This window comes from Cohnella thermotolerans DSM 17683 (assembly GCF_000429825.1).
In the GTDB taxonomy this organism is placed as follows: domain Bacteria; phylum Bacillota; class Bacilli; order Paenibacillales; family Paenibacillaceae; genus Cohnella; species Cohnella thermotolerans.
In genome coordinates this window covers 1-52,742 of sequence record NZ_AUCP01000047.1, presented here as the reverse complement: position 1 = coordinate 52,742, position 52,742 = coordinate 1, and the positions used below count along the sequence as shown (strand labels likewise).

49 protein-coding genes and 8 pseudogenes are annotated in these 52,742 nt (G+C 54.5%); 10 read left to right on the top strand and 47 right to left on the bottom strand.

Annotated features, from left to right (window positions below):
• Window positions 1–292, top strand: a 292-nt coding sequence (locus G485_RS25875) for a transposase (protein ID WP_156922240.1), incomplete at its 5' end; no start/stop codon positions are given.
• Window positions 293–626: 334 nt separating this feature from the next.
• Window positions 627–1,640: an inositol 2-dehydrogenase gene (iolG, locus tag G485_RS0109890; protein WP_027092426.1), complete on the top strand. Its 1,014-nt coding sequence runs from the start codon at window positions 627–629 to the stop codon at window positions 1,638–1,640.
• A 125-nt stretch (window positions 1,641–1,765) separates the two neighbouring features.
• Here the strand turns inward: iolG and G485_RS0109885 are convergent, their stop codons facing one another.
• From G485_RS0109885 to G485_RS0109815, 15 genes and pseudogenes are all read right to left on the bottom strand, one after another.
• A complete protein-coding gene (locus tag G485_RS0109885) occupies window positions 1,766–2,134 on the bottom strand; it encodes an ArsR/SmtB family transcription factor (RefSeq protein ID WP_027092425.1) in 369 nt (122 codons plus the stop codon).
• 188 nt (window positions 2,135–2,322) lie between these two features.
• The gene (locus tag G485_RS0109880; protein ID WP_027092424.1) at window positions 2,323–2,547 is read right to left on the bottom strand and encodes a sulfurtransferase TusA family protein; all 225 of its coding nucleotides are present in this window, start codon (window positions 2,545–2,547) and stop codon (window positions 2,323–2,325) included.
• A 12-nt stretch (window positions 2,548–2,559) separates the two neighbouring features.
• Window positions 2,560–3,627, bottom strand: coding sequence for a YeeE/YedE family protein (locus tag G485_RS0109875; RefSeq protein WP_035155513.1), 1,068 nt, complete (start codon window positions 3,625–3,627; stop codon window positions 2,560–2,562).
• Between the two features lie 519 nt (window positions 3,628–4,146).
• A pseudogene (locus G485_RS25870) lies at window positions 4,147–4,626 on the bottom strand (DUF6530 family protein).
• Window positions 4,627–5,163: 537 nt separating this feature from the next.
• On the bottom strand, window positions 5,164–5,472 hold the full coding sequence (locus tag G485_RS0109860; protein WP_027092422.1) for a hypothetical protein: 309 nt from the start codon (window positions 5,470–5,472) through the stop codon (window positions 5,164–5,166).
• Between the two features lie 269 nt (window positions 5,473–5,741).
• A complete protein-coding gene (locus tag G485_RS25865; protein WP_051318153.1) occupies window positions 5,742–6,662 on the bottom strand; it encodes a glycoside hydrolase family 43 protein in 921 nt (306 codons plus the stop codon).
• Window positions 6,663–6,677: 15 nt separating this feature from the next.
• Window positions 6,678–8,330 carry an MGH1-like glycoside hydrolase domain-containing protein gene (locus tag G485_RS0109850; RefSeq protein ID WP_027092421.1) on the bottom strand — a complete coding sequence of 551 codons (1,653 nt, stop codon included), beginning with the start codon at window positions 8,328–8,330 and terminating at the stop codon, window positions 6,678–6,680.
• 91 nt (window positions 8,331–8,421) lie between these two features.
• Window positions 8,422–9,750 (bottom strand): ABC transporter substrate-binding protein, encoded by a 1,329-nt coding sequence (locus tag G485_RS0109845; protein ID WP_027092420.1) that lies wholly within the window; start codon window positions 9,748–9,750, stop codon window positions 8,422–8,424.
• Between the two features lie 136 nt (window positions 9,751–9,886).
• The gene (locus tag G485_RS0109840; protein WP_027092419.1) at window positions 9,887–10,729 is read right to left on the bottom strand and encodes a carbohydrate ABC transporter permease; all 843 of its coding nucleotides are present in this window, start codon (window positions 10,727–10,729) and stop codon (window positions 9,887–9,889) included.
• 5 nt (window positions 10,730–10,734) lie between these two features.
• Window positions 10,735–11,649: a carbohydrate ABC transporter permease gene (locus G485_RS0109835; RefSeq protein ID WP_027092418.1), complete on the bottom strand. Its 915-nt coding sequence runs from the start codon at window positions 11,647–11,649 to the stop codon at window positions 10,735–10,737.
• Window positions 11,650–11,711: 62 nt separating this feature from the next.
• Window positions 11,712–13,313, bottom strand: a complete 1,602-nt coding sequence (locus tag G485_RS0109830; RefSeq protein WP_027092417.1) for a response regulator — start codon at window positions 13,311–13,313, stop codon at window positions 11,712–11,714.
• On the bottom strand, window positions 13,288–14,535 hold the full coding sequence (locus G485_RS25860; RefSeq protein WP_338027745.1) for a sensor histidine kinase: 1,248 nt from the start codon (window positions 14,533–14,535) through the stop codon (window positions 13,288–13,290). Before G485_RS25860 ends, G485_RS0109830 begins: the two co-directional genes overlap by 26 nt.
• 2 nt (window positions 14,536–14,537) lie before the next feature.
• A complete protein-coding gene (locus G485_RS31330; protein ID WP_338027744.1) occupies window positions 14,538–15,113 on the bottom strand; it encodes a hypothetical protein in 576 nt (191 codons plus the stop codon).
• 422 nt (window positions 15,114–15,535) lie between these two features.
• Complete coding sequence (locus G485_RS0109820; protein ID WP_027092416.1) at window positions 15,536–16,975, bottom strand: FAD/NAD(P)-binding protein; 1,440 nt, start codon at window positions 16,973–16,975, stop codon at window positions 15,536–15,538.
• 404 nt (window positions 16,976–17,379) lie between these two features.
• Window positions 17,380–18,213, bottom strand: coding sequence for a class I SAM-dependent methyltransferase (locus G485_RS0109815; protein WP_035155510.1), 834 nt, complete (start codon window positions 18,211–18,213; stop codon window positions 17,380–17,382).
• A gap of 142 nt (window positions 18,214–18,355) precedes the next feature.
• Here G485_RS0109815 and G485_RS25855 point away from each other — a divergent pair, with 142 nt between their 5' ends.
• A complete protein-coding gene (locus G485_RS25855) occupies window positions 18,356–18,625 on the top strand; it encodes a winged helix-turn-helix domain-containing protein (protein ID WP_084423234.1) in 270 nt (89 codons plus the stop codon).
• Here the strand turns inward: G485_RS25855 and G485_RS0109805 are convergent.
• The 3 genes from G485_RS0109805 to G485_RS0109795 all read right to left on the bottom strand — a co-directional run bounded on the left by G485_RS0109805 (window position 18,604) and on the right by G485_RS0109795 (window position 22,899).
• Window positions 18,604–20,685: a penicillin-binding transpeptidase domain-containing protein gene (locus G485_RS0109805; protein WP_156922238.1), complete on the bottom strand. Its 2,082-nt coding sequence runs from the start codon at window positions 20,683–20,685 to the stop codon at window positions 18,604–18,606. The genes G485_RS25855 and G485_RS0109805 overlap by 22 nt on opposite strands.
• 448 nt (window positions 20,686–21,133) lie before the next feature.
• Window positions 21,134–21,643, bottom strand: a complete 510-nt coding sequence (locus G485_RS0109800; protein WP_027092412.1) for a hypothetical protein — start codon at window positions 21,641–21,643, stop codon at window positions 21,134–21,136.
• A gap of 440 nt (window positions 21,644–22,083) precedes the next feature.
• Complete coding sequence (locus G485_RS0109795) at window positions 22,084–22,899, bottom strand: DUF2935 domain-containing protein (protein ID WP_027092411.1); 816 nt, start codon at window positions 22,897–22,899, stop codon at window positions 22,084–22,086.
• 242 nt (window positions 22,900–23,141) lie between these two features.
• Between G485_RS0109795 and G485_RS0109790 the strand changes: the two genes are divergently transcribed.
• Window positions 23,142–23,555 (top strand): YjdF family protein, encoded by a 414-nt coding sequence (locus G485_RS0109790; RefSeq protein ID WP_027092410.1) that lies wholly within the window; start codon window positions 23,142–23,144, stop codon window positions 23,553–23,555.
• A gap of 244 nt (window positions 23,556–23,799) precedes the next feature.
• Here G485_RS0109790 and G485_RS0109785 read toward each other — a convergent pair whose 3' ends face one another.
• Complete coding sequence (locus G485_RS0109785) at window positions 23,800–24,699, bottom strand: LysR family transcriptional regulator (protein ID WP_027092409.1); 900 nt, start codon at window positions 24,697–24,699, stop codon at window positions 23,800–23,802.
• A 118-nt stretch (window positions 24,700–24,817) separates the two neighbouring features.
• Between G485_RS0109785 and G485_RS0109780 the strand changes: the two genes are divergently transcribed.
• Complete coding sequence (locus tag G485_RS0109780; RefSeq protein WP_027092408.1) at window positions 24,818–26,203, top strand: MFS transporter; 1,386 nt, start codon at window positions 24,818–24,820, stop codon at window positions 26,201–26,203.
• 3 nt (window positions 26,204–26,206) lie between these two features.
• On the opposite strand, the gene G485_RS28965 is transcribed toward G485_RS0109780, so the two are convergent.
• The 10 genes and pseudogenes from G485_RS28965 to G485_RS30865 form a co-directional block, all read right to left on the bottom strand.
• On the bottom strand, window positions 26,207–27,199 hold the full coding sequence (locus G485_RS28965; RefSeq protein WP_084423232.1) for a GNAT family N-acetyltransferase: 993 nt from the start codon (window positions 27,197–27,199) through the stop codon (window positions 26,207–26,209).
• A 26-nt stretch (window positions 27,200–27,225) separates the two neighbouring features.
• On the bottom strand, window positions 27,226–27,591 hold the full coding sequence (locus G485_RS0109770; RefSeq protein ID WP_027092407.1) for a hypothetical protein: 366 nt from the start codon (window positions 27,589–27,591) through the stop codon (window positions 27,226–27,228).
• 4 nt (window positions 27,592–27,595) lie between these two features.
• Window positions 27,596–28,345, bottom strand: coding sequence for an alpha/beta fold hydrolase (locus tag G485_RS25845; protein WP_051318151.1), 750 nt, complete (start codon window positions 28,343–28,345; stop codon window positions 27,596–27,598).
• On the bottom strand, window positions 28,342–28,809 hold the full coding sequence (locus G485_RS0109760) for an NUDIX hydrolase (protein ID WP_027092406.1): 468 nt from the start codon (window positions 28,807–28,809) through the stop codon (window positions 28,342–28,344). Before G485_RS0109760 ends, G485_RS25845 begins: the two co-directional genes overlap by 4 nt.
• A 240-nt stretch (window positions 28,810–29,049) precedes the next feature.
• Window positions 29,050–29,277 carry an HAD family hydrolase gene (locus G485_RS30880; protein ID WP_051318150.1) on the bottom strand — a complete coding sequence of 76 codons (228 nt, stop codon included), beginning with the start codon at window positions 29,275–29,277 and terminating at the stop codon, window positions 29,050–29,052.
• Between the two features lie 134 nt (window positions 29,278–29,411).
• Window positions 29,412–29,810, bottom strand: coding sequence for an HAD family hydrolase (locus tag G485_RS30875; protein ID WP_240489110.1), 399 nt, complete (start codon window positions 29,808–29,810; stop codon window positions 29,412–29,414).
• A gap of 319 nt (window positions 29,811–30,129) precedes the next feature.
• Window positions 30,130–30,736, bottom strand: a pseudogene (locus tag G485_RS30870) (hypothetical protein).
• Window positions 30,729–31,412 (bottom strand): Type 1 glutamine amidotransferase-like domain-containing protein, encoded by a 684-nt coding sequence (locus tag G485_RS25825; protein WP_035155506.1) that lies wholly within the window; start codon window positions 31,410–31,412, stop codon window positions 30,729–30,731. Before G485_RS25825 ends, G485_RS30870 begins: the two are co-directional and overlap by 8 nt.
• Window positions 31,409–31,630, bottom strand: a pseudogene (locus G485_RS0109735) (GNAT family N-acetyltransferase); the annotation flags it as partial. The pseudogene G485_RS0109735 and the gene G485_RS25825, both read right to left, overlap by 4 nt.
• Window positions 31,631–31,762: 132 nt before the next feature.
• Window positions 31,763–31,986: pseudogene (locus G485_RS30865) on the bottom strand (hypothetical protein).
• 263 nt (window positions 31,987–32,249) lie between these two features.
• Here G485_RS30865 and G485_RS0109720 point away from each other — a divergent pair.
• A complete protein-coding gene (locus G485_RS0109720; RefSeq protein ID WP_084423230.1) occupies window positions 32,250–33,497 on the top strand; it encodes an MFS transporter in 1,248 nt (415 codons plus the stop codon).
• A 200-nt stretch (window positions 33,498–33,697) separates the two neighbouring features.
• Here the strand turns inward: G485_RS0109720 and crcB (G485_RS0109715) are convergent, their stop codons facing one another.
• Window positions 33,698–34,066 (bottom strand): fluoride efflux transporter CrcB, encoded by a 369-nt coding sequence (gene crcB / locus G485_RS0109715; protein ID WP_027092403.1) that lies wholly within the window; start codon window positions 34,064–34,066, stop codon window positions 33,698–33,700.
• A complete protein-coding gene (gene crcB / locus G485_RS0109710) occupies window positions 34,063–34,467 on the bottom strand; it encodes a fluoride efflux transporter CrcB (protein WP_027092402.1) in 405 nt (134 codons plus the stop codon). Before crcB (G485_RS0109710) ends, crcB (G485_RS0109715) begins: the two co-directional genes overlap by 4 nt.
• Window positions 34,468–34,634: 167 nt before the next feature.
• On the opposite strand from crcB (G485_RS0109710), the gene G485_RS0109705 reads away from it, so the two are divergent.
• The gene (locus G485_RS0109705) at window positions 34,635–35,072 is read left to right on the top strand and encodes a hypothetical protein (protein WP_027092401.1); all 438 of its coding nucleotides are present in this window, start codon (window positions 34,635–34,637) and stop codon (window positions 35,070–35,072) included.
• 105 nt (window positions 35,073–35,177) lie between these two features.
• A pseudogene (locus G485_RS25815) lies at window positions 35,178–35,534 on the top strand (IS66 family transposase); the annotation flags it as partial.
• Between the two features lie 48 nt (window positions 35,535–35,582).
• Here the strand turns inward: G485_RS25815 and G485_RS0109695 are convergent.
• From G485_RS0109695 to aepX, 10 genes are all read right to left on the bottom strand, one after another.
• Window positions 35,583–36,659, bottom strand: coding sequence for a bifunctional 3-deoxy-7-phosphoheptulonate synthase/chorismate mutase (locus G485_RS0109695; protein WP_027092400.1), 1,077 nt, complete (start codon window positions 36,657–36,659; stop codon window positions 35,583–35,585).
• A gap of 1,488 nt (window positions 36,660–38,147) precedes the next feature.
• Window positions 38,148–38,855, bottom strand: coding sequence for a nucleotidyltransferase domain-containing protein (locus G485_RS0109675; protein ID WP_027092398.1), 708 nt, complete (start codon window positions 38,853–38,855; stop codon window positions 38,148–38,150).
• A 672-nt stretch (window positions 38,856–39,527) separates the two neighbouring features.
• The gene (locus G485_RS0109670; protein WP_027092397.1) at window positions 39,528–40,301 is read right to left on the bottom strand and encodes a YheC/YheD family protein; all 774 of its coding nucleotides are present in this window, start codon (window positions 40,299–40,301) and stop codon (window positions 39,528–39,530) included.
• A 34-nt stretch (window positions 40,302–40,335) separates the two neighbouring features.
• On the bottom strand, window positions 40,336–41,085 hold the full coding sequence (locus G485_RS0109665; protein WP_027092396.1) for a YheC/YheD family protein: 750 nt from the start codon (window positions 41,083–41,085) through the stop codon (window positions 40,336–40,338).
• A gap of 4 nt (window positions 41,086–41,089) precedes the next feature.
• Window positions 41,090–41,782: a YheC/YheD family protein gene (locus tag G485_RS0109660; RefSeq protein ID WP_027092395.1), complete on the bottom strand. Its 693-nt coding sequence runs from the start codon at window positions 41,780–41,782 to the stop codon at window positions 41,090–41,092.
• Between the two features lie 60 nt (window positions 41,783–41,842).
• Window positions 41,843–42,964, bottom strand: a complete 1,122-nt coding sequence (locus G485_RS0109655) for a 2-aminoethylphosphonate aminotransferase (protein WP_027092394.1) — start codon at window positions 42,962–42,964, stop codon at window positions 41,843–41,845.
• Window positions 42,964–44,124 carry a phosphonopyruvate decarboxylase gene (gene aepY, locus G485_RS0109650; RefSeq protein ID WP_205620135.1) on the bottom strand — a complete coding sequence of 387 codons (1,161 nt, stop codon included), beginning with the start codon at window positions 44,122–44,124 and terminating at the stop codon, window positions 42,964–42,966. Before aepY ends, G485_RS0109655 begins: the two co-directional genes overlap by 1 nt.
• On the bottom strand, window positions 44,075–45,232 hold the full coding sequence (locus G485_RS0109645) for a YheC/YheD family endospore coat-associated protein (RefSeq protein ID WP_027092392.1): 1,158 nt from the start codon (window positions 45,230–45,232) through the stop codon (window positions 44,075–44,077). The genes aepY and G485_RS0109645 overlap by 50 nt, the downstream gene beginning before the upstream one ends.
• A gap of 132 nt (window positions 45,233–45,364) precedes the next feature.
• Window positions 45,365–46,546: a KamA family radical SAM protein gene (locus G485_RS0109640; RefSeq protein ID WP_027092391.1), complete on the bottom strand. Its 1,182-nt coding sequence runs from the start codon at window positions 46,544–46,546 to the stop codon at window positions 45,365–45,367.
• 213 nt (window positions 46,547–46,759) lie between these two features.
• Window positions 46,760–47,656: a phosphoenolpyruvate mutase gene (gene aepX, locus G485_RS0109635; RefSeq protein ID WP_027092390.1), complete on the bottom strand. Its 897-nt coding sequence runs from the start codon at window positions 47,654–47,656 to the stop codon at window positions 46,760–46,762.
• Between the two features lie 226 nt (window positions 47,657–47,882).
• Here aepX and G485_RS28945 point away from each other — a divergent pair.
• A pseudogene (locus tag G485_RS28945) lies at window positions 47,883–48,257 on the top strand (squalene--hopene cyclase); the annotation flags it as partial.
• Between the two features lie 273 nt (window positions 48,258–48,530).
• Window positions 48,531–48,986 (top strand): hypothetical protein, encoded by a 456-nt coding sequence (locus G485_RS0109625; protein WP_156922236.1) that lies wholly within the window; start codon window positions 48,531–48,533, stop codon window positions 48,984–48,986.
• Between the two features lie 155 nt (window positions 48,987–49,141).
• Here G485_RS0109625 and G485_RS28940 read toward each other — a convergent pair whose 3' ends face one another.
• From G485_RS28940 to G485_RS31225, 6 genes and pseudogenes are all read right to left on the bottom strand, one after another.
• Window positions 49,142–49,246, bottom strand: a complete 105-nt coding sequence (locus G485_RS28940; protein WP_084423226.1) for a sporulation protein YjcZ — start codon at window positions 49,244–49,246, stop codon at window positions 49,142–49,144.
• A gap of 103 nt (window positions 49,247–49,349) precedes the next feature.
• Entirely contained in the window at window positions 49,350–50,069 is a 720-nt protein-coding gene (locus tag G485_RS25810) for a class I SAM-dependent methyltransferase (protein ID WP_051318147.1), read from the bottom strand.
• Window positions 50,070–50,438 carry a hypothetical protein gene (locus tag G485_RS0109610; RefSeq protein ID WP_027092388.1) on the bottom strand — a complete coding sequence of 123 codons (369 nt, stop codon included), beginning with the start codon at window positions 50,436–50,438 and terminating at the stop codon, window positions 50,070–50,072. It lies immediately after the preceding gene.
• A 114-nt stretch (window positions 50,439–50,552) separates the two neighbouring features.
• Window positions 50,553–50,723, bottom strand: a pseudogene (locus G485_RS30855) (GNAT family N-acetyltransferase); the annotation flags it as partial.
• Window positions 50,724–50,987: 264 nt separating this feature from the next.
• A pseudogene (locus G485_RS25800) lies at window positions 50,988–51,711 on the bottom strand (winged helix DNA-binding domain-containing protein).
• Window positions 51,712–52,189: 478 nt separating this feature from the next.
• A complete protein-coding gene (locus G485_RS31225) occupies window positions 52,190–52,318 on the bottom strand; it encodes a hypothetical protein (protein ID WP_276203346.1) in 129 nt (42 codons plus the stop codon).
• Window positions 52,319–52,742: the final 424 nt, after the last annotated feature.

Below are 52,742 nucleotides of genomic sequence, written 5' to 3'. Positions count from 1 at the left end.
GAAGCTTGGCAGGCCATCCAAAGAACAACGTGACGCCGATGATCGAAAGCAAGAGAAGCAAGACGCTGCACAGCGCAATGCGATCGAAGGAAAGTTCGGCGAAGGCAAACGCAAGTTGGGTTTGGGCCGAATTTGCTCCCGCGGTGCTCATACAAGTTTAACTGTCATCGCTATCCAGTTTCTGGTTATGAACCTGGAACGGCGACTGCGGGTTCTTTTTTTCTCTTTTTTCAGATTCATTGCGTTCCGTCCGATTTTTTGCATGAAAACCGCAAAGAAAATCACGGTCTAGGCTCATGCGTTGGGAGCAGCTTAAATTGATCTTGTTCAGCAAGCCCTACATATATTCGAATATCGTATGGCGGTGCGAAGGGTAGGTATACCCTCGATTTCCTTTCGTGTATTGCATGTCCACCAGTCTCACGGATCCGACGAATTGAGGAATCATGAATATTTTTTCCATCGTGCTCCCGCTTTCTTTCCGTCATCATTTTATTGATAGCGCATACATAAGTTTAGCGAAAAACTCCACAAAAGTATAATATTCACTCACAAAAATGCGTTTTGGTTTGTTGTCCGTGAAGCTATTCTGAAATCAATCATTTCCGTTGATAGAGGTGAATGTGATGAATGGGCAGATTCGATGTGCCGTTCTCGGACTCGGACGGCTGGGATATTGGCATGCGGAAAATTTGGCGGCTCGGGTGAACGGGGCAAAGCTGGACTGTGTCGCGGATCCCATCGACGGTCAAGCCGACAGAGTCGCGCGTGAATTGAACGTAGAAAGGTCAACGAGGAACCCGGACGAAGTGTTTGAGGATCCGAGCATCGACGCGGTGATTATCGCTACTCCGACAAACACTCATGCAGACTTGATCGAGAAAGCAGCAAACCATAAAAAGCATATTTTCGTTGAAAAACCGCTTGCCTCTCTGCCGGACGAAGCCGATCGGGTTATCCGCACCATCAGGGAAAACCGCGTTTTTTGCCAGGTCGGCTTCATGAGAAGATTCGACAGCGCCTATAAGGAAGCTCAAAGAAGGATTCGGGCGGGAGATATCGGTACTCCCATGTACTTTAAAGGCGTCTCACGCGATCCAGGCTCTCCGCCCGCCGAGTTTATTCGTCATAGCGGCGGCATCTTTCTGGATATGTCGATCCACGATTATGATATTGCCAGGTTTTTGTTGAATGCGGAAGTGACTTCCGTCTCCGCGCAGGGCAACGTTTTGTTCCATTCTTTCATGGAAGAATGCGGCGATGTCGACCAAGCGCTCACGTATTTAACCTTTGACTCCGGTGCGGCAGCGGATATCGAGGCCAGCAGGAACGCATTCTACGGATATGACATTCGTGGAGAAGTCGTCGGCAGCGAGGGCTGCATCCAAATCGGATCCTTAAAATATCACGACATTCAAATTATAACTAAAGGCGGCAGCGTGCACGATATCATTCCTGCATTTCCGGAACGGTTTAAGAATGCGTACTTAAATGAAATCGAACATTTCATTCGTTGTCTGAGGGACGGCGAAAAGCCGTCGGTGGATGAATTAGACGGGAAAATTGCGTTGGAGATCGCTTTGTCCGCAAAAAAATCGTTTGAGACAGAGACCAAAATCGCCATGTCCTTCCGGTCCTGATCCCGGTGGGCAGCTCTGCCTTTCGAGCGGCCGGTGGTCCGTTAGCCAGCCGCTCGAACCGCGTAGCGAACCGGATCATCGTTCCGCTTGCCGCGGCGGGCGGTTCTATAAACCGGCCGGTCGCTTCAATGATGTTCAAGATGTTGCAGCGTCAGCAAGAAAACTTGCTCCACATGTTCGTCGTCCAACGAATAATAGACCGTCTTCCCTTCCTTGCGGCGCTTAACGATTCGCAAGTTGCGGAGCAAACGAAGCTGGTGGGATACGGCGGACTGCCCCATATCCAACACCACCGTTAAATCGTGTACGCACAGCTCGCACTGTTGAAGGGCATGAATGATCCGGACCCTTGTCGGATCGCCCAACGCTTTAAACAAATCGGCAACATTGTTGGCCGTCGTGTCGGATACAAGACGTTTTTTTACTTTAAGAACATCCGAATGGGTTCCGCTGCAGCTCTCTTCGCATACCGTCTCCAATGCTTCCTTATTCATGACCGATCCCTCGCCCCATCTGAACTTGTTTGACATTATAACATAGACCGAGTTCATTCGTAATTATTCTGATGTTGGCGAGGGATATGGGCGAAATCGATTCTTGAAAAGTGTATGCCGCTTTTTTCAAGCGCTATTCCGTTCGCCAAAAAAAGAGCCGCCTTCCCTTCGGAAAGCAGCTCCCGTACTTACTTTTTCTGAATCGTAATCGTCCACGAGGCATCGCCGAGCTGTTCGTAATTCGTAATCGAATGGCCGGCTTCGGCGGCCCAACGGGGAATGCTCTCGGTCGCTTGCGTGCAGTCGAAGTCGATGACCAATTCATCGCCGCTGTTCAGCGACTCCATCGCTTTCTGCGCCTCGATTAATGGAAAAGGGCAAACCATCCCGAGTACGGGCAGTTTATGTTTCATGCGAATTCCTCCTTAAGCTGTCGTCGTCTGGTAAGCTACGGCTTGCTGTTTGCCGGCTTTCACGCGCGGACGAACGAAAATGAAGTAAGAAGCCGTCCAAGTGCCCAGAATCATGAACAGCAGCGCAACCCAGCCCTGCCACGTCATCATCGCGGTCATCACCAGTCCGTTGCCGATCGTGCAGCCGCTGGCCAAGCTTGCACCGACGCCCATCAGAACGCCGCCGATGAAGCTCGACACGGCCGTTCCCGCGTCGGGAACGCGGAACCGAAACTCGCGGCTGCCCTTGGCGGCAATGAACGAGCCCAGCAGAATGCCCAGAACGAGGAAGACACCCCAATTCAAGTACTTCGTCTTGTCTCCGGTAACCAAGTATTGAAGCAGGTTCGCGGTAGGCGTCGTAATGCCAAGACCCGAATTCCGCCCCGTCGCTTCGCTAAGAGGCCATGCCAGGATGGCGATCAACCCGACGAGAATCGCCGTGAGGAAAGGATGCCAGCGCTTCTCGAAGAGCAAATGGTTCAGTCCCTTCCGCTTCGCCGGCAGCGAAGGAATCTTGACTTTCGGCTTGCGCAGCTGCCGGACAACGACGAACAGAACGATCAGCACGAGCAAAAGGATAAACGGCCACACCGAAATGCCGAACGTATCCGGAATCGAGTTGTTCGTTACCGCGTACTTCTTGAGGCTGTCGTTGAACGGAACGAGCGCGCCGGTCTTCATCATGGCGCTCGTCAGCATGTAACCCGCCAGGGCGATCCAGCTTCCGATGAGCCCTTCTCCGGCCCGATACCACGTTCCGGTGGCGCACCCGCCGGCCAGAACGATGCCGATCCCGAAGACGTAAGCCCCCACGATCGTAGAGATCCATGGAATTTGCCCCGCGTTAAATTCGATGGCGCCGGTCTGGATTAACGTGAACACGCCGACGCTTTGAATCGCGATCGCAATGAGCAAAGCGTTAAACATCCGGTTGTCCTTTGCAAGGTACATATCCCGGAAACCGCCGGTAAGGCAAAAACGCCCGCGCTGCAGCACAAATCCAAGCAGTGCGCCGCAAAGCAGGCCGGTAAAAATCATTTGACCCAACTTAACGTGTCCTCCTTCTTTACACAATATCGGGAATGCGATTCATCATTATATTACTACTCAGATTCTAAGAATCAATAGCGGATATGTGGGATATATGGCAACGATCTTCCTGTAATAATTTGTATGAATAGGGGTCCGATTGCAAGAGAGTGCCAAGCCGTGCTCCAGCATCATTGACCGGCTTTGCCTCCAGTCAAACAGGAGGCTTGTTGTATCCTCTGTCCCCGTAAGGCTGAAGACGCTCCAACCACGGCTTTAACATTTGTTTGAGCTCCCAGCGCATGTCGGCAACGTCGTCGGTTTTTTTCTCTTCCGGAACTTCATAGCTGAAAGCGTCGGGTCCGAGCTCCCTCCAATCTTTTTGCAGTGCGCATTAGAAAACATCCCCATCTGAAGCTGACTTTGAAGGGTGGACCATTTGTTTTTGAGATTGGGGTAGCTGTTGACGTAAATTTTGCCGCTTGCTTTTATCCATGCGTTCCTCTCCTCCCGAACACGCCGAAAAAATCAATACCCCATTTCCTTTAAAATTCTCGACAACGTGCGCAATCGCTCCCCGATCAGCTCGTCGTCGTCGCTCAGCGCTTGGCAGAACAGCTTGATATCTTCGTGAATTCGGTCATTGTCCGTACAGACGGCCACCGTCATCGCATCGCCTTGCAGGCGACCCGGTCGATGACCGGCTTCTCCGGATCGTATAAGTGCTCAAAGCGATTCGCTTCGCGAAAATGGGCCATCGACCGGCAGATCAGGATGGCCAAATCCAACACCCGATGGAAAGGCAGTTCCTTCCGACTGTCTCGACCACTTCTCCCCCGTATACCGCCAAACTTTGGCCGAAATATCGACCTTGCCCCTGTCGTTCCATTGGGCCAATCCCAGGGAAAGGCCTTTGGCGTCCGTATTCCCGGCGTATCGGCCGTCGACCTGCTCATAATTTTCCGAGACGATCACAGGCATATGTTTTAGCGTCGTCGGTATTTTCATCGTTCGTCCCCACTTTCGATTTACTAAATTACTAATTTACTGAATTACTGATTTAAAATAGCATTCCATCCCCGGTCATATCAATCGAACGCAACTTGAATAACTTTTTATCGGAAATTTAAGGAACACGGTCAATTGACGGACAAGTTCGGAATCGCTTGGCAGTTCAACCTGGATAGCGAACCATAATCCGCAAAAAAAAGTGTTGAACAGAGAACTTCTGCTCAACACTTTTTCATTTCGGGATTTTCGGCTTCCCGATTTGGTTGACTCCTCTTCCTCGGTTACTTCGATCACCACGGGATTCGATTCGAGGCGCAATTCCGGACCAGCGAGCTGTATCTTGCACGTGGCAGGCCTTCCGTCCCCGAGCGGCTAAGCCCGAGCGTATTGCCGGTGAACGTGATCGCTCCGGTGTCGTTATCGCTTAACGAAGAATGAGCGGCAACCGTTGCCCCTCCCGTCATGGATTTCGTTCCATGGTCTAAATTGAGCTATGCTGCCCGGAACGAATTTGACAGTGCCGCTTTTTGGACTTTACGTTTTGTTCCGTTTCATCCCGGGAGGATTGACGACTTTCTGGTGCGTTTGGCCCGCCGCCGCCGCAACCAGGAAAGCGTTCGCCCCCGAGAGAGCGTACAGCTTCCAATCGCCGGGGTCCGCCCCTTTCGCCAGTTGGGCGATCAGCAAAATGACGAACGACACCAGCACCGCATAGACGTCCGTCGGCAGCCAAAGGGCGATTCGATCGACGAGTCCTTTCGTATATTGAACGATAAAAAAAGTCAGCAGCGAAGCACCCCCGATCGACGAGAGCGCATCCCAGGTGAACAATTGTCCCTCCATGCCGGCATCTCCTTCCGAAGGCGCTTGTTTCTTCATTTCATCCATACGACGCCATAGCGGAAAAAATGAGCGATTGAGGGAAAATTGCTGGAGAGCCCGCAGGAGAGAACCTCTTAGTCCATGGTGCCAATGGCGGCAGACGAATGTAAGCCGGCATTGGCGGGATACAGAGATGCGGCGAGCCGTATTCGGCGCTGTAAGCCGACATTAGCGGCTTACAGCGCTGCGGCGAACCCTTTCATCCGGCAGCTGCCACGCCGGCCCGCGCTTCATCCGCCAGCAGAATCGCTCGCCCCAAGCAGCGGCCCGATCGCTTCGATCCGCCCTTCCCGCTCCGCGACCTCCAGGAAGAGCGGCCGTTCGTCCGGCGTGCGGTTCGGCGCGTGAATCGTCAGCGCGAGCCGGCCGTCGAACGTGCGGAACACCATGCCGTGTCCCCCGTCGTTCCGGTAGAGCGCCTCCGGCTGATGCGTCCACGGTCCCAGCACGCCGCCCGATTCCGACCGCGCGACGCCGAGCGCATACGTGTTGTCGATGAAGCTCGCCCACAGCATGTACAAGCGCCCGGTATCGCCCCGGAACAAATACGGTCCGTCCGTGACGTAGTTGACCGTATCCGCAAAGCGCGGCGATACGAAGGGCGTCGTCCACGGCGCTTCGGACGCCCGAAACAGCGTCACGGGCTCGCCCGCCGCTTCCTTCAGATCGGCGCTCAGCCGAACGGCGCAAACCTCGCCGTCCCCGATCTGCTGCCACTCGTGGCAGAAAACCATCCACGGCTCCCCCGCCTCGTCCACGTGGAGGCTGCCGTCCAGCGAGCTCCAACTCTCCGGCGTAACGGGCCCTTCGCTGTGCGGCACGAACGGTCCGAACGGGCGATCCGCCGCGAGCACCGCCGTCCCGAGCCGGTTGTTGTCCTTGCGCCGGAACGTCGCGAACATGTAGTGACGGCCGCCGTAAGCATACACCTCCGGCGCCCAGAAGTTCGTGTCGGCGTAAAAGTTCGCCGAGGGCCGGAAAACCGGACGAGGACCGTCCCATTGCCGCAAATCCCGGCTCACATAAGCGTCGAAGCCGGTTCCCGGTCCCCAGATGTTTTTGTCCGTGCTCCCGAACAGATAATACAGCCCTTCCTCCGGGACGGGAAGCACGAACGGGTCGCGAATTTGAATCTCTTGGCTTTTCGGCACGGAATAGCCTCCTTTTTATTCGTAAGTCGGATAGACGATGCCGATGTCCCGCACGCTGCGCAGCTGCCCGTCCGCATAGTCAAGCCGCTCGTTCCCGTTCGCCGCGAACGGAAGTTCCCGGCCTTCGAAGCTGAGCGTCCCTTCCACCGTTCTTGCGCTCATGCCGAGCAGTCCGAGCAGCCCGCCCTTCCGGTCCGTCACGACCCGAACCCCGGGCGGGAAGGCCATATACGGCTCGCCGCCCCGGTAGATGACGGACCGATCCCGCAAATTGAGCAGCTCGAAGATGACGCCGTCCACGGTCCGGGCGTAAGCCGTCTCTCCGGCGATCTCCTCGCCGTGGTCCATCGCGTAAGGAACGAGCCCGGTGAACCACAGCTCGCCTTCCGGCGTCGGCAAGATGCCGCACAGCCGCTCGACGTAGTCGAGCAGGCACAGAATGGAAGGCGAATACGCCTCGGTGAACCCCTCTTCTCCCGTCCACGGGCTGACCGCCTGCGCGAAGCGGTTCGCTCGGGCGAAGGAGGACAGGATCGGCTGCATCGCCCACGTCAGTTCGACGTGACGGCCGTGGCGCTCGAACGCGTGCGGCGCGCGAATGAGGCTGAGGAAATTGGACGGGCCGGCCCAGCTGTTGTAGCTGGAGAACGGATCGAATCGCGGATCGTCCATGGCGATCGAGGTGAACGGATATTTGGCGAAAAACTTCCTCGTATTCAGCAAATAGCGCCGAAGCGCTTCGTCGAAAAAGTCCCGGTCCCCGACTTCGCACGCCAGCACGCGAAGCAGCACGTCCGACTGCACGCGCACCAGCCGGTCCTGCCGGTCCCGGTCGTAGAAGAATTGATCCCCTTCGTCGAAGCAATACCGGAACAGGCTGTCCAGGCTTCGCTCCGCCTTGGCCCGCCAGCCGTCGCCGGACAGCCCCAATTCTTCCGCCATGCGGGCCAGATACAGCCGCTGGCAATAGACGTTGGCGGTCAAGTCCGGCGCCAGAAACGGCAAGATCGGCGAGTCGGGATCGCAGCGCCCCGCGTCGCCGCGATGCGGCGCGTCCGGCACGTGCCAGAAGCGCGGCGACAGATCGTGCCCGGTGTCGAAGGCGGCAAACGCCTCGACGCAGCCGGTTCCCCGGGTGTCGCGGTTCGCGGCGAGCCAGGCGTCGTACCGTTCCATTGCCCGGTACATGACGCGCAGGAAGTCGACGTCCCGGCCGTGCAGCGCGTAATGGTTCCAGACGCTGCGGGCGAGCGGGGTGACGAGCTGGATTTGCCGATAAGCCGGCCCGTTCTCCGTGATCTTGTAGGGAAGCATGCCGTCCGGCCGCTGGTGGAACGCGAACGAGCGGTACGTCGCCTCCGAGACGCTCGGCGCGAAGCGGGACAGCAGCTCCGCATTGATCGTGCCCGTGCTCTCCAGCCAGCAGCCGAGATAGATGCCGCCCTCGTGAAGAATCGGATCGGTGCCCCCTGTCGGCACGATGCAGTCCAGCAGCTTGCGCAGCGCCCGGTAATACACGTCCTCGAGCCGTCCCTCGGAAGCCGCGAACCGGACGCCGCTCCGCTTCCATTCCGATACGACGAGCCGGTCCGAATCTTTGCCGAGCTCCCCCAATCTCGCCTCTACCTGCTTTTCCCTCAACTTGCTCAACAACAACCGTTCGTTCAACGCTAGCGCCTCGCTTTCCGACTTAAACCCCCGGCAAGGCGCGCCGCTTAAGCAGCCGACGGCCTTCCGGGGGCGTCTTTTTCCGGATCGATTATTGATTGCTTTGCAGAATCTTCAACGTGCCTTTATAGAAGTCGGACACCGCCTGCTCCACGCTTTCTTTGCCGAACCCGATCAATTGCACCGTGTTGTCCGACAGCTTGATAAATTCCGCGTTGCCCGGCGGGTTGTAGCTAATGGCGAACGGCTCTTTCTTGTTCGCTTCGGATACGCGGCTCGTGAAATCGTAGACGATCTTGTCGGCCGCGCTTGCGTCCGCCTCAAGCGTCTGACGGCCCGCCGCCGTAACCGGAACGCCCCGGTTGTTGCCGAGAATCTTCACCGCATCCGGATCGTTGATCCAGAAGTTCATCAGCTCGGCGACTTCCTTCGGATGCTCCGTCTTCGCATAGCCGGACAAGCCTTGGCTGGATTCGAACACGACGCCCGTTCCCTTCGGGCCGCGCGGCACCTGCACCATCGTCAGCTCGTCTTGGGTCAAGCTTTGGAAGGAAGCGAGCATGTTGGAAGGCAGCAGCGTCATCGCCACTTTGCCCTTGATAATGAGCGATTTGCTTGCGTCCGTCGGCGGATTGGACACCTGCAGCTCCGGCGTTACGACGCCGCCGGCCTTGGACGTATTGTCCCAATACTGGAACCACGGCAAGATGTCCGCCTCTTCGAACCCGAGCTTGCCGTTCTTCATATCGTACAGCTGCTTGCCGTTCTGCTTCAGGTAAATGTCCATACCGTCGGTCGTGAAATTGTACGTGCCGTAGTAGCCTTTGCCCAGCTTGTCGGAAATTTCCTTGCTGATCCGGGCGTAGTCGTCCCAGTTCCAGCCGTCCTGCGGCACCTCGACGCCGGCTTTCTCGAACATCGTCTTGTTGATCACGATGCCCCGGGCGTTCGCCCCGGCGGAGATGTGAACGAGCTTGCCGTTAATCGTCCCGTATTGAACCATCGTCGTGTCCATATCGTCCAGCTTCAGCTCTTTGCCAACGTACGGGTCGAGATCGAGAAGCACGCCCTTGTTGGCGTAATCGACGACGTTGCCGCCGAGGAAGAAGACGTCCGGAGCGGTGCCGGAGGCGAGTTGAGTGTTCAGCTTGTCGAAATAGCCGTCCGAAGGCGCGAATTCGCCGACAACTTTGATATTCGGATGTTTCTGCTCGAACAGCTCGAGCGCCTTGTTCGTCAGATCCGCCCGCGTCTGGTCGCCCCACCACATCATGCGCAGCTCGACTTGCTGCTGTCCGTCGTCCGGCGAGCTGCCGGCGCTCGCCGAACTGCCGGAAGTTTGCGTGCCGCCGGAGCTGCCGCATGCCGTCAATGCCACCGTCATCGCCGCCAGCGCGGCAACGAGCATTCTTTTCTTCATGTCGCTTACTCCCCCAATGGTTTAGAATGCGAAGCGTTTACAAGGCTCATGCTACCTGCAATCGCCGCCGGGTTGAATGTCATTCCTTCGGCTGTTCGTTATTAATTTTTTCGGGTGGCGGGGGCGTCCCCGCCGTTTATTTCAATCCCGTCGTGGCGATCCCGTCCAGGAAATACCGTTGGAAGACGAGAAAAATGAGCGTAATCGGCAGCAGCGACAGCACCGAGATCGCGAGCAGCGCGCCCCAGTCGGACGAGCCGGACGGATCGAACAGCGCGCGGATGCCGAGCTGGACCGTAAACAGCTTGATGTCGCTCAAATAAATCATCTGACTGAAGAAGTCGTCCCACGACCAGATGAACGTGAAGATGGCCGTCGTGATGAGCGCCGGAGCGAGCAACGGCAGAATGATGCGCAAGTACAGCTTCCCTTGGCCGCAGCCGTCGATCGTCGCGCTCTCGTCCAGCTCCCGCGGAATGCCGCGAATGAACTGCACCATCAGCAGAATAAAAAACGAATCGTGCGCCAGCCACTTCGGCAGAAACAGTGGGTAATACGTGTTGATCCAATGCAGCTCGCTGAAGATGATATATTGCGGCACGAGCGTCACATGGTACGGCAGCATAATCGTCACGAGCATGAGCGCGAACCACACCTTCTTGAACTTGAATTCCAGACGCGCGAAGGCATAAGCCGCCAGCGAGCATGTCACGACGTTGCCCAGAACGCTAAGAACCGAGATCAGCGCCGAATTGCCGAAGAAGCGGCTGAAGGAGACGCCCTGGAAGCCCTTCCACCCGTTCCGGTAATTGTCCAGCGTAAACGAATGCGGCCATAATCCCGTGTCGGTGAAAATCGTCTGATTCGTCTTGAACGAGCTGGCGAGCAGCCATAGCACCGGATAGATCATGGCCACGCCGACCAGGATGATGACCGCGTGCCGGAGCGCCTGCGAATACGTCCGTTTCAGAGTCGGCATGCCCGTTACCTCCCTTCTTTGCTATCGCCGTAGAAGACCCAGTACCGCGAAGTCGCGAAGACGATGCCGGTGAAGGCGGCGATGATGAGCAGCATGATCCAGGCGAGCGCGGAAGCGTAGCCCATGTCGAAATAGGAGAAGCCCTTCAAGTACAAATACAGCGTGTAGAACATCGACGCATCCAACGGGCCGCCGTGTCCGTCGCCGATCACGTAAGCGGGCGTAAACGCCTGGAACGAATTGATAATGCTCATAATCAGGTTGAAAAAAAGGACGGGAGACAGCATCGGCAGCGAAATGCGGAAAAACTGGCGGATCTTGCCCGCGCCGTCCACTTGCGAGGCTTCGTACAGATCGGCGGGAATCTGCTTCAGTCCGGCCAGGAAGATGACCATCGCCGAACCGAACTGCCAGACGGACAAAGTCACAATGGGGTAAATCAAATAATCGGGATGCGCGATCCAGGCCGGTCCGTCAATGCCGAACCAGCCGAGGAAAGCGTTGACGATGCCTTCGCTGTCGAAAATTTGCCGCCAGACGATCGAGATGGCGACACTGCCTCCGAGCAGGGACGGAATGTAGTAGACGGTCCGGTAAATGCCGAGCGCGCGAATGCCTTTGTTCAGCGCGAGCGCGACGAGCAGCGCGAACACGAGCCGAAGCGGCACGGACAGCAGCACGTACGTGAACGTCAGCTTCAGCGAATGCGTGAAGGTGGCGTCGTCGGTGAAAATTTGCTTGAAATTGGCGAACCCGATCCATTGCGGCGAACGCAGCAGGTTGTACTTCGTCAGTGACAAATAGAGCGAGCCGAGCATCGGTCCGAGCGTGAGGCAAAAGAAGCCGATGAGCCACGGCAGCAAGAACGCGTAAGCCGTGCGGTTATGCGTATGGATCGGCGGCCTGCGGGATGTTCGCATCGCGAGTCCTCCTTCTGATGATGTTAAGTTCATCATAAGCAGGCCGCCGGGCGGGCTGAATGCTATTTCTTCGGCACTTCGCTATCAATTTTTCCAGATGTCCGAAGACGGTAATCGGACGGAGAGACGCCGTACATCCGCTTGAACTTCGAGCTGAAGTAGCTGGCGTTGCTGAAGCCGGTCAGCTCCGAGATATCCCACAGGCTCAGCTGCGTGCCTTCCAGCAGGCGGATCGCCTGCGCCATACGGACCTCGGTCACGTATTGGATGAATGTCTTGCCGACCTTGCTCTTGAACATCTCCGAGAAGTAGGAAGGATTGTAATTGAACCGCTCCGCGATCTCGGTCAAATTCAGATCCGACATATAGTTGTCGTCGATATATCGGCGCGCGGCCTCGATCAGCGACCCGTCGCCGTCTCCGGCTCCATGCCGGCGGTGCCGGTCGATCTTCCCCGCGATCCGGACGAGGAACTCCGCCGCTTTGTCCGCGGTATCGAGCGCAAGCGCCATCTCCGGACGAAGCCACAGCTGCTCCGAGCTCTCGAGCGGAACGCGCGATTCGTTGGCCGACGTCTCGAGCAGCAGATAGAGCTGGAAGATCGCCTTCACGCTGCGCGCTTGCGACGCCGCGAACGCTTGCTGCAGCTGCTGCCGGACAGCCCGCTCGAACGCCGCGAACTCCCCTTTCTGCAAATAGCGTTCGATCACCTTGATCTCTTCCTCGGACAGCGCCATCTGCGTGAGCCGTTCTTCCGCCGCCGCGTCGCTGTCGGACAGGTTCCACGCGAGCAGCGAGGAGAGATACCCCTCCTTCCATTGCCTGAAGCCGGCGACGCCCTGCCCCTGCCCGGTCGCCAGCTCGAACCCGAGCACCTCCTGCACCTGCCGGCGCAGCTCGTCGGCGAAGGTTCTTAGCCAGCTCTCGCTCGCCGGCGTCGCGAAATGAATCAATCCGGGATAGTTCGCGTCCCGGAACGTCACGCAGTTGCCGCCGGAGAGCTGCGCCTTCTCCCGGCAGATCAGATCGAGCGGCAGCCGGAATTGATCCGGCGTGCGTCCAGGCGCCGCTTCGGAGGAAGACGTCCGCCCGCGGAACCCGACCGTCAGGAAGCGGATCTCCCGCCGCTCCCACGATTCGAGCCCGAATCGGGCGGCGCGGTCGCGGACGGCGCTCTCGCGGTCGACCTCGCCCCGGACGAGCCGAACGATGAAGTGCTCCTTCATCTCCTTGTAGTACTGCGTAAGCTCCCACTGTGTCTTCGCCTCGCGCTCCAGTTCCTCCCGCTCCCCGTCCAGCTCCGCGATCACTTTGCGCAGAACGGCCGACAGCTCGTCCCGGGCGACGGGCTTGAGCAAATAATCGCACGCCTGATAACGAAGCGCCGCCCGCGCATACTGGAAATCCTCGTAGCCGGTCACGACGATCAGGCGCACATCCGGATAGCGCTCCCGGCAAGCTTCCAGGAACGAGACGCCGTCCATGACAGGCATGTTCATATCCGTGAAGACGATGTCGATCTCCTCTTCCTCCAGCCGGTTAAGCGCTTCGATTCCGTTCGCCGCCTCCCCGGCCAGCTCGACGCCGAGCGCTTCCGCGTCTATTTTCAACTGCAAGCCTTGCCGAATCTCCGGCTCGTCATCCACGATCAACACTCGGTACATATGCATGCGCCTCCCGTGCGGGTAAGATCAACTCGATGCGCGTTCCTTCTCCGACCGCCGATTCCATCCGCACCTCGAATAAGGAGCCGTAATACAACCGGCAGCGGGCGAGCACATTGCCGAGGCCGATCTGCCGCTCGCGGCTCGCCAGAATTTGGTCGAGGCGGGACGTTGCGGCGCTCTCCAGCAATTGCCGAATGCGCTCTTCCGTCATCCCCGGACCGTTGTCGGCGACGGACAGATGCACGCGCCCCTCCGTCCGCCGCACCCGGATGTCCACCCGGGCCTCCGATTGCTGCCGGAGGCTGTATTTGACGGCGTTCTCGATCAGCGGCTGCAGCACGAATTTGACGATGACGACGCGGTCCAGCTTCCCTTCTTCTTCGATGGACAGCCGCAGCCGGTCGCCGAACCGGATCCGCAGAATGGCGGCGTAATCGCGCACGTACTTCAGCTCTTCGCGCAAGCCGATTACGTCGTCGCTGATTTTGAGGGAGAAACGAAGCATCTTCCCCAGCGACTCGATCACCTTGACCGTATCGTCGGTTCGCCCCTGCATCGCCAGGCTGCTGAGCAATTCCAGCGTATTGAACAGAAAGTGCGGATTGATCTGCATGAGCAGCGCCTTGTACTCGGCCTGCTGGCGAAGCAGCTTCAGCTCGAATTCGCTCTGAATATGCTGCCGGAGCCGGCCGACCATGTTGCGGAACGTGGCGGCGGCGAAGCCGACCTCGTTGCGGACGCTTCCTTCCGGCGGAAGCCGGCTCTCGGCGCTGTCGAAGTCGCCCCGCTGAACGTGCCGCATGGCGGAGACGAGCCGGGAGAGCGGCTTGGTGATGCCGTGGGACAGCCAGAACGCGATAAACAAGGAGAGCAGCAGGAGCGCCGCCGCCAGCAGCACGATGCTGTTGCGAAGCTTGAACAGCTGCGCGTACAGATCCTGCTCGGAGACGAATCCGACCAGCATCCAGTTCGTGAGCGCCAGCTTTTTGTAGACGAGAATTTGCGTTTGTCCCCGTCCGTTCTTGAAATAGACGACCCCCTGCTTGCGCGAACCGTCCCGGATCGCCTGCACTTCGCTGCCGGCCATGCCGCTTCGGCTGTTGTATTCGGCCTGGGACAGCAGCGGGGTGCCGTTCTGATCGAGCAGATAAATCGTGCCGCTCTCGCCGAGGTGAATGCGGCTTAGCGGCTCGAGGAAATAGTCCGCGCTCACGTTCACCTTCAGAATGTTCCGGCCGCCGCCGGCTCGAACGCTCCGATCGGCATCAGCATGCTGACGACCGGATGATCGCTGCCCCGAATCCGCAGCTCGACATCGTCGGTATGCGCGGGCAACCACCGGGCGTTGCCGCTGCGAAACTGCCGGTACCAGTCTTGGCCGAGGAACGAATGGTCGCGCACGACCTGGTTGTTCATGCTGACCCAGAGCCCTTCGCGGCGGTAGACGGCGACGGAGGAGATGCTCGAATAGCTGTTCGTCGTCTGCGACAGGAACTTGCTCATCTTGATGTGGGCCAGCATTTTCTCGCCTTCGGTCAGCTGGGGATCGGAGGCGGCGTTGTCCCATTCGTCCGTCTGGTCGCTGTTGAAGACGAGCGAAGCCAGGTCGTAAATTTGCGTTTGAACCATGTTGATGTAGGAGCCGTACTCGTCCATCTTCTCGAGCGCGGACGACTCGATATAGGAGCGGACGATCGACCGGGACTCGTTGAAAATAAGGACGGAAAGCGCTCCGAACGACAAGACGAACAACAGGACGAAGATGGCGATCAGCCTGCTTCTGAGCGAATAGAACATGATGGAATCCTCCCGGCCCGACCGTGACAGCGCTTTCGTTAAATCGGCTGCAATGGTTCCGCTCGTTTGTACCCCATTATAAAGTCCGAACGGGATTTGTCCATGGCACGCGTTGGAAGACGGGTCGTCTCGGCAACCGGAGCTTCTCTCCTGCCGCAACCTGCCGCAAATTCCCCGTCCGAACGCCCAATACGCCGACGAACCCGACGGCCAGTCCGGCCGCAAGCGTGTACCCGCTCGTCCAGCGGCCGATCGCTTTTGCTCCCGTCACGCCGGTTGCTTAGTGGAACGAACCGCGCAGCGCGCTGTCCGCGTGCGCCGGGCAGCCGTAAAGCCGGGCTCCGCACCATGCGGAAAGCCGCCGCGCGATCGCTCGCGCCGCGGCTCGGGGCAACGGATTCTATGATGCTGATGATGGCCTTCTAGGCGCTCTCGGTTGCGGAAGCTTCCTTCTTCGGCCATTCGCCGACAAATTCGGCCTCGTCGTAAGCAAAGAAACGGCCCAGAATCTCGTCGCGGTCGTCGAGGAACAGCTGATCCGCAACCGCCGACGCGATCTTCGGAATGGCGTACTTCATGCCGGACAACGCGGAAGCCGACAGACCGCAGCTAATCAAGGCGGAGTAGTTGAACGCGAACAGGCCGTGCAGTTTCTTCTCCCCTTCTGCGTCGCGGCTGAGGAAGGCGAAGCCCGGGCTGAGGTACGGGTGCGCATCCAGCACGGGATTGGCCAAGTGCTCCGGCGCCTTGTAGCGGTCGCCCCAACGGGCGATATGCCGCTCGACAAGGCGGAGCTCCGGGCGCAAAGCCGGGTCCGTGAGCAATCCGGTGCTGACGATCAGAAAATCGAAGGCGAACCGGCCTTGGGGCGCGGTCACGACCGCTCGATCGCCGGCGGCCTCGACGTCCAGCCACGGTGCGCCCAAGTGAAGACGGAAGCCGGGCCAGGAGGACGCCCGCTCGAACGTATCGTTCGTCGGCGGTTGATTGTGCTTGAAGAAATGCGCCATGACCGCATATTTCTCGGCGTCCGTCAGCGTCGGGAACCGCTCGATCATGCCCGAACCCTCCATCTGGCGGATCGGATTGATGCGCGGCAGCTCCGTGCGCCGAACGAAGACGTGCACTTCGGCGACCCCGGCCGACAGCGCGTAATTGGCATTGTCGAAGGCAGAGGCTCCGCCGCCCAATACGGCGATCTTCTTGCCCTTCAGCGCTTCGAAATCGATCGGTTCGGACGTATGCGCGTAGAGCCGCGTCGGCAACCGGTCCCGGATCATGGAAGGCACGTGCCATTCGCCGCCGCCCTGAATGCCGGTCGCGAGAATGACCTTCCGCGCCAGCAGCCGGTCGGACGGGGCTCCGGTCCCTTCGATATGAAGGCGGTGGATGCCGTCTTCCGACGGCTCGACGAGCTTCAGCTTCACTTCGTTGATCACGGGCAGCCGCAGAACGCTCCGGTACCATCGCAAGTAATTCATCCAATCGCCGCGCGGAATTTTATCGATCGATTCCCAGCCTTGCGGTCCGAATTGCGCCTCCCACCACGAACGGAAAGTGAGCGACGGAATGCCGAGGTCGATGGAAGTCAAATGCTTGGGCGTCCGCAGCGTTCTCATGCGGGCATACGTCTCCCACGGTCCTTCCAGCCCTTCGGGGTTTTCGTCGATGACCAGAATATTGGATACCCGCTCGCGCAGCAAGCCGAAGGCGATGCCCAGACCGCTCTGGCCTCCGCCGACGATGACGACGTCGTAAACATGGCCTTCCGGATGATCGGCCGGAAGCACCCAGCTCGCTCCGCCGAAGGCCAAATAGGCGAGATCGGTTCGCACACGTTCGTTCAAAGCCTCTAAGCTCATGCGAGTTCACACCTTTCAAGGGACGTTTGCCCACGATGGACGGTTTCACGAAAAAACGAAGCGGATTTGTCATATTATATTACATGTATAGAGGGATTTGCGGCAAGAGACGAATCTGATGTAATCTTTCGCAACATCGATGTGCTTATCTTACCTTTTCTCCCCCGTTTCCGAAAGAGTTGGGAATGTTTATTGTCACGTTGCCGAAATAACGTTCGGCAAATTGTTCAAAATCACATCCGAGCAAAGATTCCTTGCCGTCTTCGGAAGACGAAAAAAATCAAAAAAAGAAGGCCTTTCGGGAAACGATCGGCGAGATCGCTTCTCCGAGGCCTTCTTTAAAGTTTCGGAATATATTTTATGTCATTAATGATTAATCTTATAAATTAAGGTTTGAAGCCCCTTTATTTGACGCCGAGCCTCAACCGGTAACCGAACAGAACGTCGCGCGTTCCGCCGCCGAAATAACGCTCGGCGGCTTGCCGGAACGCCTCGATCTCCGGCTCCAGCTCGTCCGATCCCAGCTTGCGCACCGTCTGTACCCCGCCTTGGCTGATGGCCAAGCTGACCAAACGCTGCGCGTCGAACGTCTCGGGGTGATGGAAGACGATCTCCCTCGTGAAGCGGAACGCCCCGCTCGCCCGCATCCGCTTCAGATGCTCCTCTTTGTTCCATTTTCGAGCTCTGTCCTCCGGCTTTGCGAGCTTTTCGACAAGGGCATCCGCCTTTGCGATCAGCCGTTCGTATGCCGCTTCGAGCGGCCAACCGACCACGGGAGGCCAATCGCAGTCGTAAGCCATGAAGACGCCTCCGTCTGCGAGAGCCCGGTGCGCTTCCCGAAGCGTGCTCTCCGGCTCCATCCAATGGAACGATTGCGAGCAGGTGATCACGTCCACCGTGCCCGAATCGACGTCCAAGTTGTTCGAATAGCCTTTGCGGAAGATGATGTGGCCGACGCCGGATGCCCGCGCTTTCTTCTCCTCCGCTCTCCCCCGCATGTCGTCGTTGGGCTCCACGCCGATGATCCGGTCGGCATCGTCCTTCCAGACGAACGTAGACAAGCCCGTTCCGCAGCCCAAATCCATGACGAGGGCCGGCCTCCTGCCCAAATATTGAACCGCAATTTCGACGACCGTTCTCGGGGCTTCGGGGCGATTCTCGTCGTAGCAGGCCTCAAACCCCGAGAAGCGCTCGACGTTGTTTTTCACATAGGAATCGGACAAGTTAGCAGCCTCCATTCATCGTGGCAATGCATCGACTTCATTGTACCAAAAATCCCCAAATAGCGCATGAGATCGGCACCGGATTGCGGATTTGGACCCATTCGCACGCGCAGCGGACAAATCCGGTGTTCAATAACTCGATCCGGTTCGGCAGACGATCCGGCTGAACGGGACGAGCTGTCCTTTCTCCGAGAAGGAGTACCGCTTGCTCGAACTGCTGATCCGCAAGGAGCGCCGGTTTGTCAGCCGCGACGAAATTATCCGCTGCGTCTGGCCGGAGAGGGCGGACGAGGGTCTCGCCGCTCCCGTCGGACCGGAGGAGATCAACTCGCTGCTCTACCGGATCCGCAAGAAGACGAATTACCGGATGGCGATTGAAGACGTGCGCGGCAAAGGTTACATCCTTCAGAATTTGACGTTCAAATAGCGTTGGAAAATATGCTTCACCTTCGGCGTTACGTACCCGCTGCCCCCCTTGGCCTTCACGTCCTCGACCATAACGGCCAGCAACAGCTCCGGATCGGCCGCGTTAAATCCGACGAACCATCCGTTCTCCGTTCCGTCTCCGTCTTTGGTCAGCTTCAGCTCCGCCGTTCCCGTCTTGCCCGCGATGGACGCTCCCGGGATATAGGCGCCGTGGCCGACGCCTTCCGGGCTTCTGACCGCTTGAATCAGATCGTTCTTCAGCGTCTCCGCGGTCTCCGGCTTCATCGCCCGGGCTTTCCAGACGCGCGGTCCTTCCGCGCTCGCTCCCTCTTCCTGCGTCAGCACCGGATAGACGATATCACCGTCGTTCACAAGCGCCGAATAGACGAGCGCGACATGCAGCGACGTCATCGTCAGTTCCCCTTGGCCGTAACCGGTATCCGCGAGTTGAATGTCGCCTGCGATCCCTTCGTTCGCAAGCTGGGACTGGCGGAACGGATACGGGATCGGAAGATCCTCCTCGATGCCGAACTTGGCGGCTTCTTCGGCGAAGGCGTCCTTGCCGACGGCAAGCGCGGCTTGAGCGAAATAAATGTTGTCCGAATAGATGAGCGCCTTGGACAGATCGACGGGATTCACGTCGTGGACGCGCTTCACGTAATAGCTGCCCCAGGAACCGTCTTTGGTCCACTTGAGCCCGGCAATCGTCTTCTTCTCGGACGGATCGAGCGTGTTCGTGTCCAGGCCGATGGCGGCCGTGACGACTTTGAAGGAGGACCCGGGCGCGTACCCCTTCGTGAACCGGTTCAGGAAAGGATGCTTCGGATCGTTGTTCCATGCCTCGTATTGTTCGCTGGACAGTCCCCGAACGAACGCGTTCGGATCGTACGAGGGCGCGCTTAGGAGCGCGAGAATGTCGCCCGTGACCGGCTGGATGGCGGCGACGGACGCCTGTTCCTGCTTCAGCTCGTCATAGATCGTCTTCTGCAGCTCCGCGTCAATCGTCAGCCGAATCGTCTCACCGGGGGCGGCTTCCGTCTCGGCCAGCACCGCCTTCTCTTTGCCTTGCGCGTTCGTAATCGTAATTCGTGTGCCGCTCTTGCCCCGAAGCCGGTCCTCGAACACTTGCTCGAGGCCGGCTTTGCCGATCAGATCGCCGGCGGCGTATCCGCGATCCTTCAGCTTGGCGAGCTGCTCGGCGCTAATCTCCCCGAGGTAGCCGGTCAAATGCGCCGTCGCCTCGGCATAGGGATAGACCCGGATTTTTTTCTTGTGAAAATCGACGCCCGGAAGGCCCTCAAACTTGTCCATCTCGTCGTCCGAGACGATCGCGACCGGCACGAACAAGCCCGGCTTCACCCACTTGGCCGCCAGCTTATCGTCGATTTCCTTCACGTCGATGTGTAACAGTTCAGCCAGCTTCGCCTTCGTCGCTTCCGGGTTCGAGCCCAACTGCCCCGGCACGATGCCGACTTGGCGCGCCGTTCCGTTCACGGCCAAGCCGTTGCCGTTGCGGTCCAATATTTCGCCCCGCTCCCCCTTCGACGTCTGAACGCGGACTTTGTCTCCGTCTGCCATCTCCGGGAAAATGTAAGAGGGATCCCAAGCGATTCGCCACTTCGTTTCCGGCTTGCCATCCTCTCCTTGCACCGTCGATTTGACGAGTTTCGCGGCATGCTCGAATTGCAGCGGCCCGGCCACCGTCTCCATGCTGAGCTTGTACGTGTACGAAGCTTCCGATGCTTCTTCGTCGGCACCCGCTTCCCCGCTCCCGCTCGCTTCCGCTTGGGGAAGGTTCACGGCGGTGACCGTAAGCCTCTTCGCCTCGATGCCGTCGTATATTTTCCGGTAACGCTCGGCAAACGCTTCTGCCGTCGTCTTCGCTTGCACTTCCGGCGTCAGCCTCTTGTACATCGCTTCGAAGTCCAGCCGCTGCCAGTCGGCCAAATAAGCGGCGAACGCTTCGGAAGGCAGCTCCTCTTTTTTCTGTACTTTGCCGTCGCATCCGATTAACAAGATAACCGTCCATAAAACGATAAAGAGCGCAAAGCGTTTGCCCACTACGTATTCCTCCTTGCGCAGATAGGTAGGATCTTGCAGCCGGAACCCCGGCTCGGGCGGAAGCCCGGCAAGAGCCGGCCCGGCCGCCGCCCGGCGCCAATCACGCTTATCGTAGTACAGCACGGCTCGCCGTACAATAGAAGGAGAGTCACAGAGCCATCACAGGGGGAAGCGATGTGTAGCCCTATCTGAATCCATAAACTCGGAAAAGCCCAGACTCATATATAATTTATGCGCTTCTGGGTTGTCCGTCTTTACTATAAGGGCTTTATAGTGATTCTTTGCTCTTCTAATAAGTCTAGTACTTTATTTTCAGTGAACACCAAGGTGATCGATTAGTCTTGACTCTTGTTACTTAATCAAAAACAAGCCCGTGTATTTTATGAAGGGGCTTGTTGTCATTGATAGATGTCTGCTGACGAAATCAATCAGCGACATTCTAAAAGGATCAATAGGAAAGCTTAGTTGCGATGGCCTGCGCCTGCTCGTACGTTTGCGCGGGAGCGACGAGTGTGAGATCGGTACCGGCCTTCAAATCCGCGTCGACCGGTTCCGATACGAGGATGCGGACTTGCTCGAAGCGGCCGGTCTTCCAAATGGAGCCTACGGAACGCATCACCGGCTTCCCGTCTTCGACCGTCCAATAGGTCAACCCTCCGAAGCCATGACGAATGTTATCGTAAAAAACGATGTCAATCAAATCGTACCGCTCGGTAAAATCGTATTTCCCGATCGATAGCTTTCCTCTGAAGACGGCGTTGCGACAGAGAGGACGGTACAGCGTTCCCTTGATTTTCATCGTCGTGTGCTCTACGCTGGCAGGCTGCCCGGGACGAAACTCGACCGCCGGATATTCGACATCGATCGTTTGGGGAAAGCGGTAAAACCACAGGAAGGCGCCGGCGATCAGAACTGCAGCAACGACGCATACAAGAACGTTCTTTAGAATAGAATTCAAAGCGAAGCTCCTCCTTATGTTTAGGTAGATATTCGCCCCTTATCCACCATATCCTTCCTGATCGAGTGAAGATAACAATAATTTAGCTCAATCGTAACGAACCTGATAGACGCTATTTGCCAAATAACGGTATACTTAAAAATGTAACGAACCGTACACCCTCTAATGGCCGGATCTCCCTCGAAAATGGGGCTTCTTCAGCCGAATAAGCGAACTATGGTTCGTTACGCTCTCCGATGAGCCTCAGATTGCGATTTAACGGTAGTACGATTCGTTACGCTCGCCAATAAGCCTCCTACTGCGAATGAACGGTCGTACGGTTCGCAAGCCTCCCTCCAAAAGAAAGGAACCGCGCTCAGGCGGTTCCCCCTGGCACCGAACACAAATCGAAAAAGCCCTTCCTCGCTTTGAAAAGGAAAGGCCAAACTCCGGAGCGGCGTTCACGCCCCGACGCGAGGTTCCGTCGGATCGCACCAGGGAGGCGGAACGGCGCCCGACTGGGCCAGCTTAAGCAGGTAGTAGCACTCCTCCCTGGCCATATGATCCGGCATGAGCGGGCTGATCATGTCCAGCACCTCCGCTTTGATCTCCAATTCCTCCAACTCGCCCAGAAATTTGCGGAACAGCGCCATCTCCAGGTCGATTTGCTTGTGAAACCGATGCATCGCCGGAAAATCTTGCAGCTTCGTCCGCATAAATCCGGCCATCTCGATCGCCTTCAAATGCAACGCCTGGAAATGCTTCTCGAATTTGACGCTCCGATGCAGCCAATCCGCTTCGATCCGATCCAGCCCCGAAGCGATGGAACCGGCATGTCCGTGCGCATCCTGAAGCCATAACAAATCGTGATGCAACGGATGGTACACGGGAACGGGGCGGCCGGCGAGCAGCTCGGTTAAAATTCGCGCATATTCCTCGAGCTCGTTGACCATATGGTTGAGGAACGAAGGCGGAAGCGAGATCGTCACCTGGCCGAGAAGCGACCGGGAGAGCAGATCGAGCTTGAATGTCCGGAGCGCCGTCGTCTCCTGATGGGTTGCTTGATTCAAAGCGCTCAAGTCCGCTCCGTCGGCCGCAGCGCGCGCTTGCTGGAGCAGCTGGTCGAAGGCGGCGATGAAGCGCCGCGCCTTCGCGATATCGTTCGTCTCCTTCGGCGACAGAGCGTTAAAAATAAAGCGCGAATGATCGCCCAAAATTTGCAGCCAGAACCGGTGCTCGAACAGAGCGGACGAACCGTCCCTCGCTTGTGAAGTCAATCGGAAACCTCCCTTGCCCGTCGGGATGATTGCGCTATTCCGATTGTATGAGCGGGCACCGGGAGAGATTCCGTGTTGCCAGAAGACCGGACATCTTTCATAATCGGAATGAGCGTAAAAACACAGTTCCGGTCGGTAGTCCGGACGCATGGCGCGGAAACTTCAGAGAACGAGGCCATGTCAGTAACCTTCCCCCCTCGGGATGTCCGTCGCTCGATAACACTTAGAGGGGGAAGTTTCGCATGAGGCTGACCGTTTATTTCGACGGGCAATTCTGGGTTGGCGTCGCCGAGCAATCGGACGGCTCCAAGGTGAAAGCTTGCAGGCATTTATTCGGTGCCGAGCCGCAAGACGGCGAGGTGATGGCGTTCGTTCAGCATCGCCTGCTGCCTCTGTTGGAAAGCGTGCAAACAAGCGCGGAGGGCGATAAGCCGCCGCAAGCGAAACGCGTCAACCCGAAACGGCTTGCCCGTCAGGTGGCTCGCGAAATGGATCGCACCGGCGTGTCTTCGCTCGCTCAAGAAGCGTTAAAGCTGGAATTGGAGGCCCGCAAGAAGGAAAGAGCTCATCTTGACCGGAAGCGGCAAGACGAGCTACGGGAAGCCCGGTGGCAGCGGAAAGTGCAGAAAGCGAAGGAGAAACGCCGAGGGAGATGAACCGTTGTCTCCCGGAAGACAGACCGCCGGACGGCGGTCTTCTTTATTGTAAACGAACCCCCCCAGTTCGACTGGGGGGGCAGGAAAGCTTATAGCTATGAGTCGTCCATCCCTTTAACTCGATGATAAGATGGGAGCCGGTCTGCCAACCGTAAACTTATCGATGGAGGACAAAGGATGGACAGCAGCAGTCTAGCACTCACCGAATGGATAAAAGAACTGATTTCACCGGCTAAGCCGGAGGTTATGACTGGCTGCCGCCGCGTTGATACTCGTCAAAATAATCGTTAAGGAAGCTGCGGAACGCTTGCGCCGCCTTGGACATGTAGCGCTTCTCCCACCATGCGACGGTGAACGTGCGCCGGCAAACCGGCCGTTCGATGCGCACGAGCCATAACGGGGATCTCGCGTCGCCGCTACACGACGGCATGAAGGCGACGCCGAGCCCGGCGAGCACGAGGCTTTCCAGCGCCGAGGGCTCCTCCACCTCGCACACGACGTTCCGTTCGATACCCGCCTGCCTGCAGAACGCCTCGTTAATTTCCCGAAACGGGTGCCCCTCCCGATACTCGATAAACGATTCGTTCTCGGCTTCGCTCAGATCGATGCTGGAGCGCCCTTCCCAACGATGACCCTTCGGCACGGCGAGGAACACTTCCGCTTCCAGCACGGCCGTCTCCCCAATGCCGGGCCGCGCGATCGGCGTCGCCGAAAAACACAAATCGGCCTCCCCGTTCTCCAGAAGCTCCGCCATCTCCGTCGAAGCCGGCGCAATCTGGATGACCCGGAAATGGACGTCCGGATGCAGCGCCCGAAAAGCGCCTACCGCACTGGAAATCCGCCCGAGCGACGATGTCGCGATCCGGATAATGCCCTTCTCCGCCCCGGCCAGATCGGCGACTTCCCGCCGCCCCTCGTCCAGCGCCGACAAGGCCGTCTCGACTTTGCGAAGGAACGCCTGCCCGAACGCGTTCAGCCGGATTTGCCGGCTGTGTCGATCGAACAGCGGCACGCCCAAATCTTCCTCCAGCCTGGCGATCGTTTTGCTGAGCGCGGGCTGCGCGATGCGAAGCTCCTCGGCCGCCCTCGTCATGTGCTCCAACCGCGCCACCGTTCGAAAGTATTGCAGCTGCAACAATTCCACGCGCTCCACCTCCTTTTCCATATACTCAAGGATATGATTGTATGCATAAATATATATTTTTCATTATCCATGATTTCGAATACGATAACAAGGAGGAATAGAAAGGGGATGTCGCTACATGAGCGAACAAACGCAGCAGCAGGCCGGGGAGAAGTTGATTCTGATTCTGGCTTTCACGATGGTTCTCTCGTCGATGAGCGCGACGATGTTCAATATCGTCCTGCCGAAGATCAGCGAGGAATTCAGCCTCTCCTTCTCGCAGGTCAGTTGGGTGTCGGCGATCTACATGCTCATTTACGCCATCGGCTCGGCCGTATACGGAAAGCTGGCCGATATGATCCGGCTAAAGAATCTGGTGACGTTCGGCCTCGTTCTCTTCTTCGTCGGATCGCTCGCCGGATTGGCGTCGCAAGCTTATTGGATGGTTCTGCTCGGGAGGGTGCTGCAGGCGGCGGGGGCGTCCGTCATTCCGGCGTCGGCGATGATCATTCCCGTCCGATACTTTCCCGCCGAACGGCGCGGCCGGGCGCTGGGCGTCACCGCGACGGGACTCGCCATCGGCAATGCGATCGGACCGGTCGTGTCGGCGCTGCTCGTCAGTGTCCTGGACTGGCGATGGTTGTTCTGCGTGCCGCTGCTCATTCTCGCCACGCTTCCGTTCTACCGCAAATATTTGGGCGACGAGCAAGGGCGCGCGGGGACGCTCGATTGGCTCGGCGGCGGGCTGCTGGCCGGTACGGTCGCTCTGCTGCTGCTCGCCGTCACGAACGGCGGCTGGGAAATGGCCGCAGGAAGCCTGGTGCTGTTCGTGTTGTTTGTCCTGAGGATTCGGAAAGCGAAAGAGCCGTTCGTCCAGGCGCGCCTGTTCCGGAACCGGAAATACTCGGTGGGATTGGCAATGGCCGTGCTGATCATGGGGGTCGGGTATTCGCTGCCGTTCCTGACGCCGCAGCTGCTCGCGGACGCGAACGGCCTCGCTCCGGGGTGGATCGGCTTCGCGATGGTTCCCGCGGCTGTCGTCTCGGCGTTTCTGGGGCGCAAGGGCGGCAAGCTGGCGGATGCGAAAGGCAATTCGTTCCTGTTCCAACTGGCTTCCGGCTGTCTGCTCGTCGGCTTTGCGTTGCTCTCCACGTTTGCCGGCGTCTCGCCGATCCTTGTCGCGGTTTTCCTGATCTTCGGCAACGTCGGGCAGATGTTCATGCAAATCTCGTTGTCCAATGCAATCTCCGGCACGCTGCCGAAGGATCAGACCGGCGTGGGCATGGGATTGCTGTCGATGCTCAACTTTCTGGCCGGCGCCGTCTCGACGGGGATCTACGGCAAAATCGTCGATCAGGGCGCAAGCACGGTATGGAACGCGCTCAACCCGTTCCGGAACGCGGCCGTCTACAGCAACGTGTATCTCATTCTCGTCCTGGCGCATATCGGCATTCTCGTTCTTTACCGCTTGCAGTTCGGCAAAGAAGCTCGTCCGCAAGCGCACAAGCGGGCGACGGCGGGTTGATCGCTACCGCTTCAGCTCCAGCCTCAAATTGCGCGCATACCCGCGAAAGCCGGCTTTGCTCCAGAAGCGCCGTCCGCGCTCGTTCGTCTCCAGGACGTCCACGACGACGGCGCCGGCTTCGCGGAAGCGTTCGTCTAGCAGGAGCTGCAAGCCATGCAGCCCGTAACCGCTTCGCCTGTATTCCCTCTCGATGTAATATTGCCGCAAATAGACTTCCAGCTCCCCTTGGCGGTACGGGGCTTCCCGGAACTGATAAAGCGCGTAGCCGACGACCTGTTCGCCTGTGCACAGCAGATCCGCCTGCCAATCCGCCGACAGCCAGCCTTCCATCCGTTCCCGCAGCGCTTCCGGTCCCATCGGATTGGCGCTGCCTTCGTCCGCAATCAGCCTCGAGTTCATCTCCGCCAGCAGCGTCAGGTCGCTCGGCCCGGCTTTTCGCAGCTTCAACCGATCCGTGAAGGCATCCGCCGTTCGCTCCTCGCGGCGATGCTCCGTCCATTCCTGCCGCACCTGCTCGCGGAGCGCTTGCTCGTTGATCCCGTTCTGGACAAATTGAAACGACACGCCGGCATCCCGCTGCGTGCGATCGACGATTTGGCCGAGATGGTACCCGGTATGTTCGACGAGATGGTAAAGGTCGTACATGTCGTAACCGTCGGTGTCGCGGAGACGATCGTCGATGGCGGCGGCCAACTGTTCAAACGCTTGCTCGAGTTCGGCCAATAGCCGTTCTTTCGCTACAGGACGGTTCGGAAACTCGTTCTCGATCCCTTTCTCGAAGCGGACGTCCGGGTTCAAGAGCCGAATTGCGTTGCGCCTGGCATGCTCCATCAGGTGGCGCACGATCCCCCCGATGCTGTTCGAACGCTCGGATTCTTCGAACCAGAGGCGCTCTTCGTCCAAAACGTCCAGGCAAGCTCTAAGCTTCGGCAAGTAATGATGCATCATGCGCGCTTTCGAGATGATCAGAAAATCCGTTGCGGGATCGTTCGCCATTCCCTTCCCTCCGCTTTCGATCTCAATCACTCGCCGCGCAGTGTTTGAAGCAGCTTGTCCGTTAGCTCCCGCTCGCCGAGCGTCGCCAGTTCGTCTCGGCCGACGATGCACTCTTTCCACAGCTTCTCGTCGTTGGGGGTGCCTCCGATTAACGCTTTCACCAGCTTCTGTCCCCATTTGCGCCTGTTGTAGATCCGGAAGATCAGCGAGCCTTCCCTGCCGTCCCATATAAAGCGGACGACGCGCTCAGCCGTCTCGAAGACGGAATACAGGTAGCCGAAGTCGTCCGATCTTCGCTGATGCTTCGTCCTTCGATAGCCTTGGGTGAACAGAACCTTCTCCACTTCCTCGTAAATGGAAGCGAGAAACGCTTCCGTTGCGGTTTCCATCATCGGTTCAATCCTTTCCTTCGCGTTTTGCCGCCAGTTCGGCTTCCGTCTCCTCCAGAAAGCGGCGTACGACGCGATGCAGCTTGTCTGGTTCGGTGCTTTGAATGTCGTGGCCCGATTCGCTGAACGCTTCGACGCGCAGATGCGGGAAGATGCGGCGATAGCGTTCGACTTCTTCGTCGGGGAGCAAGCTGCCTTCGAGCAGACCTCTTAATAGCAGCGCGGGCATGCTTAGCGGCCTCTCGAACGTCATCTGCGTCGATTCGGCCTGTATGCCTCTAACGGCAACTTCGGATATGTGACTCGTTCGGCCGAAGGGGATCAGATACGAATGGATATAATCGTCCGCCCAAGCGTCCGGCATTCGCTTGTGAATCGCCGGATAGTCCTGCAACATAAGACTCGCGATCTTGTCCTCGTGCCGCGACGCATAGCCGAGCGCATAGGACACGCCGCGCGAATACGCAAACAGATGGAATCGGCCGTTCAGCGACAAATGATCGATCACCGCTTCCAAATCGGACACGTGTTGCGCCAGATCGTACCCCGAAGGCGGGGAATCGCTTCGTCCCCGGCCTCTGAAGGATAGGGCCACGCACCTTCGGGGATGAAGCGACGCCATGAACTCCGCGTACTCCTCCGCCGTCATGGACAGTCCCGGACAGATAACGAGCGGTATGAAGGAAAGGTCGGCACCCCCTCCCGTGTCGAGGTAATGAATCCGGCAGCCGTTATTGTCCACCCATTCCGATCTCAATCGGCATCCCCTCTCCCACCGTTCCCAAATGCTTGACCGATCATCGCTTTAATTCTCGGATTCAACCCGTCGGGAAGCCGCTTCAGGTCGAAATACCGCAGCTCGACCGCCTCTATGCCGTCCGCCTGCAGCGTGCCGCCGACAATTTCGTTCGTCGAATAAGCGATCGTCACCGCGTAAAACTCGTCATTGTTCGGCAGCTTCACGAATTGATCGAGGCCGGAGACGACGCCGAGGAGCGTTAATTTTCCGATGCGCAGCCCCGTCTCTTCCCATACTTCTCTGCGCCCCGTCTCTTCCGTCGATTCGCCAAGCTCCATCAACCCGCCCGGAAGCCCCCAGAGAGCGTTCGGCTTTTTCAGGAGCAGCAGTTCGCACACTTCGTTGAAAACGAGAACGGCTACGCCGACAAGAATGACAGATCTGTGGCCGATAATCGCTCTTAAGTCCTCAATGTACCCCAGGCGACACCCGCTCCTCTCTGCGGTAACGTAAAGATCTGTTCAATTCAACCAAGGAGTCGCGCTGATCGTCCACACGATAACGGCGAAGAGTAGCCCGCTCCAAAAGACTTCAGCGATAAATGCGAAGGCTACGACAGGCGTCGCCCTCCTCCATTTGGATCGGATTCTTTCACGTTCAGGATGTACCCTCATTTTACGGAGCTACGGTCGGTTTGACAAACAATGCCCTATCCCTCTGTCTTAGAAAAAGGTCAACAATTCGTCCAAACGCTCGATCGTTCGAAGCGGCCGGGCGGACAGCCCTTCCCTCCAGGGCTGATTGACCCGAATCCAAATCGTGTTCATCCCGATGGCCGCGGCGCCTTCGATATCGTTCACGGGATGGTCCCCGACGTAAACGCACTGCTCGGGCGCTGCTCCCAGACGTTTCGCAGCCATTTCGAAAATTCGGGCATCGGGCTTTTTCACCCCGGCTTCTTCAGAGACGAAGATACAATCGAACGAGCGAGCGCGACGATTCGAAGGATGGGAAGTAGGTTTGCAACAACGAATCCGTAAACTTGCCGAACGTCTTCGTCCGGTCCAATATCGTGTTGTCCAGGTCAAAGAGTACGGCTTGAATGGAATGACGAGGGGGAGTTAGGTTCATCGGCTTCTTCCTTTAATAAAGAGTCGACTTTAACGATCCAACGCTGGTCCGGGTCCGCCAGCAAAGTATTCCAACCGAGTGCGGCTGCCGGCTGCAAGTTTTTCTCCTGATCGTCCACGTAGAGAATCGGACTTTGGCTCTCCAACCGCTTGGCCACCAGTCGATAGATGACGAGATCGGGCTTGCAGCAGCCAACCTGATTGGAGATGGTCACGCTCTGCACGTATTTCTGTACGCCGCTTAGAACGGGATCCAGCCATTCCTGGCAATGATTGCTTACAAGATGAATGTCGGCGGTACGGCTCCAGGATTGCAGACGTTCATAGGCAGGCAGCGGCTTCAAAGCTTGCATTAAAAGCTTGCGGGCTTCGTTCGGGCGAATGTTCGGACATTGCTCGCCAAGCCAATCCCAAAACTGTTCCTCACGCAGTTCGCCTGTCCAAAGCCTTCGCCGAATGTCGCGATCGAATCGCCCCTTCAGCTCGCCGTTGCCGGAACGGAGCTCAAGCTCCCGCCAGAACAGCGGTGACAGATTATAACGCCCGCGATATCCAGCACCAGCTGCGGTTTACCGTTCATAAGGATTGCTCCCGTGAAATAAGTTTTGACGAACCTAGCGGGGGGCCGCCCCTTTTTACCAATGATTCCTTTGATCGTCAAGGAAAGTGCCTCTACCTCTGAACGACTCCGAATGTTATTTTCATATTTGGCGCATAAGCGAATGAAGAATCGATACCGAACGACCGGGAAAAAAGAAGCTCCGCCTCGTATTGCTTGCGCGCTTCGTCGGTCGACAACCCGCGCTTAATCAAGTTGGATATCATCTGTTCCGCATCCACCGGCGCTTGACCGAAGCCTTCCGCTTGTAAAGATCGAAACAGACTTTCACGAGCTGCATGCTCCATGTGCGAGTCCAGAAGATTGACTTTGTCGCTGACCCTGCATTCCACATGGATCAAGCCCAGTTTAATGAAGTAAGCGGGGATTTTGAGTCCGATGTTGCCATCTTTGCCGGTGCGGCTGGCGTCGTTCTCGTACAATTTCTGGAGGGATCAGCTCTTGTCCTTTGTCCACTCCGGTATACGTTGAACCCGCCGGCAGCATCGGCAAAAGCTTTAATCCCATGTAGCCGAACCCGCAGCCAAAGTCGATCAGATTGACAGGCGTATTGATTTTCCAAAAGGTCCTCACGAGAAATTCCAAGTAATCAACGTTATAGTAGAGCGACCGCGTATGGCGAAGATATTCGAGACGATCGTCCCATTCGTAATTAGACATATACGCTGCTGCTCGCCAATTTCGTTTTGACGATCCGACCGTCGCGGTCGACGACCCGATAAGCATTCGCGCCCGCCCTCATCGAGATGGCCTCGTATTCTTCTCCCTGAAAAATGACTGCGCAATGATCGTCGATGCCGATTCCCTGACCGTTGGTTCCTCGCAATATCGAAATGAAGGCTTCCTCCGCGCGTTTTTCGTTGAAATGCGGGCTGTGATAGCCTTTCAGAAAACCTAGGCCCTCGATAAGTTCCGACTCGTCGCCCAGGCCGTATTCGAACCAACAGATTGAACCGGCGCTAATGCCGGCCAGAATCGTCCCGCTCTCGTATGCATTCCATAGATGCGGCCGCACCATTCGTTTTCTCCAAATCTCAAGCAAATAAGCGGTGTCGCCGCCCCCTACATAGATCAAATCGGCTTGCGCGATTTGCCGCTCAATCTCCCCGGCGGACGTCCCGTTGTTCGCAAGCAGCAGGCAATTGACTTCGCACCCTAACCTCTCCCCATACACCGTCCGGAACGTTTCGCAATAACCCGGCGAGTCATGGCTCGCCGTCGGAATGAAGAGTGCTCTGGGTGTCTTCTTGCCGGTCCGTTTAACGATCTCGGCGTCGATACCTAACGTTTCAAGCTTACCAAGTTCTCCTCCGCCAATCGAAGCGATTGTTCTCACGTTGTTCTCCTCCCGGCCCACTCTTCGCGCAGCATACCGTAAACGATATGGTCGACGTAACGACCGAAGCCCAGCCTTTCGGGAATCGCCCTGCTCTTTACATTTCGTTCCGCCGCCAGGATTTCGACGCGATTCAAATTCAGCTCCCGAAAAACGTAATCGACGACGACCCGGCAGGCGCTCGTCATCCGTCCGCCGCCTTGGAATTCGCTGCCCAACAATCCACTGGCTCATTTTGTACGGTTCACGATATATCCTTAACCATAAGCAGTTGAACGTCGATTAATTCGTATCCCAACGACTTATACAGACCGATTGCCACTTCGAGTATCAACCGATTTTCCCCTCTATCAAGCTTGTATTTGGATTCGATCTCCAACGGTTGAAGGCTGCGAGATGACTAAAAATTCGACCGCTTCCTTTGATGAATTGAAGATTTGATGGGGGATTTGCGGCTTGTTCCCGGAGGCATCTTCTCATGGATGATGCTGAGATCTTGCCCGTTCACAAGGCGCCAACCGTCGCAATGATCTCCCCATACATAATGGGCCGCCGTCTCTTTGCTTATTTTCATGTTCCTCTCCGCTCCTTTTCGGATTTTGGCCCTCCCGTCTCCCTTGTGCGAAACGACCCGACCCTAGATAAACTCTATCTTAGGCCGGGTCGTAAGTTGTCCGCATTACTTTCCGCTATTATACATCCGATCGCCTTGGCGCGGAACCCCAGAAGCGTTAATTCATTCCTGCATTATTCGCCGAGACAAAAGTCGCTCTTCACGAACCACTATCTTTCCAGTAAAGTAAAGATGTTGCTGAATCCAATCCGGAGGTCCGATCGATGCCGATTTCTCGCCTGAACGCCTCTGTTCCTCAGCCCGCCGCTCCCGCCGCCGTTCATGACAAGGCGCCCATTACGCGACGGCAACACGCCATTTTTAACATTGCGACCGTTCTTTATTGGACGACTTTATACATCTATGTGCCCATTCTGACGCCTTTCCTTCAGGACAGAGGTCTGTCCATGGGGTGGATCGGGCTGATCGTCGGCAGCTACGGCATTACGCAGCTGATTATCCGCTTCCCGCTCGGCATTTATTCCGACCGGATGCGGCGCCGCAAGCCGTTTCTGATCGCCGGTTTGTTGGCCGGGCTGCTTAGCTGCGGATTGTTCGTGCTTGGCGGTTCATGGGAAGCTCCGCTGGCCGGACGACTGGTGGCGGGAATATGCGCTTCGTCCTGGGTGCCTTTTACGGTTCTGTACGCTTCGTATTTCCCGCCCCACGAATCGACGCGCGCGATGGGCAATCTCAGCTTTCTAACGGTCATCGGGCAACTGGCCGGCATGTGCGCCAGCGGCTGGCTAGCGGATTACGGCGGTTGGAACACCGCTTTTCTTGTCGGCATGGGAATTGCCGCGGCGGGGACGATTGCGTCCTTCGCCGTTCACGAGCCGTCCACCGGGACGTCTGTGACCGAGGGGCAAGGAATGTCGATGACGCAAGCATGGTCGGTTGTCCGAAAATCGCCGCTTCTTATCACCGTATCGATATTGGCTTTGCTTGCTCACTGCATTCTGTTTATCACCATGTTCGGCTTCACTCCGTTGCAAGCGGTTGCGTTAGGGGCTTCGGAATCGCAGTTGACGCTGCTCGTCGTCTCCTTCATGGTGCCGCACGCGCTCGTCTCTCTATGGACCGGCAGATGGATCGCCCCCCGCTTCGGCACGCGGCGCGTGATCGTTGCCGGCTTCTTGCTTAGCGCCGTCTGCACCGCTGCGATTCCGTACAGCGCAACGCTGCCTTGGCTGTTTGCGACGCAAATGCTGAACGGTACGGCTCAGGCGCTTTATCTGCCGCTGCTGCTGGGACTTGCGATCCGGGACACGCCGACTTCCGAGCGGGCGACGGCGATGGGCTTCTATCAGTCCGTTTATTCGATCGGAATGTTTGCCGGTCCTTATCTCGCCGGGTGGCTGAACGGCGTCGGCGGTCTGAAGGCCGGCTTCCTGTTCGGCGCCGCCATCGGCGTGGCCGCCGCAGCGTTGACCTGGATTCGGACTCCGCGCGATGACCGGAAGATGGAGTGAACGGGAACCGGCGGCAACCGGGCATGTTATCCTCTCCTTGGCCTTGTTGGGCGGTTCCTTGCAAATCCCTCTATCGTTATGCTCATGCGGATTGCCGTGTTATTCAACATGTACAATTTCCGGAGAGGACGATCAATGATTTGGGCTGCAAAAAAACCGCTCGTTAGAGCGGTTCGATAGTAGCGTGTGAGACCGCACGCTTATCCTCGCATCGAGGCTCCCAGCAGGTCCCCCCCATAAGCAAGAACGATGCCGAATACGTAACTCGTTCCGACGTAGAGGGCCAGCGTCTTCCACTTTTTTTCCCGTGCGAGCTGCACATTTTCTACATTGAAAGTGGAGAACGTCGTATAAGCGCCCATAAAGCCGGTTCCGAGCAATAAAGAAACGTTGTCCCCCCACGCCGCTCCCGCCAGCAAACCGAGCAGGAAGGAACCGGATAAATTGATCGCCCATGTGGCGAACGGCATAACGGACGAAAATCGTCGATTGAACCAGGTGCTGATGCCGTAACGCGCGCAAGCTCCGAAAAATCCGCCGATCGCGACAAGAATCAGATGGCCGATCACGAGGCATTCACGCTCCTTGTCTTCCGCAGCAACTGCGCTCGTGCGATTTCGTATCCGATCCATGCGCACAAGAAGCCGCCAACGAGACTTGCCAACGTATAAAGCAGAGCGTATCCCGGCAAGTTTTCTTTAAACAAGGAGACGGTCTCTACGCTAAAAGTTGAGAATGTCGTAAAAGCGCCGATCAGTCCGGTGCCGATGCCCAGCCGAATCCATGCGGGAAACTGCGGCTGCGAAGCCGCCCAAGTCGAGAACCATCCCAAGACCAGGCTGCCCAGCAAATTGATCAGGAAAGTACCGAGCGGGAACGGACTCGCCCACCAGTTATGGGCCCACATCCCTGTCAAGTATCGGAGCAACGCCCCCACAACGCCAAACAATCCTACGGCCCAATAATACATTTCGCCCTTCTCACCCTCGTCCGCCTGATACGAATAACTTCTTTTAACACTTTAGGGCATTCGCAGCCCCATTTCAAGAAGAGGCGACGAGTCTGCCTGGCATCTGGTCGAAGAAGCGATTCATACCGTTCGCCAATAATGGGAATCCTTGGGATGAGGTGATCGACATGATTTGGAAGTTGTTGTCCGTGTGGCTGTTGTCCGTATCTTTGCAAACAAGCGGACGGGTCCCGTCCGTTGAAGCGGTAGCTCCGTTCGTTTCGGTTTTTGACGTGAAGCAAGAAAAAGTCGTGAAGGTCCTGCCCCTGACCGACCGCCTTCAAAAGCAGGTGCTTGAAATGCTCCAGGCTTCTCCCGAATTGTTCGCCGGCTCGTCTTTGCCCGCCGATAAAAGCCGCTTGGTGCTTCATATTCCTTTCGCTTCGCCGGTTCAAGTGCACAACCCGCTCTATCCGGCCCAAATCAATGAAGTTTATCTCTTTGCCGAGCCTCGTCAAAAGCCGAAAGCATTGATTCTGTTCCATGCGAAGAGAAGCATCCTGGTCGTGTTAAATTGCAATCTCGAGAAATTTATGGAGGATAACGATTTGAACGTGCGGACTTGAACGGGCATGATCTTCAAATTCGATCTTGTCATGGGCGGTAACGGCCGCTGCGGAAAGGATAGGCTTGGGCGGATGATTCACTTTGACGTATCCCCCATCTCAAGCAAGATCTCGCGACAGACGCTCGCCAACTGGATGATCTACGGCGCGGATCAGTGGCTTTCGCTGCTCGCGGATCGAATGCGTGAGCATTTGTTGAACCAGGACATCCTGCATGCCGACGAGACGACGCTGCAGGTGCTGCGCGAGCCGGGCAAATCCGCACAAACCGACTCGTATCTGTGGCTGTACCGGACCGGCCGCATGGGGCCGCCGATCATCCTGTACGACTACCGGCCAACGCGCGGCGGCGAGCATCCTCGGAATTTTCTTGCGGGATTCAGCGGCTATCTGCACGTTGACGGATATCCCGCTTACCACAAGGTGTCCGGCGTCACGCTGGTCGGATGCTGGGCGCACGCAATACATCGTCATATGGAGCGGACATGTCGGATAATCCGGATCTGTCGCTTATAGCTTGAACAGTCCGGAATCGCGAATTTCCCGGTACAATTTGCGGAATTGAGGGATATCGATCTGCTGATCGGCGTCGGACAGAGCAGTTGGCGGATTCGGATGCACCTCGACCATCACTCCGTCTGCCCCGGCTGCGAGAGCCGCTTTGGCACATGGCAGCAGGATATCCTTGCGGCCGGTTGCGTGGCTGACGTCGACCAATACGGGCAGGTGGCTTTCTTGTTTAATGATCGGCACCGCCGAAATGTCGAGCGTGTTCCGCGTCCACTTCTCATAGCTGCGGATACCGCGTTCGACGAGAATTACCTGCGTATTACCACGCGATACGACGTATTCCGCCGCATGCAGCCACTCCTCCATCGTCGCGGCCAGACCGCGTTTGAGCAGCACGGGAACCTTTGATTCGCCCGCGGCTTTCAACAGCTCGAAGTTCTGCATGTTGCGGGCGCCGATTTGGATCACGTCCAAGTAATCCGCCGCAATTCCGATTGTTGCCGGATCGACGATCTCGCTAACGGCGAGCAATCCGAATTCGTCGGCGACCTCGCGCATGAGCTTGAGACCTTTCACCCCAAGCCCCTGGAAATCGTAGGGAGACGTTCTCGGCTTGAAGGCGCCGCCTCGAAGCATTGGCACGCCTTCCTCCTTCAAAGCGCGGCCCACCTCCCGCAGCTGCTCGCGGCTCTCGACCGAACAAGGGCCGGCCACCATAAGGGAGTGGTTCCCGCCGATTTGGACGCCTTTGATCTCGATAACCGTATCTTCCGCTTGTTTCTTCCGGCTGACCAGCAGCTGTTTCCGGTGGGATTGTCCCTGTAGCTCCATAGACACCTTGAAAATCTCCTTGAATATATGACGGATCGCAGCCGCGTCGAAAGGGCCCGGATTTGCCGCCACCAGCACGTCGAGCATCTCCTTCTCCCTCGCCGGATCAAACTTCGGCACTCCTTGTCTTTCCTTTACCTCGCCCATTTCCTTCACCAACGCGGCACGATCGCTAATCAGCTTCAGCAATTGTCCGTTGACTTCGTCCACCATAGTACGCAACTGCTCCAAAGTCCGGTGTCCCATTTCCCTCTTCCTCTCTTCGATATAAAATGCAAAAAGTCCCCGCCGTAAGGGACGGGGAACCGAGTGCACGGTGAATAGCCTCTGCGCTGAAGTCCAGATATCAGACGACGATGGAGGAGTGGCTGCATCCCAGTGATACAATATTAAATTTTTCCGGCAACTGCGGTCATTTGTATTCGTACCCTTCATGACAATGACCCTATTAAATTATGAAGGTGGAGGAAAGAAGGATGACCAACAGAATAAAGAGAACCAAGACAAAACCGAAATGACGTCCGAATCCAAATCCTGCAAATCCGCTCATTCATTTCCACTCCTTTCCACTAAGTTCCTATATTATATGTTTTTATTTCGGAATTGCTTGGGTAAATGCTTATCTAAAGGTCTAATTTTATGACCAAACATAGAAAACTCGATTTCAGCCTTGGTTATACGCCCTGTCAATTTATGAAATGAAGCATATCGTTACACCCTACAGCGGCGATGACGAGAAATCCTTTGCGATTACTGGCATTGATGACCTTTCGCTGGTGTACCAGCCATCCATGAGAACGTAAACCTGCTCATCTTGTACAGCTGGGAGTGATTCAATCATCTCAAGAGCCAAATCGTTCTTGCTCTTGAACGGCAGGCCGTGCAGCTGGCAATAAACGGCCAAGAAAAGGCCAGCCAGAACTGACTGGCTGACGATAGGCAGGTAAAGGGATACATGGAATCGGGACATCTTCTGTTTAGTCATTCGACGAAGGTTCGAAAATCCTGGCTTTTGCTGGGCTTTGTCGACGGCAATCGATCCGTTAAATCACGCAGATACCGGTCAGAAGGATGACCAGCAGAATAAAGAGAACCTTCATGACAATGACCCTATTAAATTATGACGGTGGAAAGAATGATGACCAACAGAATAAAGAGAACCAAGACAAAACCGATATGACGTCCAAATCCAAATCCTGCGAATCCGCTCATTCGTTTTCACTCCTTTCCACTAAGCTCCTATATTATATTTTTTTATTTCGGAATTGCTTGGGTAAATGCTTATCTAAAGGTCTAATTTTATGACCAAACATAGAAAACTCGAGATTCGGGCAAAGCGTAAATATTCTCAAGAAGAACAGTTGGCTTGTGCACCTCATATCATAACAGTACGGATATCAAAAAGGGGCAAGGTAGTGTGATGAGTCGTAGAATAGGTACTTCTTAAGCCATCACCGAATCTGTATTTCTTTTTATAGATGATCTAGAAACTGGTAAATATCCCGTTCAGCAATGAAACCGCCAATGAAATTATTAAAGCCGTGAAATCGGAAGCAAATTGATTAAATTAAGAAAAAACCAATATTGGCAACGACAAGCAAGAGGTCACTGGCCAGAACGACTTCCTTTTCATGGTAATCAGCGCCCCGATGAAGGGGATGAATATGGGGGCCGACACGGGAGGCGAGCTGTATCGTTCCAACTCGTCTAATGCAGATCGTGTATCACTCCTCCTCATAAAACACTGCCTTCCATCCAGCCTTCCAGCAACCTACCTCCGTGCGGTTCGAGTACACGGTCGATGAATGGAATAAGAAGTTCGACGGTTTCCTTTTTATAAAAAGAATCAAGAGCGTATAAAAATTCGTCGCATAACTGCTTGTCGTATTCCGCAAGCGAACGTACCGCCCATTTGCCTATCCCGATCCATTGGCCGTTTGCTCGCAAAATAAACTTGGTGACCAGCTCGGTTAGTTGATTTACGATAAACAAGTTTTCATGATATAAGTGTGCATCGGACAAATCCTCCAGGCATTCCGTTATTTGATACCGAACCTGGTTCATTTCATCCCATGTCCATTCGCAGGGTCCTTGGGACATCAGATCTCGCGCTTCCGACCGGATCCCTTCTGCAAATCCTGTATCTACAATCGTTTCTCCTTCTACACACATGCGGAGTATCGAAGGAAGACCGCTTCTTCTGGCTTCATCAAAAAAAGAACGATAAACACTGCGTGTTACCACAAAGGCTTCAATGGTCCAGCCATACCCGGTGTAGTTTTGTTTGAAAGGGAACTGCGTATCGTCAAAAACGAGGATGTCCAGATCGGAGTTCGGGGTCAAGTTTCGATGCGCGGCGCTTCCTCCCAAAAACGCGACACATGCATTTGGAAAATGCTTTTTTATAAATGATCTGGCGGCTGCTTTCGGGCTATATTTCATCTAATCATCTCCCTCAATAAAATAATGTTTTCTCCGTTTTTCTAGCTATTTCACATGATTTCATCTTCGACTCACGTATGGTCGCATATGGATCTCCACGTATACCCTTGCGGTTAACCCTCCCATATCTCCCTGGGTCGATGCCCTAATGGTGTGAATTTCTCCCAGCCTATCCGTGCTTCGTTTGTCAAAGATCTACCTGTGGATGAACTAAGTTGCCACTTGAAGCAGTTGCGCCGCCCGATGGGGGCCAAGCACCTTACCGGCATCATAAGCCTTTTTCTTGCGGCTCGGAACAGCAAAGCACGGAGTCGTGTCTGGCTGCCGTAGCGCCTTCCATGAGGCCGATGGACTCGCGGGCTCTTGGGTACAGCAATTCCGCTCTCTCCTCTGATTACAGAATATGTAGGTGACCGAATAGATGTTAGTCATCATTCTGGTAATCCAACAACAATTTGATTCATGGCACGACGATGAGGCTGCGAATAAGCCGCTCAGCTCATAGAAACGGCCAAAAAAAGGCCAGCCAGAACTGACTGGCTGACCTGATAACAACGAGCCAAAATGAACTTGACGATAGGCAGGTAAAGGGATACATGGAATCGGGACATCTTTTCCGGCCGACACTAAGCTTTTGTCCTTGCAGTTGGGAAAAAGCTTGTTATCTTCCCCTTATCCCGTCTTTCTTCGGCTCTTTTGGTAATCACCCGCCAAACCTTTGATCTTACGGTAGAACGTTTTATCCTTCAATCGATTAAACAGTTCATAAGAGGGATATGCGAGGTTCACCTCGATGATCCATATTTTCCCTTTATGATCGATACCAAAATCTATACCCGCCTCATGGGAGCGATATCCGCTTTTCGTTGCATATCGGATCAATTTAAATCCGTGGTCGATCAACTCACGTTTTACGCTCTCGATTTGATCACGGCCATAGCCTAACGATTGGGCCAGTGCATTCTCGATCGTGGCGGCATACCCTCCACCCCGCCGAACATTGGTCACGACGCTGCTTTCTCCCGCAACTTTCGCCAGCATCCCCGCATACTGCCATTTTTCTTTGCCGTCCCGCATAATCATCACACGAATGGAAAAGGGGCTTCCTTGAATGGTGGCCAAGTCGATCGTCTTTTGGACGAGAACCGACTTTGCGCGCCGTCCGTCTGTGACCTTATCATAGAGTTCGTCGATCGATTTCACATCCACCGGTTTACCCTTGACTCTAACAAACCGATAACCTTTTTCTGTTTTCCATGCCTTTATGATTCCCGAGCCGGTATGCTCGTTCTTGCCTTTGACGTATACCGATGGGTATTTGTCCAAGTATTTCGAAAGGGAGCCGGGAGTCAGAATCGAGGTCGGCGGCAAAAGTTTGCGGAGATCTGAATGTTTGGAATATAACTGATGTATCTCCCATTTGGAAGGATCCCATTTTGAGGCCATGCCATCATTCCTTTATCTTCGTTGTCCCAAACGCTTATTTTGCGATCTTCCTCAACCTTTTAATTTTTCGATACAACGTCAGATCCGGAAGCATTTTGAAATTCCCTCTGATCAGAGGTTCGATATTGACTTCGAAAATCCAGATTCTCTTCCGGCGGTCAATGCCGATGTCGACGGCAAACTCTTTCAGACTGGGGTACATTCGGCTTACGTGACGAACCGATTTGACGACGCATCTTTCCAATCTCCGTTTCATTTCGGTTTTTTCCTTATTCGTATATTTCAAATGTTTTGTAAAGAGCGTATCGAGTAATATCGGGGTCCCCCCGTAATGCGATGTTGTCACGATACTTCCCTTCTCCCCCAGCCTCCCGCAGATCCCTCCGACCTTCCACTTCCCATTCACTCTCAGGGAATGGCAACGAAGATCAAAGTGTCTGCCGTCCTTCGTCACACTGTCTATTGCCCGTTGGATAATATATCTGCTGCCCTCCGTCTTGCTCTTCACTTTATTCCAGAGATCCTTCGAATGGACGTATGTCGTGCTGGTCCCTGACCTTAATTGAAATTCGTTGTTCTTTAACTTCTCAATCCGGAACACGCCTCTCGATTTTCTCCCTTGGTCCGGTTTGAGGTAAATCGCGTCATATTTCTTGATCATCCTGTGAAACGCGCTTTCCCGTAACAGTTCCGTTTCGGGAATATGACCGGAGACCTCAGGCGTATGAATGAGCTGATAGGCCACTGCAAGTTTGCTTTTGACATGGTGTTTCTCAATCGCCATCAAATCACCCGCCGCGCATTATTTTTTTGGCTCTGAGATATTTTCGATACAGCTTCCGGTCGATCGTCTCCAATCCTATGCAATCCGGTTTCGTATTGGCCTCGATGAACCACACTTTTCCTTTCTTATCGACTCCCAAATCCAACCCGAGAATTTTCAGCGGGTAATGGGAATCCAAAATTTGTGCGATTTGATAGGAAGGGTCCAATAAATCCCGCATGACTTCCGAACTGTTCAATGACTGGTCGGTTTCCCGGAGCAATTTGTATAAATTATGATCCTTGGCCCCCTTCGCGATATTCGTGACGATCGATGACTTGTGGGGCGCGACTTTAGCGCTCATCAACGTCGCTCGCCACCTGCCCAGCGGTTTCTGCAGTACGACCCGGACATCGAATGGACGGTGCTGATAAGTTGCCAAATCAATGCCTTGTTGGATGATGTATTTCTTTTTGGGATTCAGAATCCATTTGATTCGCAAGTATACTTGATCCGACGAGCACAAGCTCGTGGTTTGATTATATGAAATTTCAGATTCTTTCGCGTTATGCTTCTTGACCCGGATGATACCGGAGCCTTTTCTCCCGACATCAGGCTTGATATAAACGCATGAATAGGCTTGCAGCATTCTTTGGAGGCTCGAAAGCTGAAACCAGTCCGTATCCGGAACATAATGCTTCATGATGGGGTCGTTCATGAGGGGAAGTCCCTTTTTCATTTTGCTGCGAATGATGGTGTGTTCGATACGATCACCTCCTTAATCCTCCTTTATAAAGCCTTTTCGTTTGAAATAGGTTTCCAGCAGCTTCAAAAATGACTCTATATCTTTGCAGGTAATATCACCGATATTCGCGATCCTAAACGTTCTGAAATCATCGAGTTTGCCGGGGTAGATCGTGTAGCCTCTACTGTGCAAGTAGTCGTGCATCTCTTTGAAATTGTAACCTTCTACGTTCGGTTCGAAGATGGACGTGACTAACTTGGAATGGAGATGATCACTGGCGATATACTTTAATCCCAGCCGGGTTACGCCGGCAATCAACGTTTCCCAAGATTTTTGATACCGTGAATATCTTTGTTCGATCCCTTCTTCTTTTAATTCTTCGATCGCTTGTTTCAGCGCATATAGGGTTTGAACGGGAGGCGTAAACCGGGTTTGGCGGGTTTCCGAGAAAAAACGGTATTGGGCGTGCAAATTCAAATAATAATTTCTCGGCTGAGAGGGCTGTTTTCTTTCCAATAACTCCGTTTCGGCGATGACGAACGAAATCCCGGGCATGGCTTGAAGATTTTTGTTGGAACTGGCCGCGAGGTAATGAATGTTCATTTCGCGCATGTCGATCGGGATCGCTGCAAAAGAACTGATGGCATCCACAATCAGGTGTATGCGATGGCTTCGGCACAAAGCGCCAATCGCTTCAATGTCATTCAGAAGCCCGGTCGTCGTCTCGTGGTGTACGACAGCCAGATGGGTGATTTTACGGCGGCTTTTGTTCAGAAGCGATTTCAATGCGGTCAAATCAAGGGCTACATGCGGAGGACTGTGGAATACCAAATGGTCTAATCCGTACGCTTCCGCCATTTCGCACATTCGTTTGCCGTACGCTCCGTTATTCACGATCAGAACCAGATCGCCGTGATGGACGGCGGAACTGAGTATGGACTCGACAGCAGCCGTGCCGGAGCCTCCAAACAATACGGTCGAATAACTCTCCGGATCGGCAACGATACGGGTCAATTCGATGCAAACCGTTTCGATCAGTTGGCCGAATTCTTTTTCACGCGGGCAAATATCCGGCACCACTTGGGCTCGTTTAACGCGATCCGTTGTCGTTGCGGGGCCGGGAGTGAGCAAAATATTTCTTCTGACCGGCTGCATCAGCTTCCCTCTCCATTCGATTCTGAGAAATTGCGGTTCAAAAACTTCTGTAACCGTTCTTTGACCTCGTAAGGTTTGCTTGCTGGCCGGCTCAGCTGATCCTCGGTGCTGGAAGAAATTTTGAGATGCAGAAAGGTCAAGCCTTTCGTCATTTTCCATTTTTCGAGGCATGCATTCAGTTCGTCTAGATTGTGGACATAGACGGATTGTGAGTAACCGCAGGCTGAAGCAATGTTAACGAAATTTACATTATGTGAAACCGTCTTTTGCCCGCCCGTAGAATCATGCGCATTGTTATCCAATAAGATATGAATCATATTCTGCGGATTGCAGTAGCCGATCGTAGCCAAACTGCCCATACGCATCAGCAGCGAGCCGTCTCCATCGATCACGACGATATCGAAACGGGGTTGGCTAAGCGCGAGTCCAAGGCCGAAAGAACCGACGCACCCCATGGAACCGACCATATATAAGTTGTTGCAAGCATCTTCGATTTCGTACAATTGCCTTCCGGTTTTTCCGGTAGTGGCGAGCTGAACGGTTTGGCTGTCTTTCCATGCATTGATCATCCGCAATGCTTCCTGGCGGGGAGGCAGCTGATTGGAGGCGTGTTGTCCCCTGGTTACTTTGTTGACGGTGAAGGAGTGCTCCTGTTTTTGCAGATTTTCTGGTTCGAACGTTCCTTTGCGCACCACGAAGAAAAAAGGGCGGTTGCTTTCGATATACTGGGCGGCCAGCAACAACTGTCTTTTGGCTTTTTTCAAATCGTCAGACAAATACATCCACTTTACCTGCATCGAATCCAGCAGCTTTGTCGTGATGCGTCCCATCAGTTCATGCTGCGGTTCATCCGGATCACCGGGTTCTCCCCGCCAGCTGACAAACCCCAGCACCGGGATGCGAAACGGATAATTCAGCGATACAAGCGGCGAAACGGCATTCGCCAGACCGGAATTTTGCATCAGAACAACGGGTTTCTTTCCTCCCAGCAAAGCTCCAGAAGCGATGGCGACCGCGTCGCCCTCGTTCGCTGCTCCGATATACTCGCATTCATTGATGGCAAAATTGATCAAGTTTTTTAAAAAGGAGCAGGGAACGCCGCTGTAAAAATCAAAGCCCAGTTTCTTCAATTCTTTCCCGAAACTTTTGGTGTTGATCATCGATGATTCGCACCTTCCTAACGCCAACTGCCTTGCGTGCTTCTCGGACTGCTTCTGCTGCTGTGACTGCTTCTGTTGCTTCGGCTGTGCGGGAACTTCGGCTCCTTGGGTTGAACAGCGGATATCTGTTGGTATTGACGATCGTCCTCGCATACTCCAACGGGTTCAAAAAAACGCGCTGCGCTTTCGCTCCATAAGCCTTGACGATGGAAACTTTTGCCGATTGGGCGTTGCATTCGATCAGCCATATCTTCCCTTTTTTATCCACGGCGAAGTCAATGCCGATTTCCCCGAATTCTCCGTATTTTTTCTCCACGCTTGCATAGACCTTGTGCAAGAAATCTTGGATGTTGCTTTTCAAGACATTCAATTTTTGAGCGGTATAACGGGGAAATAACTTAGGAAGATAAACGTCATACCGGTAAGCGGACGAATGGGTGGTAATGGGGGAATTGGGCCTGCCTACCCGCGCGCAAATGCCGACAATGTCGATATCGTTTTGTTTATTTCTTTGCACTTCGGCCCGAAAATCGACAAGACGGTTGTTTTTGATTTTCACCAGATCGATCGCTCGCTGTACAATCACTTTCTTATCCCCGAAAAAAGCTCTGATTGTTTTGAGCAAGCTTTCCATATTGATTGCTTTCCCGCGAACCAATTTCCCGATAATCGAATAACTGTATAGATAACCGGTATCATTTGGCAAGCGTTCAACGCGCATCACCTGCAGCCCTTTCCTGCCACGATGGGCTTTCACATACGCATGCCTGAACTTGAGAAGCGAGCTTTCCATATCGCTCCATTTTTCGACATTTACAGTTGGAGGCAAATGAGGACGTACGTTCTGGTCCTGATTCAAGTGCTGATATAAATCGCTCTTGTTAAAGGCATGGATCGGATTGATTCTTTTAATTCCCAAGCCATCGAATTTTTCTAGAAGGTCGGCAGTTCCATCTCCTCCTCCCCGGACATAAATGACGTCCGGAAAAGGGAACGATTTCTTCGTCCACTTTTTTTCCTTGTAATCGAAGGATGTGCCAGCGATTTGTCTCTTAGAAAAATTTACATCTTCAGCGGTAAAGAAAATCAGCGTCGTGCCTGCTTCCATGTTTGCTTCCACAAGCTTTTTGAGTCTGTAATATCTTCCCATATGTTTTAACGGTATGGATCTGTTGCTTAGATACACGCCGACGATCGGACGTGAAGCCGAAGAAGATCTGTATGAACGGTACATTCCGATTCACCTCAAGAGTTCATTTATGGTTTTTTTCTGCGGCATATCCGGCATTTCGTTGACGGATATCACGTCCGTTGTTTTCTTGGCCGGTCTGTGCCAATATTTTTCGTTTCCCGGCAGATCGTCAAACCAGGCGGCTTCTAGAGGACAGTCCAAAATCATGAGTTTTCCATACTCTCCGTCACGCGATTGATGATACTTTAAATAAGCTTTGCCGTTCTCGATGGCGAGGATTTCAATTTTGCCCGATGTATGACTCATGCAAAGCTTCACTCGTTTGCCTAAGCCGGATGTTCTGGATTTGGCTTTTTCCACGATTCGATACACTTCTTCCAGCGTAAGCACGAATCCCCTGTTGCCCGCGACGGGTCTGTTTACAAAAAAGTAATAAGGCGTAACGCCTGCCCATGAAAGCCGATCCAGCAATTCGCCGAGAACTGCAGGGTCATCGTTGATTCCTTTCAACACAGGCGTCTGATTCACGACGATCGCTCCGGCGTCGTGAAGCGCCTTGAAACATCTTTTGGCTTCCGGCGTGATCTCTTTGGAGTGGTTCACATGCGCCATGATATAGATCCGTTTCTCTTCCGTGGAATAGGTCCGGATCGCATCAAGGAGCTGCTCGTCTTCATAGATTCTCATGGGGTTGAAGACAGGCATCTTCGAGCCGATTCGGATAATTTTGACGTGCTCGATCGACCTTAGGGTTTCCAACAGATTGCGAATTTTGCTGGTCGCCAGGATGAACGGGTCGCCGCCGGTCAGCAGAACATTGTTGATTTCAGGCGTTCTCGCGATATATTCGATTCCGTCTTGCACGTCAGGCATCGCCTCTTTCACGTCCGTGCGGAACAAGCGTTTACGAAAGCAAAATCTGCAATAGGACCCGCATACTTCAGAGACGAGCAGCAACGCGGTCGTCCGGTATTTATGCTGGCATCCTTTTACCACGTAGTTCGTGTCTTCGTCGGAAGCGTCCCATCGGCCGTACTCTTGAAGTTCGTTCACATTGGGGATCACGAGTTTTCGGATAGGGTCATTCGGATTCGACCAGTCAATCAACTGCAAATAATAGTCGTTAAGCCGAAAAACAAATTTTTCGGTTACATGCTTCAAAGCAGCCTTCTCACTCTCGGTCAGCCACGGCAACTCGTCCAGATTGGTGGAATATTTCACTTGCATGATCAGTCGATTCTCCTCTCAAGCGCATGTGGATCTTTCTCCGACGCCATACTTTCCTGCGAATTTGTAGTTAGTTAATGCGGTCTTGGATATTCATGTGTTGGTTAAATGCGGAAAAGCCAAGAAATCCGCGAGTTCACTCCGAGAATATAAAAAATACCATGCCTTTAAAGTCCGGCATGGTATTCACCCATGTCTGACCAACCGTATGGCACCCTATTCGCTTTCTTTTTCCACAGATAGGGCGGCAAGGTACTTGTCTTCAGCCGATAGAAGTTCCTCCGCGTTTTGCAGCCGGAAAATTTCTTCGAGAGGGGACACGCAGTTTTCGATTTGAATGAGACTTTCCTCCTGGTACAATCTTTTGCTTATATTTTGCATGGCGCTCACCGATGCCCTTAAATTGTGATTGGCCCAAATCACCATATCGATTCCCAATTCATGAAAACGATTTTTGGGCGTTCGATAATACTTGGTGGGGACAATCATAACCGGAAGTCTGCCGCTCCATTCTTTCACGAACGATTCGATCTCGGTCATATCCGATCTTTTGCTGTGTGCCAGGATGGCGTCCGCGCCCGCTTGACGGTAAGCCTCCGCTCTTTTCAGCATTTCCTCCATTCCCCAGCCCGCGATAAAAGCCTCCACTCTCGCCACGACCACAAAATCCTCATCTTGTTGGGTATCTTTCATCGCTTTGATCTTGCCGCAAAATTCATCGATCGGGGCGAGAGGCTGCGCTTCTCCCCGGATAAAAGAGTTTGTTTTGGGAAACTGTTTATCTTCGATGCACACCCCTGCAATCTGGCGTTGCTCCAATTTTTTCACTAATCGTCTTGCGTTGTTGAAGTTTCCGTATCCCGTATCTCCATCCAACAAAATCGGGATCCGGGTTGCATCGCTCATAAACTCCAAAACCTCCAGCACCTGCGTCCAAGAGGCTTCATTGTTGTCCCTTACGCCCATGGAAGCGGAAATCGAAAGTCCGCTGGCCCAAATCCCTTTAAATCCGGCCTCTTCAACGATCTTCGCGGATAAACCGTTATGAGCTTCCATCATATATTCCGTTTTCGGTGACTGGATCAATCGCTTTAATTGGGTCGATTTCTTCATTGAAGTCATCCCTTTCCTCCCAAAATCAACAAACCTGTTCGGCTATGTCTTTAGAAATATGTATCTGCATGTCTCCTTGTGTTGGTCAATCGTTTACATTTCATAAATTTCAACGCGCGAATTTTACTCTTCGCCAGAAAGGGATGACGGTCAATGAATGTTTCAGATCAAGTAAATGGGAAAATCGGACGATTGACGGATCAATTATTGGAATGGCAGGCGCAGGTATGGACGTTGGGGAGTATGCTACATCTATGGCACATGGGCCGCCATAACGGGGTTGGCATCCATAGGGTTTGATGGAGGGTGGGGAGAATCCTGCAACAGCGATCGGGTTATGCAGTATACCCCACTCGGAGCAAGCACGCCTTCTCAAACCGCTTGGGCGCTGGACGCCCTGATTGCCGTTCATGCTAGGCCCGTGCCCGAAATCAAGAAAGGCATCCAGAGATTGATAAGTCTATTGCATGAGGAAAATGGGAAAACCAAATATCCTACAGGAGCGGGTCTTCCGGGGTTTTTTTATTCCTATTATCATAGCTATCGGTACATTTGGCCGCTTCTGGCGCTCAGCCATTTTAAAAAGAAATATTCGGAATAGCCGCGCGAGCCGAAAAAGACGATAACCCATCCGTTTTACTCCCCTTCCGGAGCCTCGGAAACTTCCAAAATGAAGGACAAATGCAGCGCCACCACCGCCATAACCTACTCCGGCACTCATCATGAGTCAATCACACTGTTAAGATGCGTAGGAGGCAAATGGATTGTACATTTGTTCTCTATGGCCAAATAATCTGCATATGTGTACTGATCCCTAAGCGTACAAGCGAAGCGACTGCCGCTTGAATAAACTGAATCATATTTCAAAAGGAAGGTGACCGGAATCGTGACCTCAAAGTCCAGAATGGTTATCGAAGACGCCAAACGATGGATGGGCCAGCCCGTCTGTATCGTATTGAAAGACGGGAGCTTTTATGTAGGTGTGATAACCGAAGTTGAAAATCGGGAGCTTACCCTGTCCGGAAAAAAAGGCCGCGGTAAAGTGAATTCGTCTTTCGTGCAGTCGGCAGAAAAAGCAAAATTAAACGGGTTCTTTCCCCAGGCGCCCGCAGCGCCCGCTTCCCTATTCGGTGGAGGCTGGGAAGACGGCCTGTTCGGCTTTCGTCCAGGAGGTGCCGGTGGGGTACCCGCAGGCCCGAAAACGCCGGTAAAGGCCGGGGGCGGGATTCTAGGAATGTTGGGTATAGCTGGTAAATTTTGGCCGATACTCAAGATAGGATTCGGCATGCTGCGAACCATCGTGCCGCTTTTAGGGGGCTTAAAAATTTAATACGAATGCCCTTTGGTCGTGAGAATCGTTTCTATACCAAGGGGTATGTGCAGCGGACAAGCCGCGGATCGTCGTTTCGCCACCGAAACAAAAATGGCCGAACAGCAAACGCTGATCGGCCAATAACATAACATTAGCCCTGGGCTGGCTATCCATTAGATAAATATACCGCCAGCCAGAATGATCACCAGAAGAATGAACAGCACCAATACAAACGCTGCACCGCCGCCGAAACCGAATCCGCCAACTCCGGCACTCATTGTTTGTCATCCTCCATCCTTATGAATATTGTGATTTCTCATCGCTCTGCCATGATATGAGGGGGCGGCTGTAAGGTCTGTACGTTTGTTCCGGTTGTCAAAATTACCCGGTCTTCCATGCGATATAATCGCCGACCCTGAAGTAGGGCTCCTGGGCCAGCATCAAATCGGCATATTTCATAATTCCGAGTCCGATTTCCGGGTCGAACAGCATGGTAAGATCCAGCTCCTGGATTTCGCTCGGATCGATGGAATGTTCGTGACTCCGGAATTCATCGAGGTTGGGACGTTCGCATTGAAATCCGGCTTGGCGCAGATCAACGAGCCACTCATCCACCGACGGAATTTTGTCGAATTTGAAAAAGTCCATAATTTCTTGGCGGGGCGGCTCCGGGATTTCCGAATAAAGAACGATCTCGCGATCAATCAGCCGGCCTCCCGGTTTTAAAACCCGATAATATTCTTCCAACGACTTGGGTATATCGGTAAAGATGGTGACGGATTCCGCATAAACGACGTCAAACGATTCGTTGTCGAAGGGGAGTTCCTGCACGTCGCCCTGAACCCATTCGATGTCGGTGATCCCTTCTTTTTCGGCCCGCTTCTTTGCCTTTTCAAGCATCAGCGGATGCCTGTCAAGCGCAGTTACACGGAACCCTTGGCCCGCAAGATAACAAGCCGTTTTGCCCGTACCGCATCCCACTTCCAGAATCCGCAAATCGCCTTGCCCCAGGGCTTTGTCCAAAAGCTTTTGGGTCGCCTTGAATCCCCCCGGATGGGCGGAAGCCACTCCCAGCCGCGAGAGCAGGTCCATATACTCCATTCATGTCTCCTCCTTCATTCGTCCATGCATAAATAGGTATATGGGGAAGGGGTTTGCCCCGTGTTTGCGTTTGCCTATGAAGTGAAAATCTTCAAACACTCCCTCGATCGGCCTTTCAAAAACGGCATCCACCAATTCCATTTTCCCAAGCTCCAGCACGTAGGCGTATTCAGTCAAGTCTTTACGGGTGATCTTCCCCCGCCCCGCGACGCCGTATTTGGCGTGGTGAATCCGGCGAAAGACGGCATGCTCTTCCTCCGTCCCGCGCCGGTCGCGGATATGACCGCGGGACCAAATGGAATGTATATTTCCCCTAAAATTAAAACAAAACGAAATCTGCTGTTCAGAACGTTTAGGAACGTAGTTCATGAACAGATATTCCGTCTCTTCCCTGCGTTTTTGGCCGAGTGATGCTTAATGCCATTGGAGTCGGCCCGAGTAATGGATTGTTTTAACGAGCCGATCATGAACTTCTGCGACTTAAAACAGGTTCCTCAGTTGCTCCGTATCATTTTTTATCATTCGTTCAAATCCGGGTATAACTATGAACCCCTCTCCCGGTTCTCTATCTAAATTTTCCGTCTCTCCATCTATTGCCGACCTTACCATGTAATTGAGTCCCTTAACGCAAAATTGTTGTTTGTTAATGATCATCGTAGGCTCCATTGCAATTGTTGGGGATGTCCTGCCCGGCCTCCGTCTCGGCGGTCCAACAATTTTACTGTTCCAAATACATACATTCATGTAAACTCTATGTTACCGGAAAATTCGATTGGAGTGCACTGGATTGAAAATCGATACGAACAGGCTCGAAATCATTGCCATTGACGGGAATAATGTCCAATCCCCGCTCATTCATTCTTACTCGGAGAATAAGAAGCACATTAACCGTTATTTGGATCAGCTTAAAGGCGATCCTCAACCAAGCAAATATTCGTCGTATTCAGGCAACAGACAGACGACGGATCGATCCTCGAATTCGAAAGCGGCCTCTTTGCCCGTCCAGTATGCTCGTCCTTCGATCTTTTCCGAATCGGGCGCTCCTTGCGCAGCCTCTACGGCTTGCCTCGCCTCCCCGATCGTAAGCCCCGACCACCAGGCGAAGTCATGAAGCGTTGCAGGTCCGTGGCCGGAAAAATAACGTTTGGCAAGTTCTGCCAGAGACGCCTCCCGGGACAACTCCCGCTCCTCCCGCACCCATTCGTCCAGCAGGATGAACGTTTGCTGCTTCCCTTCCATCGGCCCGAGACAAATCAGCCCCGACTGCGCCAAACCAGAGCAATTGATAGCCGCGCTGGTTTTTGGTGCCGATGCCGGCGCTCTCCAGCAGTTGCATCAGGTCCGGACGGCTTATCCTCCCTTTGTCTTGCATAGCACTGCGAATGAGAGATTCGGAATGCACGAGAAGTTTGGCGTCAATTTCCAGCTGCTCCAGCCTCCGTTTATTCTGGGCCAGCATGCGGGGCGCTAGCTTGAGCATCCATTTCACATCTTCCGCCGGCACAAAATGAAGCGTACCGCGCATCGCCCAGGTGAGGACGATCTTCTTATCGACCAGAGCTTGTTCGATGTCCGCAGCCTGCGCGCCTTCCGTGCGGCAGCCGATCGCCCATATCGCTTGCAAATCATCTTGCGCCTGCATGGCGCCCAACCTGCGGATCGCCTCCTCAGGCGTCGCCGATTTCGCCCCGGCAATGCGTTGGTTGAACAATCGCCGATACGCGATCGCTTTGTTTGCCATTTGCCAGCTTCACTCCCTTATCATCATTTTCCAAGCCCGGCATGGAGGTTGTTAAGATCTGCCTTCGGCTTTCGCTAGACATTTAAGAAAGTACTTGTTAACTTCGGTAAGCACATCTTGCATGATTGCAAGCGTGGTTGTCCATTCATGCGACTCTAATCCGTGATCCGCGTCTTCGATCAAATGAATGCTTGCGGTTTCAATTTGCCTTCTATCCTCTTTCGTAAACAAAGGATCCCGATCCCCCGTGATGACCAGGCCGTTGCTTTTTTGAATGAACGGAACGGTCATCTTAATCGGCGTTAAAAATAGGTGCTCCACTTTCCTGTTCAATCTCTCAGCGAGCAATCCCGCAATATAGGTTCCCAAACTTTTGCCGTTAAAAATGACCGTCTTTCAGATCCAACGTTTTGAACGCTTCTTCGAGATCGGCGACGATATGATTGATGTCGTTGTCGTTAAACTCAGGTTTCGCGCGGGCAACCTGGTATCCGTATTCAAGAGACAAGACGTCCATTCCTAGCTGAAGGGCGATTTTTCATATGTAGTGGAATAACGGTCTTTCAACGCTATAGTTGGCTCCGGGAAACTCCACGACTAATGCGGAGGAAGCTTCTGTCTCCACGAATTTATAGATGCAGTCCACGCCCCAAGAAGCAGGCAAGAATCTCTTTTAGCTTCATAGCCGCCCCCTTTCGAGAATGTCGTATAGCGACATCATAACAAAAAGCCCTATTTTGGGATATGAAAAAAGAGCCCAACAACCTCCTATGCAAGAGGCCGAATCAGGCTCTAATTGATCGTTCCGGTTGTATCGCTACCGGAAAAGTTAACGGACCTAAATGATGCTATGACCGAGACAAACGGCCAATTGGCCGTAAATTCTCCTGATAACGTATCTGTGTCCATTACTTTAGCGATCCCTGTAATAT

Excerpts from the sequence above, each read along its gene's own strand:
- iolG (WP_027092426.1), top strand. The coding sequence starts at position 627 with ATGAATGGGCAGATTCGATGTGCCGTTCTCGGACTCGGACGGCTGGGA.
- G485_RS0109885 (WP_027092425.1), bottom strand. The coding sequence starts at position 2,134 with ATGAATAAGGAAGCATTGGAGACGGTATGCGAAGAGAGCTGCAGCGGA.
- G485_RS0109880 (WP_027092424.1), bottom strand. The coding sequence starts at position 2,547 with ATGAAACATAAACTGCCCGTACTCGGGATGGTTTGCCCTTTTCCATTA.
- G485_RS0109875 (WP_035155513.1), bottom strand. The coding sequence starts at position 3,627 with ATGATTTTTACCGGCCTGCTTTGCGGCGCACTGCTTGGATTTGTGCTG.
- G485_RS0109860 (WP_027092422.1), bottom strand. The coding sequence starts at position 5,472 with ATGGAGGGACAATTGTTCACCTGGGATGCGCTCTCGTCGATCGGGGGT.
- G485_RS0109845 (WP_027092420.1), bottom strand. The coding sequence starts at position 9,750 with ATGAAGAAAAGAATGCTCGTTGCCGCGCTGGCGGCGATGACGGTGGCA.
- G485_RS0109840 (WP_027092419.1), bottom strand. The coding sequence starts at position 10,729 with ATGCCGACTCTGAAACGGACGTATTCGCAGGCGCTCCGGCACGCGGTC.
- G485_RS0109835 (WP_027092418.1), bottom strand. The coding sequence starts at position 11,649 with ATGCGAACATCCCGCAGGCCGCCGATCCATACGCATAACCGCACGGCT.
- G485_RS0109830 (WP_027092417.1), bottom strand. The coding sequence starts at position 13,313 with ATGTACCGAGTGTTGATCGTGGATGACGAGCCGGAGATTCGGCAAGGC.
- G485_RS31330 (WP_338027744.1), bottom strand. The coding sequence starts at position 15,113 with ATGTTCTATTCGCTCAGAAGCAGGCTGATCGCCATCTTCGTCCTGTTG.
- G485_RS0109820 (WP_027092416.1), bottom strand. The coding sequence starts at position 16,975 with ATGAGCTTAGAGGCTTTGAACGAACGTGTGCGAACCGATCTCGCCTAT.
- G485_RS0109815 (WP_035155510.1), bottom strand. The coding sequence starts at position 18,213 with ATGGAGGCTGCTAACTTGTCCGATTCCTATGTGAAAAACAACGTCGAG.
- G485_RS0109790 (WP_027092410.1), top strand. The coding sequence starts at position 23,142 with ATGAGGCTGACCGTTTATTTCGACGGGCAATTCTGGGTTGGCGTCGCC.
- G485_RS0109780 (WP_027092408.1), top strand. The coding sequence starts at position 24,818 with ATGAGCGAACAAACGCAGCAGCAGGCCGGGGAGAAGTTGATTCTGATT.
- G485_RS28965 (WP_084423232.1), bottom strand. The coding sequence starts at position 27,199 with ATGGCGAACGATCCCGCAACGGATTTTCTGATCATCTCGAAAGCGCGC.
- G485_RS0109770 (WP_027092407.1), bottom strand. The coding sequence starts at position 27,591 with ATGATGGAAACCGCAACGGAAGCGTTTCTCGCTTCCATTTACGAGGAA.
- G485_RS30875 (WP_240489110.1), bottom strand. The coding sequence starts at position 29,810 with ATGCAAGCTTTGAAGCCGCTGCCTGCCTATGAACGTCTGCAATCCTGG.
- G485_RS0109720 (WP_084423230.1), top strand. The coding sequence starts at position 32,250 with ATGCCGATTTCTCGCCTGAACGCCTCTGTTCCTCAGCCCGCCGCTCCC.
- crcB (WP_027092402.1), bottom strand. The coding sequence starts at position 34,467 with ATGTATTATTGGGCCGTAGGATTGTTTGGCGTTGTGGGGGCGTTGCTC.
- G485_RS0109705 (WP_027092401.1), top strand. The coding sequence starts at position 34,635 with ATGATTTGGAAGTTGTTGTCCGTGTGGCTGTTGTCCGTATCTTTGCAA.
- G485_RS0109695 (WP_027092400.1), bottom strand. The coding sequence starts at position 36,659 with ATGGGACACCGGACTTTGGAGCAGTTGCGTACTATGGTGGACGAAGTC.
- G485_RS0109675 (WP_027092398.1), bottom strand. The coding sequence starts at position 38,855 with ATGAAATATAGCCCGAAAGCAGCCGCCAGATCATTTATAAAAAAGCAT.
- G485_RS0109670 (WP_027092397.1), bottom strand. The coding sequence starts at position 40,301 with ATGGCCTCAAAATGGGATCCTTCCAAATGGGAGATACATCAGTTATAT.
- G485_RS0109665 (WP_027092396.1), bottom strand. The coding sequence starts at position 41,085 with ATGGCGATTGAGAAACACCATGTCAAAAGCAAACTTGCAGTGGCCTAT.
- G485_RS0109660 (WP_027092395.1), bottom strand. The coding sequence starts at position 41,782 with ATGAACGACCCCATCATGAAGCATTATGTTCCGGATACGGACTGGTTT.
- G485_RS0109655 (WP_027092394.1), bottom strand. The coding sequence starts at position 42,964 with ATGCAGCCGGTCAGAAGAAATATTTTGCTCACTCCCGGCCCCGCAACG.
- aepY (WP_205620135.1), bottom strand. The coding sequence starts at position 44,124 with ATGATCAACACCAAAAGTTTCGGGAAAGAATTGAAGAAACTGGGCTTT.
- G485_RS0109645 (WP_027092392.1), bottom strand. The coding sequence starts at position 45,232 with ATGGAAGCAGGCACGACGCTGATTTTCTTTACCGCTGAAGATGTAAAT.
- aepX (WP_027092390.1), bottom strand. The coding sequence starts at position 47,656 with ATGAAGAAATCGACCCAATTAAAGCGATTGATCCAGTCACCGAAAACG.
- G485_RS28940 (WP_084423226.1), bottom strand. The coding sequence starts at position 49,246 with ATGAGTGCCGGAGTTGGCGGATTCGGTTTCGGCGGCGGTGCAGCGTTT.
- G485_RS25810 (WP_051318147.1), bottom strand. The coding sequence starts at position 50,069 with ATGGAGTATATGGACCTGCTCTCGCGGCTGGGAGTGGCTTCCGCCCAT.
- G485_RS0109610 (WP_027092388.1), bottom strand. The coding sequence starts at position 50,438 with ATGAACTACGTTCCTAAACGTTCTGAACAGCAGATTTCGTTTTGTTTT.